This window comes from Pseudomonas serboccidentalis, from assembly GCF_028830055.1.
Lineage (GTDB): Bacteria > Pseudomonadota > Gammaproteobacteria > Pseudomonadales > Pseudomonadaceae > Aquipseudomonas > Aquipseudomonas serboccidentalis.
The window spans coordinates 5,605,925-5,663,212 of sequence record NZ_CP101655.1; the positions used below are offsets into that span (position 1 = coordinate 5,605,925).

Consider the following 57,288-nt stretch of genomic DNA (forward strand, 5'->3'; position numbering starts at 1 on the left):
AACATCCGTCACGTCGCCATCGACGGCGCGCTGTTCCAGGACGAAGTCAACGATCGCAAGATCATGGCCGTGCCGAGCATCTACCTCAACGGTGAGAACTTCGGTCAGGGCCGCATGGGTCTGGAAGAAATCCTCGCCAAACTCGACACCGGCGCCATCGAGCGTCAGGCCGAGAAAATCAGCGCCAAAGAAGCCTTTGATGTGCTGGTGGTCGGCGGTGGCCCGGCCGGTGCTTCGGCAGCTATCTATGCGGCGCGTAAAGGCATTCGCACCGGTGTCGCGGCTGAACGTTTCGGCGGTCAGGTGCTGGACACCATGGCCATCGAGAACTTCATTTCCGTGCAGGAAACCGAAGGCCCGAAACTGGCGACTGCGCTGGAAGAACACGTCAAGCAATACGACGTCGACATCATGAACCTGCAACGCGCCGACAGGCTGATCCCGGGCAAGAACGGCGAGTTGCACGAAGTCCACTTCGCCAGCGGTGCGACCCTCAAAGCCAAGAGCGTGATTTTGGCGACCGGTGCGCGCTGGCGTGAGATGAACGTGCCGGGCGAGCAGGAATACCGCAACAAAGGCGTGGCGTACTGCCCGCACTGCGACGGCCCGCTGTTCAAAGGCAAGCGCGTGGCGGTAATCGGCGGCGGTAACTCCGGCGTTGAAGCGGCCATCGACCTGGCCGGTATCGTGGCGCATGTGACACTGCTGGAGTTCGACGTGCAATTGCGTGCCGACGCTGTCCTGCAACGCAAACTGCACAGCCTGCCGAACGTCACCGTGATCACCCGTGCGCAAACCACGGAAGTCACCGGTAACGGCGAGAAGGTCAACGGCCTGCGTTACAAGGATCGCAACAGCGACGAGCTGCGCACTGTCGAGCTGGAAGGGATCTTCGTGCAGATCGGCTTGCTGCCTAACACTGACTGGCTCAAAGGCACCATCGAGCTGTCGCCGCGTGGTGAAATCATCGTCGACAATCGTGGCGAAACGTCGATTCCGGGTATCTTCGCTGCCGGTGACGTGACCACCGTGCCGTACAAGCAGATCGTGATTGCAGTGGGCGAGGGCGCCAAGGCTTCCCTCAGCGCGTTCGATCACTTGATCCGTATGTCGGCTCCAGCGTAAACGTCAGCCGCTGAAACGAAAAAACCCATGAGCGATCATGGGTTTTTATGCCTGACGCATATTCAATTGTAGGCGTGAGCTTGCTCGCGATAGCGATAGTGCATTCAACATTTCATTGACTGGTACACCGCTATCGCGAGCAGGCTCACGCCTGCAGGAGGTTTGTGTCGTCAGACAGCGGTGCAGGCTGAATGATTTCAACCCAGTAGCCATCCGGGTCCTTGATGAACGCCAGGCTTTTCATGCGGCCGTCAGTCAAACGCTTCTGGAAGTCGCAGCCCAGTTCTTCAAAACGCGCACACGCGGCAACGATGTCCGGCACCGAGATGCAGATGTGGCCGAAGCCGCGCGGGTCGGTGTTGCCGTTGTGGTAGGCGAAATCGGCGTCGTTTTCGGTGCCGTGGTTGTGGGTCAGTTCGAGGATGCCGGGAATCGACTTCATCCACTCAGTGCGGGCAGCGGCGTCGGCCGGGATCTGCGCCTTGTCGACCAGAGCGAGGAAGTACAGGCTGAATTCGGCTTCCGGGAAGTCACGCTTCTCGACCAGCGAGAAACCCAGTACGCGGGTGTAGAAGTCCAGCGATTTGCTGATGTCTTTCACGCGCAGCATGGTGTGGTTGAAGACGAAGTTGCGGGTTGCGCTGTCTGGAGTGGCGGTGACGCCGGGGAAAGTGTTCAGTTCGTGCAGGCTCATAGGCCCTCCGTAACAATGGGGCGAGTGAATGGGCGCAATGATACGCATGCGGGCCGGCATCGCCAAACCGAAAGCGCGGCTTGCTCTGTGGATGGGCGGGCCTCAGACTTCACGCTCTATTTGCGGGTGTCTCTGGTAATGATCCGACCGTTCAAAGCGCTGTTCGTTGTGATTTTTTCGTCGCTGCTGGCCGTTCCGGCACTGGCGGATCAGCCGAGCATCACCTGGCCTGCGGGTTGGGAAGTCCAGGCGTTGCCCGAAACATCGCCTCAGGTGTCGCGCCAGCGTGCGGTGAAAAACGACGCCGATGGCAATCAGGTCATGGTGATGGAGTTGACCATGTCCCAGGTCGAAGCTGGTCATCAGGTCAATGTGCCAGGCGTTCTGCTGGAGATGCGCAAGTCGATTCAGAAGGACTTCTTCCAGGGCGGTTATCAGAGTGTTTGCAACAAGGTGCACCCGGCGAAGCTCGGCGCTCTGGATGCACTGGAAACCACTTGTACGATCACTGAAAACGGCCGACATGTGTTGTCGCAAACATTGGTCGCTGCGGTCGGGGCGGATAAGGCTTATGTACTTTCTTACGCCGGTCAGGCTGAGGTTTATAAGGCAAGCGCCGACGAAATAGTCGCCGCGAGAAACAGCTTGAAACTTTAAGCCTCTGTTCGCTGCCCGGTGGGTATTAGATACCCGAAGGCATTAAGCACAAAGTTTAGCGCAGGTTACGCTGGCAACATCCCGGCGCAAAATGTTTAGGCGGACGTTTTGTGGGTGTTAAAGCGGCTTCGCAACTAGCCCGGCAGAAACCGTTGCTTTTGTTAGATATTGTCGAAAAAAAAGCCCTGCATACAGCAGGGCTTGTTTGTTGACGCAAGATTAACCGCGCAACCAGGAATCAACGGTGGCGGCACCGTACTGTTCCTTCCAGGCTTTCAGGCCGCGGTGGTTGCCGCCCTTGGTTTCGATCAGTTCACCGGTGTGCGGGTTGTGATAAACCTTGACCACGCGAGCGCGGCGGGTTTTCGGTGCGGCAGACACTTGCAAACCGGATTTGCCCGGGTTCGGATCGAGGATGGCGATGATGTCTTTCAGGCCTTTGCCGTAGGTTTTCATCAGCCCCTGGAGCTTTTCTTCGAATTCGATTTCTTTCTTGAGCCCGGCATCGTTCTTCAGCGATTCCAACTGCTTGAGCTGTTCCTGAAGGGCCTTTTCAGCTGCACGAAATTCAGCGAGTCTGGACAATATCTTTACTCCAATAGTGTGTTTGGCTGATACCAACCGCAAACAAAGCTATAAGCCAAGAGCCTTGAAGCGACTCGGTGATAATGGCTCACCTGCCAATCTTGCACAGGCTGAAAAAATTGTAGTAGTTAATGCGCCAAGAGTAAATCCTGTTGTTGTCGTCATGTAACAACAGTGGTGTTTTGTATCAATTTGGTGCGCCCGATCGTAGCGCCGGGCTTAATTCGTTTTAGTTAATGATGACTTAATGCATCGATGAAGTCGGTGCCGGGCATGGGTTTTCCGAACAGATAGCCCTGCAGGAAGTTGACGTGGTGCGCGGTCAGATAGTCCGCTTGTGCCTGCGTTTCTACACCTTCGGCAACAATACCCAGATCGAGCTTGGCCGACAGTTCGATAATCGTGTCGAGAATATGCCGCGACAGTGCATCGATTCCGATCATCGCCACGAAGCTTTGATCGATCTTGAGAAAGTCGACGTTGAATGTTCGCAGGTAACCCAGGCTCGAGTGCCCGGTACCGAAGTCGTCGATGGCGATCATCACGCCCAGCGTATGCAGCTGCTCGAACAGTTGATGAGTGATGTCGGTCGGCTCGATCAGCTCGCGCTCGGTCAACTCCAGCACGAGGTTGATGCTGGCGGGGGCAAACGCCGCAAGAAACTCGCGGCAGTCGTCGACCAGTTGCAGGTCCTGACAATGGCTGGCGGTGATGTTGACGCCGATGTGGAACGGTTTGTCGAAGCCTGAAGACAGCGGGCCGAGCAGGGCGGCAGTCTGCTGCATCAGGGAACGGGTCATGGGCACGATCAGGCCCGAATGCTCGGCAAACGGAATGAACAGATCCGGGCGCACCAGGCCTTCCTTGGGGTGGTTCCAGCGCATCAGCACTTCGGCGCCGGACCATTTCTTGCTGTCGCCGTGCACCACCGGCTGGAAGTAGGGAATGAACTCGCCAGCCTCCAGTGCGCGGAGCATTTCGTGGCTGGGCGAGGTGGAGCGCCGTTGCAGGACATGGCCGATAGCGCCCGACACCACGCCGAAAAATATCAGCAGGCTGAACAATGGCGGGTACTCGTTGGCCATGTAGCGCCAGGTTTCGCCTTGCGGGAAACCGGCGCTGACACTGAAGGCATAGCGCGAAGACGCCAGCATGCTCTGCGCCACCGGCAACGCCGGCAGGGCTCCCTGATGTACCTTGCCGTCGGCGGACAGCCAGTTATCTGCGACTTGCAGTAACAGCAGCGTATCCCGGCCGATCAGGCGCAGCACGTTGCTCAGGTGATAGCCATCGAGCGTAGTCAGTACGCCGCCGCGACCGTCGCTGAGCCGATACACCACCAGCGCGGTGTTGGGGGTGACGGGGTTGCCGTTCATCAACCACAGTTTGCCCTGGGCGTAATCGCCCGGGTTGACGGTTTCCTTGAACTCACCGAACAGCGAGCTGCAGTAGAGGTTGTCGTCCCACACCAGATTGGTCGAGCGCACGAAGGGCCGACGGGTCACTTGTTCACGCAGCGCCAGTTTCACGCTGTCGCAGGGCTGGCCGGCCAGTGGCAATAAATCGCTGGCCGCCTGGGCGGTGTTGTCGAGCATCAGTTCGAACTGGCGCAACGCTTCTTCGGCAGTGTGTTGCGTGCTTTGCTGCAAGGTGCGCTCGGCCTGCATGTACAGAATCCCTGTGCCCAGCAGCACGGGCAGTAAACCGCAAAGCAAAGTCACAATGATGCGCACGCTACGTTTGCGGCGGGGTCTGGCGGTCAAGGGCATGGGCGCATCCTGTCGCGATGGAGTGGAACTCTTGAACGCAGGCCGGGCAACGGCGCGCCTGTGCAAAACAGCGGAGTCAAAAGGGATGATAGATGGCCGTTGAAGCTTGTGCCGCTCACGGTTGGTAGATCCGCGTCGCCAGTTCGATAAAAGCCAGCGTGGCAGGAGACGCCTGGCGCTGATCGAGGACCGCGAGGCCGATCTGCCGCTGCACCGCAGGCACCAGCGGCTTCTTCAGGTAACGCGGTGACGCAGCGTCCGGTAACGAGCCTTCGGCGACGACAGTGATTGCGTCGCCTCGGCCGACGACGTCCAGCGTACTGAGCAATTGTGAGCAGCGGTAGCGGATGTTCGGTTGCAGGCGCGCGGCATTGAACAAGCGCGAAACCAGTTCCGATGAGCCAGCCTCGGTCAGCACAAACGGATCGACGCACAGGTCCTTGAGGCTCAGCGCCGGGGACGCGGCCAATGGATGATTGAGCGGGAGCAGGGCAACCATCTGGTCTGCAGTCAGGGCAAAGGTGTCAAAGCGTTCCTCGGGCAACACCACAAAACCGATGTCGATCCGCCGCTCTTCCAGCCACTGGACGATCTGCCGATCCGGCCCCTCGTCAATATGCACTTCGATGCCCGGATGCGCCTGGCGATAGCGCTGCAGAATTTTCGGCAGCAACTTGATCGATGAGGTCGGGCCGAACGAGCCAATGCGCAATGTGCCGCTTTTCATGCCGCGCGCATCGGCCGCCTCCTGGCGCAAGGTGTTGGCCAGACCGAGCATGGCCCGCGCGCGCTGCAGCAATTGCTCGCCGATGTCGGTGAGTTCGATTTGCGACGGATGCCGGCGTAACAGTTCGACCCCCAGCTCCTGCTCCAGCGACTTCATCGCATGCGACACCGCCGACTGCGAAACTCCCAGACGATGGGCGGCGAGGGTGAAACCGCGCAGTTCGGCGACCAGCGAGAAGATCTCCAGTTGGGTGAGGGTCATGAGTGTTTGCTCATTTTACGATGACAAGGAATGAGGTGAATGATACGCCATCCTTCAGCTTCTTTCGTTTGGAGTGTCATGCGCAACGTTGAGCAAGCCCACACAACAGCCTCCGACCGCCCGGTTTATCTGACCCTCGCAGCCGTGACCATGATCTGGGGCGGAACCTTTGTCGCCGGACGTTTTCTGGCGGGCAGCCTCAGCCCAATGTTCGCCGCCAGCCTGCGCTTCCTGCTTGCCAGTGCGGCGCTGCTGGGGTTTCTGTGGATCGCGCGAATCCCGCTGGCACGGCCCACGCCCCGGCAATGGCTGCAATTGACGCTGCTGGGGTTCTTCGGGATTTTCTTCTACAACCTGTGCTTCTTTTATGGCCTGCACTACATCAACGCTTCGCGCGCTTCGTTGATTGTTGCGTTGAATCCGGCGGTGATCGGTCTGGGCTCATGGTTGTTGTTCAAGGAACGTCTGGGGCGAGTGAAAGTCGTCGGCATCGTGCTCTGCATCATCGGCGCCACTCTGGTGATCGTCAGCCGTAACCCGCAATTGCTCGCTGCGACACCGAATGCGTGGATCGGCGATCTGTTGATTCTTGGCTGCGTATTGGGCTGGGGTGTTTATTCGCTGTGTTCCCGGGGTTTGAACCAGTCCCTCGGCCCGCTGCAGACCGTGACGTTTTCCGTGTTGATCGGCACGGTGATGCTTTGGCTGCTGGCGGTGCTGCGCGGCGAGGTGAGCGCGGCCGCCTTGATCAACCTCGGCACGCCACAATGGCTGAGCCTGATCTACCTCGGCGTACTCGGCTCGGCGCTGGCGTACATCGGCTATTACGACGGCATCCGCAAAATCGGCGCGACCCGTTCCGGTGTGTTCATTGCCCTGAATCCATTAACGGCGGTGCTGCTCGGCGCGCTGTTGCTCGGCGAACAACTGACGTTGACCCTGTGCCTGGGCGGCGGGTTGGTGCTGGCGGGGATTTACCTGTGCAACAAACCCCTTGCACGGGCGCCAAAAAGGCGGATTTTATAGAGAGGGCAGACAACCCTATTTACGCTGTGTAGAATCGGTTTACGCATACAATAATAATCGTCTTCTGGCAGCAGAAGCCTCGCCCGCAAGAGCCTTGGGTCGACAATGAAGATATTCGGGTTTCAACTGATCTATGGTGACTTCCTCGCCCGCAGTGTGCGAGGCATCTCCTGCGCACCTCCCGCCGGTCTCAGCATTACTGACAACTAACTCTGGTTAATTGATAAGAATGATGAGGCGTCACCATGACCGATTTATACGAAAACCCAATGGGCCTGATGGGCTTTGAGTTCATCGAGTTCGCATCGCCGACTCCTGGCACCCTGGAGCCGATCTTCGAGATCATGGGCTTCACCAAAGTCGCGACCCACCGTTCCAAGAACGTGCACCTGTACCGTCAGGGCGCGATCAACCTGATCCTCAACAACGAACCGCACAGTGTGGCCTCGTACTTCGCCGCCGAGCATGGCCCGTCGGTGTGCGGCATGGCGTTCCGCGTCAAGGATTCACAGAAAGCCTACAACCGTGCCCTGGAACTTGGCGCTCAGCCCATCCACATCGAAACCGGTCCGATGGAGCTGAACCTGCCAGCGATCAAAGGCATTGGCGGCGCACCGCTGTACCTGATCGATCGTTTCGGCGAAGGCAGCTCGATCTATGACATCGACTTCGTGTTCATCGAAGGCGTTGACCGCAATCCGGTCGGTGCGGGCCTGAAGATCATCGATCACCTGACCCACAACGTGTACCGCGGCCGCATGGCCTACTGGGCCAACTTCTACGAGAAACTGTTCAACTTCCGCGAGATCCGCTACTTCGACATCAAGGGCGAGTACACCGGCCTGACCTCGAAAGCGATGACCGCGCCGGACGGCATGATCCGCATCCCGCTGAACGAAGAGTCGTCCAAGGGCGCCGGGCAGATCGAAGAGTTTCTGATGCAGTTCAACGGCGAGGGCATCCAGCATGTAGCGTTCCTCACTGATGACCTGATCAAGACCTGGGATCAGTTGAAGAAGATCGGCATGCGTTTCATGACCGCGCCGCCGGACACCTACTACGAAATGCTCGAAGGCCGTCTGCCGAACCACGGCGAGCCGGTGGATCAACTGCAATCGCGCGGTATCCTGCTCGACGGTTCTTCGAACCCGGACGACAAGCGCCTGCTGCTGCAGATCTTCTCGGAAACCCTGATGGGCCCGGTGTTCTTCGAATTCATCCAGCGCAAAGGCGACGATGGTTTCGGCGAGGGCAACTTCAAGGCACTGTTCGAATCGATCGAGCGTGACCAGGTGCGTCGTGGTGTGCTCGCGACGGAGTAATCCATAAAGAAGCCTGGCTTATGTCAGGCTTTTTCAAGATCAAAAGATCGCAGCCTTCGGCAGCTCCTACATTGGAATCCATTCCCTGTAGGAGCTGCCGAAGGCTGCGATCTTTTGCTTTTAGGCTCTGCGTTGGCGCATCAGGTGCTTGAAGCCTTCGAAGACCAGCACCACAACGGCGAGCCAGATCGGAATGTAGGTCAGCCACTCACCGGCCTTGATGCTCTCACCGAGCAGCAGAGCGACACCGAGCAGCAACACCGGTTCGACGTAGCTGAGCAGGCCGAACAGGCTGAACGGCAGCAAGCGACTGGCGATGATGTACACCACCAGCGCCGACGCGCTGATCAGACCGAGCAGCGGAATCAGCCACAGCAGGCCCGGGTACTGGTCGAACACGCCAAAGCCTTGCTCGCCACCCTGCACGAACCAGTACGCCACCGGCAGCATCAGTGTCATGTCGACCCACAAACCGCCGAGGTGGTCGGTCTTCAAGCGTTTGCGCAGCACGAAGTACAGCGGGTAACCGACCACGACCACCAGGGTCGCCCAGGAAAACCCGCCAACCCGATACAGCTCGTTGGCTACGCCGAGAATGGCAAAGAACACCGCGATTTTTTGCAGGTACGACAGGCTGTCGCCGTAAACGATGCGCCCGGTCAGAACCATCGCCAGCGGCAAGAGGAAATAGCCCAGCGACACATCGAGGCTGTAGCCATTGAGCGGTGCCCACATGAACAGCCACAGCTGCACGCCGAGCAACGCTGCGGAAACGATCAGGCCGCCGATCAGCTTCGGATAGGCCGCCACTCGCCGCAGCAATTCCAGCACCCGCCGCCATTCACCGGACACCAGCATGAACACGGTCATGCACGGCACGGTCAGCAGCATCCGCCAGCCAAAGATTTCCACGCCACTCAACGGGGTGAGCAGCGAGGTGTAGTAATACATGACGGCAAACAGCACCGAGGCTGAAACCGATAAAGCGATACCTTTAGACAAACTGTCCTCGCGGGTAGGTGATCAAACAGGGCGCGCAGGATACGTGGTTTTTGTGCTGAATATTGGCCGGGTGATCAATATTCCCAACATCTTGAAGATAAGCACAAATCTGTGGGAGCGACGGTACGACGATTCGGTCTGCTCGCGAGAGGGAGTCAGGCCCGAGATCTTTAGTGACTGTTCCAGCGATTTCGCGAGCAAACCCGCACACAGTGGATTGGTGTCGAATACAAAGTTTGCATCCGCCAATCATTCCCTGTGGGAGCGGGACTGCTCGCGAAGCTTTTAGGCCTGACGCGGTTTACGGCCCGACACAAAATGCCTCATATCATTGAACCCCGGTGTCGACGCGTGCCCCGGCGTCACCAGCGAATCGATGAATGCCTCATCCTGCGCCGTGATCTTCACCGCCTGCGCCTTGGTGTACGCGTCCCACTGTTGTTCGGTGCGCGGCCCGACGATCGCCGAGGTCACCGCACTGTTGTTCAGCACCCAGGCAATCGCGAACTCGACGATGCCCACCCCACGATCTTGGGTGTATTGCTGGATCTGCTGGGCAATGCGCAGCGACTCCACCCGCCATTCGGTTTCCAGAATGCGTTTGTCCTGACGCCCGGCGCGGCTGTTGGCGTCCGGGGTGACGTCCGGCGCGTATTTGCCGCTGAGCACGCCACGGGCCAGCGGGCTGTAAGGCACCACGCCGAGGCCATAGGTTTGCGCGGCGGTGATCTGCTCGGTCTCGGCCTGGCGGTTGACGATGTTGTACAGCGGTTGGCTGATGACGGGGCGGTCGACCCCGAGGCTGTCAGCGATGCGAATCACCTCGGCAATTCGCCAGCCGCGATAGTTCGACAGACCCCAGCAACGGATCTTGCCCTGACGAATCAGGTCGCCAATCGCCGACACGGTGACTTCCAGCGGCGTGTTGTGGTCTTCGCGGTGCAGGTAATAGATGTCGAGGTAGTCGGTGCCGAGGCGTGTCAGGCTGGCCTCCAGACCGTTGAAGATGTGTTTGCGACTCAAGCCGCTGCGGTTCGGCACGCCGTCCTCCGGGCCGAAACCGACCTTGGTCGCCAGCACCCACTCATGCCGGTTGCGGGCGATGGCCTCGCCGACAATCTCTTCCGAGCGGCCGTTGGTGTAGACGTCGGCGGTGTCGATGAAATTGATGCCTTGATCCCAGGCCTTGTCGATGATGCGCAGCGAGTCTTCAGCGCTGGTCTGCTCGCCAAACATCATCGTGCCGAGGGTGAGGGTGGACACCTGCAACCCCGAGTGCCCCAGTGTGCGATAGCTCATGCCGAAATCCTTTTATCGGTGGGAAAACTCCAGACAAATACCAGAAGCGTCGGATGGGGCAAAGTGAATTATCGGCTGAGTAACGCGCAACGCGCCTGCAAAAACGCCTGCAGCACCCGGACCCGCTCCGACACCTGCACCCGATGCGGGCAGAGCAAATTGAACGGCACGCTCTCGCCGTGCCAGTCGTCGAATAGCGTCAGCAAGCGTCCGGCGCGCACGTCTTCGGCCACATCCAGCCAAGCCTTGTAGGCGATGCCATGCCCGGCCAGCGCCCAGCGCCGCGCGACTTCGCCGTCATCGCTCAAGTAGTCGCCGTGAACTTCGACCTCCAGCGTTTCGTCCTCGCGGCTGAAACGCCAGGTGTTGTAAGGCCGACCATTGCGCAGATAGAGCAGGGCGCTGTGCTCGCCCAATTCGCCGGGGTGTTGCGGTGTGCCATGCCGGGCCAGATAGTCGGGACTGGCGCAAGCGACGCGCCGATGCGCCGGCAGAATCGGCAATGCCACCAGCGTCGAATCGCCGGGCACGCCGAAGCGCAGGGCCACGTCCACGGTTTCGCGGAACAGGTCGGCGTGGCGATCGTTGAGCAGCAATTGCAGCTGGATATTCGGATGTTCGCGCTTGAAGTCGTCCAGCCACGGCAACAACACGTTGCGCCCGAAGTCCGACGGCGCCGCCAGTTGCAGCACACCGCTGAGGCCTTCGCCGTGTTGCTTGAGCGCCTGTTCACCTTCGGCCAGTGCGCCCAGGGCGATGCGTACGCTGTCGAGATAACGCCGACCTTCTTCGGTCAGGCGCATGCTGCGGGTGGAGCGCGCGAGCAGGCGGATGCCGAGGCGGGTTTCCAGTCTCTTTAGCGCAATGCTGGCGGCGGCTGGCGTCAGTTCCAAAGCGCGGGCAGCGGCAGAGATGCTGCCGGAATCGGCGACGCGGACGAAGATCTCCAGATCGAGAATCGAGCTCATTGGTAAAAATCCTTTAAAGATCTTTGCGTTTTTGCGGGATTTTTCCGTGATTGGCAAGCGTGGATACTGCAATCAATGAATCACCGCAGGAGACGAGCATGAGCTGGACATTCGATCACCTGGCCTTCAACACGGCTGACGGTCAGACCTTGCAAGACACGTTCGGTCAGTTGCTCGGGCTGACCCCGGGGCGCCGGCCGCCGTTTCCGTTTCCCGGTCGCTGGCTGTATCAGGATGCTCACGCGCTGGTGCATGTGATCGAACAGCCGACGTTCACCGACACCGCGCTGAGCCACATAGCGTTTCGCACCGATGAGCCAGCGCACAGTGTGTTGCAGCGGGTGCGTGACAGTGGATTGCCGTACCAGTTGGCGCAGGTGCCGGAGGAGGGGATCTGGCAGGTTTTTGTGCAAATGCCGGGTGGTTTGGTGATCGAGCTGGATGCATTTGCCTGAAAGCAAAAAGATCGCAGCCTGCGGCAGCTCCTACAGGGTGTACATCATTGCTCTGTAGGAGCTGCCGCAGGCTGCGATCTTTTGATCTTAAAACGTGATTACGCGCGCAATGTGCGCGTCATGCGCAACGCCAGCAAGCTGCCGCCGACGATCACGGCTGCCAGCAGGTACAACGCCGCATCGGTCGAACCGGTGCTGTCCTTGACCCAACCGACCAGGTACGGGCTGAGGAAGCCGGCCATCTGCCCCATCGAGTTGATCAACGCCAGGCCACCGGCTGCCGCGCCCGCGCTCAGCATGGCGGTGGGTACTGGCCAGAACATCGGCAGGCCGGTCAGCGCGCCCATGGTCGCAATCGTCAGACCGAGAATGGCGATGGCCGGGTTGGCAGCGAAGTTCACCGCAATCACCAGGCCGATGGCGCCCATCAGCATCGGTACCACCAAGTGCCAGCGGCGCTCTTTGCGCAAGTCCGCCGAACGTCCGACCAGCAGCATGAACACCGCCGCCAGCAGGTACGGAATCGCACTCAACCAGCCGATCACCAGGTTGTCGCTGAAGCCGAGGTTCTTGATGATCGATGGCAGCCAGAAGTTGATCGCGTACACGCCGCTCTGGATGCAGAAGTAGATCAGGCCAAAGGCCCAGATCGCCGGGTTCTTGAACACTGCGATCAGTGAATCGGAAGTGGTTTTCGGTTTGTTCGCCAGGTCTTCGGCCTGATCCGCTTCGAGCACGGCGCGTTCATGCGCGGTCAGCCATTTGGCGTTGGCGAAGCTGTCGCTGAGCAGGAAGTACGCCAGCACGCCGAGGATCACTGTCGGGATGCCTTGCAGCAGGAACATCCATTGCCAGCCGGCCAGTCCGCCTTGCCCGGCGGCGAAGTGATTGAGAATCCAGCCGGAGAACGGACTGCCGAGCAGGCCCGAGACCGGGATCGCCGACATGAACAGCGCCATGATCCGCCCACGGCGGAACGTCGGGAACCACTGCGAGAGATACAGCACCACGCCCGGGAAGAACCCGGCTTCAGTTGCACCGGTGAACAGGCGCAAGGTGTAGAACTGGGTCGGGGTGGTAACGAACAACAGGCAGGTCGACAACATGCCCCAGGTGATCATCATCAGCGCGATCCAGCGTCGCGGGCCGAATCGGGTCAGGGCCAGGTTGCTCGGTACGCCGCACAGCACGTAGCCGATGAAGAAGATACCGGCACCGAGGCCGTACACGGTTTCGCTGAACTTCAATGCGTCGAGCATCTGCAGTTTGGCAAAGCCAACGTTGACCCGGTCGAGGTAGTTGAACAGGTAGCAGATGAAGATGAAGGGGATCAAACGCAGGGTGATGCGTTTGTAGACGGCGTTTTTACCGTCATCGATGGTCTGGGTAGCTGCGGCGCTCTGCGACATAGCGGCTCTCTCTTTATTATGATTTTTTGCGATGCACAGGTTAACGTTGCTCGCCGTGAGAGTCTCGGCCACCTGTGGCCGGATTGTCTTTGTGCCTGAGCACAGGGTTTGCCGCCAGACCCTGTGCGGGTGAACAACCTTGCGCCGCCTTGCTTAAGGATTTTGCCGATCATGTTCGAACTCGATCACGACCTCGCTCAGGATATCGTCGACCGGGCCATGGCCATTTTGCCCTACAACGTCAACGTCATGGACAGCCAGGGGCTGATCCTCGGCAGCGGCGAGCCGGAGCGCATCAACACCCGTCACGAAGGCGCGCAACTGGTGCTGGCCAACGGGCGCGTGGTGGAGATCGATGCGCAAACGGCGGTGCATCTGAAAGGTGTGCAGCCGGGGATCAACCTGCCGCTGTTGCTCGACCAGCGCCTGATCGGCGTGCTCGGCATTACCGGTGAGCCGGAGCAACTGCGCACCTACGCCGAACTGGTGCGCATGACCGCGGAAATGCTCGTCGGCCAGCGCAATCAGCAGGCCGAGCAGCAATGGCGGCGCCAGCGTTGCGATGACCTGTTGGCCTTGCTGTTGAGCGAAGCCGGGGATTCGCCGCGCCTGGTCGATGAGGCGCAGCAGCTGGGGCTCAAGCCGCAATTGACGCGGGTGCCGTATCTGTTCGAACTGGGCCTGGAACATGGCCCGGGGCAGACCGTCGAGGCGTTGAGCGCCTGGCTGACCTCGCGTTACCCGGACAGCTGGTGCGTGAGTTCGGCCAAGTCGTCGTTGCTGTGGTGCCGCCCGGCGAGTCAGACCGTCGAGCATGATCGCTTGCTGGAAAAGCTCGATGGCCTCGGCTGGAACATTCTGCGCATCGCCGTGGGCGGACAGGCTGACGGGCTGGCCGGATTGCGCCGGTGCTATCGGCGGGTCGGCGATCTGCTCGCCTATGGCCGGGACGTGTTGCCGCACTCGCGATTACTGACGCTCAATCGCTATCGCTTGCCAGTGATGCTCTGGCGCCATCGCAATGATGATGCGCTGGACGAGTTGCTCAAACCGCTGCGCAAAGTCATCGCCAAGGACGGTAACGGCCAGTTACTCGCGACCCTGCGCAGTTGGTGTGAACACGATGGACAAAGCCAGGCGTGTGCCGATGCGTTGGGCATTCACCGCAACAGCCTGCGTTACCGGATGGAGCGGATTGCCGAAATCAGCGGGGTGGATCCGCTGCGGCTGGACGGGATGCTGGCGTTGTACCTTGGGGTGCAGTTGTTGCCACAGGCTGATCCGAGCTGATCGGGTGTTTCCTGAGACGCCATCGCGAGCAGGCTCACTCCTACACTTGAAATGCGTTCCCCTGTAGGAGTGAGCCTGCTCGCGATAGGGCCGCAACAGTCATCCCCAAGGCTTTTGTAGAAATGAACAATAAACGCCGATCGCGCTTGTGCAGCGGACAGGCGTCAATGCTCAGGCCGACTGGCAGCATGAAGGGCATTGGAACTGGAGAATTCGCATGAAGATCGTCATCGCCCCCGATTCGTTCAAGGACAGCCTGAGTGCCCAAGGCGTCGCCGAGGCCATTGCTCTTGGCCTGGCGCAAGTCTGGCCGCAGGCCACGCTGGTCAAATGCCCGATGGCCGACGGCGGCGAGGGGACGGTGGAATCGATTCTTGCCGCTTGCGAAGGCGAACTGCGTCGCACCCGGGTACGCGGGCCGCTGGGTGCTTCTGTTGATGCCGCGTGGGGCTGGTTGCCGCATAACCACACTGCGATCATCGAAATGGCCGAGGCCAGCGGCTTGCAGCTGGTGCCGCCGGGGCAGCGTGATGCCTGTATCAGCAGCACGTTCGGCACCGGTGAACTGATTCGCGCCGCGCTGGATGCCGGCGCGCAGCGGGTGATTCTGGCGATTGGCGGCAGCGCCACCAACGATGGCGGCGCCGGGGCCATGCAGGCACTCGGGGTGAAACTGCTTGATGCGCAGGGCCAGGCGTTGGTGCCGGGCGGTTTGGCCTTGGCACAGTTGTCGCGACTGGACCTGAGTGATCTGGATCCGCGTCTGGCCCGGGTACGCTTCGACATCGCCGCCGACGTGAATAACCCGCTGTGTGGCCCACACGGTGCCTCGGCGATTTTCGGCCCGCAAAAAGGCGCGTCACCGGCCCAGGTGCAACAACTGGATCAGGCGCTGGGGCACTTCGCCGAACTGTGCGCGCAAGCGCTGGGCAAGGATGTTCGCGATGAACCGGGCAGTGGCGCGGCCGGCGGATTGGGTTTTGCCGCCAAGGCGTTTCTCGGCGCGCAATTTCAGGCCGGCGTCGACGTGGTGGCGGAACTGGTAGGCCTGGCCGAAGCGGTCAATGGCGCCGATCTGGTGATCACCGGTGAAGGCCGATTCGATGCGCAGACCTTGCGCGGCAAGACCCCGTTCGGCGTGGCGCGGGTCGCCAAGCAACATGGCGTGCCGGTGATCGTCATCGCCGGGACGTTGGGTGAGGGTTATCAGGAACTCTACGACCACGGCATCGACGCGGCATTCGCCGTGACCAGCGGCCCGATGACGCTGGAGCAAGCCTGCGCCGAAGCCCCGCGCTTGCTGCGTGAGCGGGCGACCGACATCGCCCGCGTCTGGACGATGGCCGCGAAGTCCTGAGCAAACCCTGTAGGAGCTGCCGAAGGCTGCGATCTGTTGATCTTGAAAAAACAAAATCAAAAGATCGCAGCCTGCGGCAGCTCCTACAGAGAGCATGCAAGTGTTTCAGTATTGAAACACCTTGAAAAATAATTCTGTAACACACGAAACCTTCCTAAAGCCTGGCCGATACAGAGTTCAGGCGCACACAGATTCCCTTGAACAGTGACGCCGGACTGGCCCCGCCCCCAGGGCCAGTGAAGACGGCAAGGACGCTCGCAGCTACCTCTATCCGAGAGTCCAATCATGTCCTTGCGTAACCTGAATATCGCGCCCCGTGCCTTCCTCGGTTTTGCCTTCATCGCCTTGTTGGTGATCGTCCTTGGCGTGTTCGCCGTCAATCGCATGTCGACCATCCGCCAGGCCTCCATCGACATGGAGACCAATCAACTGCCCAGTGTCACGTACCTTGGCGTGGTGACGGAAAACGTTCTGCGCCTGCGGATTCTGTCGTTCCGGATTCTGGTCAACCGCGAGCCTGCCGCTCTGCAAGAAGCGCAGACGCGCATCGGCGTGCTGGTGGACAAGGTACGCAGCGCCCAGGCCAGCTACGCAGCATTGCCTGCCGGAAGCGAAGAGCTGGCGCAATACAAGGCGTTCGCTACGACATTGGACAACTACCTGCAAGCGCAAAACCAGATGTTGGAGCTGTCGCGCCAGGACAAAGTCGAGGAGATGCGCACGCTCATCAACACGCGCATCAAGGACGGCACCGACCAGATGGGCGAGCAGCTCAACAAGCTGATCGGGATCAACGCCGCAGGCGCCAAAGTCGCCTCCACTCAGGCCGGCGAGCATTACGACAGTGCCATTACCGGCATCATCATCGTTGCGGTGATTGCCGCGCTGGCCACGGTCTTGTTGGCACTGCTGCTGACTCGCAGCATCGTCACGCCGCTCAATCGCGCGGTGGCGGCGGCGCAAACCATTGCTGAGGGCAACTTGAGCAAAACCATCGAAGTCGACGGCAAGGACGAAGCCACGCAGTTACTGCAGGCGCTGGCTACCATGCAGACTAACCTGCGTAAAACCATCGAACAGATCGCCGGCTCCGCCACCCAACTGGGCGCTGCTGCCGAAGAACTCAGTGCGGTCACCGAAGAAGCCTCCCGTGGCTTGCAACAGCAGAACAACGAGATCGAACAGGCGGCGACGGCCGTCAACGAGATGACCGCAGCTGTGGAAGAAGTGGCGCGCAACGCCGTGTCGACCTCCGAAGCCTCGAACCAATCGACTCAGGCCGCCCGCGAAGGTCGCGACCAAGTGGTGAAAACTGTCGACGCGATCCAGACCATGACCCACGACGTGCAGAACACCGCGCAGATGATCGAAGGCCTGGCCGCACAGGGCCGCGATATCGGCAAGGTGCTCGACGTGATCCGCGCCATCGCCGAGCAGACCAACCTGCTGGCCCTCAACGCTGCGATTGAAGCGGCACGTGCCGGTGAAGCAGGTCGCGGGTTTGCGGTGGTGGCGGACGAGGTGCGTGCCTTGGCCCATCGCACCGCGCAATCGACCCAGGAAATCGAAAAAATGGTCGCCGGTATTCAGAACGGCACCGGTGAAGCGGTTTCGTCGATGCAACAAAGCAACCAGCGTACCCAGACCACGCTGGAAATGGCCCGCGCCGCCGGCGTGGCGCTGGAGCAGATCACCCAGTCGATCCATCAGATCAACGAGCGCAACCTGGTGATCGCCAGCGCCTCGGAAGAACAGGCGCAGGTGTCCCGCGAAGTCGACCGCAACCTGGTCAACATCCGCGATCTGGCCACGCAATCGGCGGCCGGGGCCAACCAGACCAGCGCCGCCACCCATGAGCTGTCGCGCCTGGCGGTGGATTTGAACGCCATGGTGGCGCGTTTTGTGATTTGAGAAATGCGATTGCGCCGACGAGTGCGTGCTCTCTTCGGCGAATCAACTGCTTCAAGACAAGTCTACTTTGATGAAAAGTGAGAGTGAACTCGGCCCCTGAATTCCTGCGCGACTTTTCAAACGATAGTAGGCAATTTTATTGCCATTGCCTTTCTCGCGAATAGTGTTGCCACTGAGCCTGACAATGGTGTCTGAGTCTGCATCTTTTACCTTGGTAGTTGAAACTGGATCAGCATCAAACGAGCCGTAATAAAAAGGGATGGTTTCGCCGAGTCGCTGTCCTTTGTAATGCGAAATAGTAATTAGAACTTCGTCGTTATTCGTATCCAGATAGTCCTGCGTAATACCTTGCCTGATGATTTCTGGAGGAAATTTCGGTGCTTGTCCTGGTTCTCCATCATTTGGAGCAGTTCTATCGACTGTAAAATAATTGGATTCTGAAAGTTCTACATTTCCTCCAAGGTTGACAGTGTAGTCAACTTCGTAAGTTCCTTCATTTGTAATGGGGCCAACGGGAATGTGGACCATAATAGGGAAAGTGCTCGGATCAATAGGGGTGGTAAAGGGAAAGCGCGTCTCACGCACTGGTATTCCTGATAAATTTAATTCGACATATCCCTGAATCCCTGGAAACATGTTTCCACGTGTAAAATCTGGGATCAGTACTCGCAGGGGAGATTCTAATATCTTTGTGGGGATCAGGTTTTCTTGGCCGCCCGGGATGTTTGCTAATGCATCTGGAATGACCGGTGGAGGGCTCTGGTTATTTAGCTTTTTCATGATTTGTTACTCCGTAATTGTAATGGGTTGGCAATAACCGAGTCAGGTTTGTACTGGATCATTAGATCGTTATGCTTGTGCCCCGGATACTGTCAACTCTGACAGCTAGACTGCTCAGTGACAGTTCTGCACTATGCGCAGTTGTACTTCTCGTTCACCTTGTAGCCCGAGTGAGTGGCGCGTTTTGTGATTTGAGATAGGGTGAAGGCTGGACACCGCGCAATCAGGAGACGTGCATGCGCTATTCAGCCTTGACCCAACGCATCGCCGGGGAGGGCGCAGCGGCCTGGAAGATCCATGACCGAGCGCTGGCGTTGCGCGCCGAGGGGGTCGATATCCTGCTGCTGAGCGTAGGCGATCCGGATTTCGATACGCCATTACCGATCATCCACGGCGCCATCGACAGCCTGCTGGCCGGCGATACCCATTATTCCGAGGTGCGTGGCCGCCTGGCGCTGCGCACGTTGATCGCCGCCCGCCATCAGCGACGCAGCGGTCAGGTGGTGGATGCCGAGCACGTGATCGTGCTGCCCGGCGCGCAATGCGCGGTGTATTCGGTGGCCCAATGCCTGTTGGACCCTGGCGATGAAGTGATCGTCGCCGAGCCGATGTACGTGACCTATGAAGGCGTGTTCGGCGCGTGCGGCGCGACGGTGGTGCCGGTGCCTGTGAGGCCGGAGAACGGCTTTCGGGTGGACCCCGCCGATGTCGCCACGCGGATCACCCGCAAGACTCGCGTGCTGTTGCTCAACAGCCCCAACAATCCGTCCGGCGCGAGCCTCTCCCTGCTGATCTGGCAAGAGCTGGCGGCGCTCTGCGTACGTCACGATTTATGGCTGATCAGCGACGAGGTCTACAGCGATCTGCTGTACGAGGGTGAGCACATCAGCCCGGCGAGCCTGCCGGGCATGGCCGAACGTACGGCGACCATCAACAGCCTGTCCAAATCCCATGCCATGACCGGTTGGCGGGTGGGCTGGTCGATCGGCCCGAAAGCGCTGGCCGAACATCTGGTGAACCTGTCGTTGAGCATGCTCTTCGGCCTGCCGGATTTCGTGCAGAAAGCTGCGGAGGTCGCGCTGCAAAGCGATCTGCCGCAAGTGATGCAGATGCGCGAGGAATACCGTTTGCGCCGCGACCTGGTGTGCGAGCGTTTGCGCGGTTGCCCGGGGTTGCAGCCGATTCTTCCGGATGGCGGGATGTTCGTGATGGTCGATGTGCGCCAGACCGGGTTTGGCGCGCAGGCGTTTGCCGAGCGGTTGCTGGAAGATTACGGCGTGTCGGTGCTGGCTGGTGAGGCGTTTGGGCCCAGTGCAGCGGGGCATATCCGCATCGGGCTGGTGCTGGACCGGGTGAAACTGGCCGATGCCTGTGCGCGGATTGCGTTGTGTGCGGTGCAGCTGTTGCAGGCGCGCAGTGCCTGACAGTTTTGTGTTGGCTGAAACGGCCTCATCGCGAGCAGGCTCAATCCTACAGGGGAACGCATTTCAAATGTAGGAGTGAGCCTGCTCGCGATGGCGATCGGACAGGCACTGAAGATTTCAGCCCTGCCAAGCCGCCGGATTCACCAGATTCGCCGGCTTCTCCCCACTCAAAGCCTGCAACAGATTCTTCACCGCACACCGCGCCATTGCCTCTCGCGTCTCATGCGTCGCCGACCCCATATGCGGCGTCGCCACCACATTGTTCAGCTGCAACAACGGCGAATCGTGATTCAACGGCTCACGCTCGAACACATCCAGCCCTGCCGCACGAATCCGCTGATGGCGCAGTGCGTCGATCAGCGCCGTTTCATCCACGACTTTGCCCCGCGAGATATTGATGAAGATGCTGTGCGGGCGCATCAACGCGAACTGCTCGGCGCCGATCAGGCCTTCAGTCTGTGCGGTCAGCGGCAAAGTCAGGCAGATGAAATCGGCCTCTTGCAGCAGCGCTTCAAGACTGCGGTACTGCGCATCGAAACGCGCCTCGACCGCCGGTTTGCGTGACTGACTGTGATAAAGCACCGGCATGCCAAAACCGAAATGCCCGCGCTGGGCCAAGGCCTCGCCGATGCGGCCCATGCCGATGATGCCCAGGGTCTTGCCATGCACATCGGTGCCGAAATGCGCCGGGCCGATGTTGCGGTGCCACTGGCCGCTGCGCACCATGTTCGCCAGTTCCACCACGCGCCGGGCGGTGGCGAGGATCAGCGCGAAACCGGTGTCGGCGGTGGTTTCGGTGAGCACGTCCGGGGTATTGCTGAGCAGGATCTTGCGTCGCGTCAGGTAGTCGATGTCGTAGTTGTCGACGCCCACCGAGACGCTGGCAATCGCCTCCAGTTGCGGCGCGACGTCGAGCAACGCGGCGTCGAGCTTCAGGCTGGCGCCGAGCAAACCGTGGGCGCCGGGCAGGGCGTCGCGCAGTTTCATCAGGCCATCGGCGTCGAGGCTGTCGATCAGCGTCACGTCACAGTGTTGTTGCAGGCGCGTCATCAGCGCCGGCGAGAGTTTCTTGTACAGCACGACTTGCTTTTTCATGGGCAAAAATCTCTTCAGGAGTGAGCCGGCACGGGACGCGTGACTACGGCTTTGGCCACGACGCGATCACTGGCACCGGGCTTGAGAAAAATCGTCAGTACCACCGACAGCAGCAACGCCCCGCTCATCAGCAGGTACGAAGCGCCGGGCGAACCGGTGGAACTGTTCAGATAGCCGACCAGGTACGAACCGCCGAACGAACCGAGCGCGCCCATGCTGTTGATCAGCGCCATGGCGCCACCGGCGACGTTGGCCGGCAGGATCTCCGGAACGATGGCGAAGAACGGCCCGTAAGGCGCGTACATGCAGGCGCCGGCGATCACCAGCAGCGTGTACGACCACCAGAAATGCTCGGCGCCCAAGGCGTAGGAACCATAGAACGCAATGGAGGCGATCAGCAGCGGCGGCCAGACGAAGCGTTTGCGCTTTTGCAATTTGTCCGAGCCCCACGACACCGCGAGCATGCCGATCACCGCCGCCAGGTACGGCAGCGCCGACAGCCAACCGGCTTCGATCATGTCCATTTGCGCGCCGGCCTTGAGGATCGACGGCAGCCACAACACAAAGCCGTAGACGCCGATGCTCCAGCAGAAAAACTGCAGGGCCAGGATGATCACCTTCGGCGAACGGAACGCCTCGGCGTAGTTCTTCACCGCTTTGATGCCGACCTGTTCGGCGGCGAGAGCGCTTTCCAGGTCGTGCTTTTCCTGATCGCTCAGCCACGTGGCCTGGGCCGGACGATCATCGGCCAGTTTCCACCAGATAAACGCCCAGAGCACCGCCGGCAAGCCTTCGATGATGAACATCCAACGCCAGCTGAAATGCTGCACCAGATACCCCGAGACCACCGACATCCACAGCATCGTTACCGGGTTGCCGAGGATCAGGAAGGTGTTGGCCCGCGAGCGTTCGGCGCGAGTGAACCAGTGACACAGGTAAACCAGCATCGCCGGCATCACCGCCGCTTCGACTACGCCGAGCATGAAGCGAATGACGATCAGCCAATAAGCGTTGGAAACCACGCCGGTCAGCGTCGCGAGCCCGCCCCAGAGAATCAGGCTGACGAAAATCAGCTTTTTCACGCTGTGTTTCTGCGCGTAGATCGCGCCCGGTATCTGGAAGAAAAAGTAGCCGAGGAAGAACAGCGCCCCGAGCAACGAAGACAGGCCCGGGGTGATCATCAGGTCGGCGGCCATGCCGGACGCGGCGGCGAAGCCGTAGTTGGCGCGATCCAGATACGCCAGGCTGTAGGTGATGAACACGATAGGCATGATGTACCACCAGCGGCGGGCGGCGAGGGTTGCAGTTTTCATGGTCTTGCTCCTGAGCTTGTTGTTTTTGTCGCAGCAGGTTCAATTAATGGGTTGTCTGGGCGGGCCTCATCGCGAGCAGGCTCACTCCTACAAGGGAACGCATTTCAAATGCAGGAGTGAGCCTGCTCGCGATCAGCGGCCTCGAATTCAGCGATCAGCTCGGACCGGCTCGGCAAACCCTCCATATCCCCGCGACTCTGCACCGCCCGACTGCCAATCCAGTTCGCGCGTTGCACCGCCTCGGCAAAGCTCTGATGTTCCAGCAGGGCGCTGATCATGCCGACGGCAAACCCGTCACCCGCGCCGACGGTATCGACCACGGTCGCCACCGGCACCCCGGCGACAAAACCCTGATCCAGATGCGTGCGGTAATAGGCACCCTGCGGCCCCAGCTTGATCGCCACGGCCTCGGCGCCCTGATCGAGATAAAACGCGGCGATGTCCGCCGGGTCTTCAAACCCGGTGAGCAAGCGGCCCTCGCTCAAGCCCGGTAACACCCAATGGGCGAGGGCGGCGAGGCGGTTGATCTCGCGGATCATCTCTTGCTCGCTGGCCCACAGGCTCGGGCGCAGGTTCGGGTCGAACGACACGCTGCGCCCGGCATGGCGCATGCGTGTTATCAGCTCGAAAGACAGTTCCCGCGCGGTGGCTGAAAGCGCCGGTGGAATCCCGGTGGCGTGCAGGTGACGGGCGCTCAGCAGGCTGGCATTGATCGACTGTGGCGACAGATGACTGGCCGCCGAACCACGGCGGTAATACTCGACCTGCGGGTCGCTGCCATCGTCGTTGCGGGACTTGAACTGGAAACCGGTCGGGTGCTGGTGATCGACCGCGACATGGCTGCAATCCAGACCTTCCTTGATCAATGTCTCGACCACAAAACGCCCAAGGGAATCGTTGCCGATCCGGCTCAGCCACGCCACGTTGAAGCCCAGGCGCGACAGGCCGATCGCCACGTTACTGTCAGCGCCGGCGATGCGTCGGTGGAAGTGTTCGACTTCGGCCAGATCACCGGTCTGCTCGGCGACCAGCATCGCCATGGTTTCGCCAAACGACAGAATATCGATATCAGACATGGGCAGGCTCCAGGCGCGATTGGCCAAGGCGGGCGAGGGCGGCGACGTGCTCGGTGGTCAGCGCCACCAGGTCATCGCCCTGCAACGGGTATTCGGCGGCACGCATAACGCCTTGGGCCATGTGCCGCAGCAGTTGTTCCCACACATGCAGATCACTGACGGTCGGTGGCACGGCGACCAGTTTGCCGTCGGCGCGGCGGGCTACGGCTTTGCAATGCACGTAGCCGACATGCCGCCCGAGCAGGCGTGCGGCGTTGGTGGCGGACTGATCCTGCCACTGCCAGTTGCCGATATCGAAGGTCATTTTGATCGGCAGGTTGTGCTGCTCGACGGCAGCAAAAAAGCGCTGGAATGGCTCGATGCGGCCGCCATGCAAGGTCTGGTCATTCTCCACCAGCAACTGCACCGGGCTGTTGCCCAGCAGTTGTTTCAGCACCTGCAGATCACAGTTGTCGGTGAAGTAACCGAGCGAGACTTTCAGCCATTTCGAGCCAAACGCCTCTGCATGTTGCAGGGCGCTGATCAACTCGGGATTGGGCCGCGACTGACCGGCAAGCCACAGTTCGGTCGGTGAGGAATAGATGCTTTGCAGACCCTGCGCCTGGGTGGCGGCCTGCAGTTGCTCAGGCACTTCACGGGTCAGCAGCTCTTCACGCCATTCGATGCGATCGGCGCCGGCAGCGGCCAGCACCTCGATGAAGAAGTCCTGCCCGCGCTGGCGTACAAGGTCGGCGCCGTAGCTGGACAGGCTGATGGAAACGGCAGGTTTATTCATTGTTATTTACCTCTGAAACCGGTTTCATTTTTGTTCAAAAAAAATCTGGTGGATCTTTGTCGGGCTTTCGGGCGCCATCGCGAGCAGGCTCACTCCTACATTTTGAATGCGCTCCCCTGTAGGAGTGAGCCTGCTCGCGATGGCGCCACAACAATCACCGCAAAGGTCCTTGGGTAGAACCCCGCTCAACCAGCACCGGCGCAAAATCCAGCCTGCGCACGGCCTCGACATTCCCACGCAAGCGCTTGAGCAGACACTCAAACGCCCGCGCCCCGATCTCGGCCGTCGGCTGGGCGAGGGCGGTAATGCCGTTGCCCACCAGCGGATACCAGTCCAGGTCATCCAGGGCAATCAGCCCCACGTCCTCGAACAACCGGCAACCGATTTCGCGCAGGGCGAGGGTGCAGGCCAGCGCGGCCACGCCGTTGGCGCAGAACAGTGCTTTGGGTCCGTTAGCCGGCGTGTTTAAAAAGTCTTGAAGATGCGTCGCAAGGGACGGGCCGGTTTCCAATACCGCCCCGGTCAATCCGGAACGCTGGGCAATCTGCAACTGAAAACTGCTGACCCGTTCGATGCGCGAACTGGTGCCGTCAAAGGGTTCGGTCACCAGCAACATGTCGCGGTAGCCACGCTGTTCAAGGTGCGTGAGCGCCATCTCAACAGCTTGCGGGTTGTTCAGCCCGACCATGTCGCTGTCGAGGCCATCGACCTTGCGATCCACCAGCACCAACGGCATTTCGCGGTGCAGTTCGTGCAACTCCTCACGGTGATGCCCGAGGGTGTTCACGATCAGCCCTTCGATGTTGTACGAGCGCAACAGCGCCAGATGCTGGCGCTCCTGCTCGTCGTCGCGGTCGGTGTTGCACACCACCAGGCTGTAACCGTGCGCACGGCAGGCGGTTTCCACCCCGTGCATCACGGCAATCGAATAAGGGTTGCGGATATCGGCCACCAGCATGCCGATCAGGCGTGTGCGCCCGCGTTTCAGACCACGGGCCATTTGATTCGGACGGTAGCCGAGTTCGCTGATGGCCTGTTCGATGCGCAAGGCAATGGCATCGGAGAGCAGGGCGCGGTCATCGCCGATGAAGCGCGAGACGCTGGCCTTGGACACGCCAGCGCGTTCGGCGACATCGAGCATGGTCACGCGGCTGCGCTGGGCGGCGGAGAAGTCGTTCACGGTCTGAAAACCTTATTATTGGATGTGTTTGGTCCAACGGCTGGCATGGCGCTGAAACCGGTTTCAGGAAACACCAGAACCCGCTTGGTCGTCAAGTGAATGTAAGGGTATCTGTGACTGTCGGCGATGACCGGCACTGGACCGCGAACGGCTCAAGCGCTCAATGGATCAGCCAATAACGTCTGGAAAGGGGATATGGCCTTAACCAAATAGTCCGGCGGCGATATTGATCGAAAACCCTAGAATCGCGGTATTGAAGACGAAGCCGATCAGCGATTGCGCCAACACGATCTTGCGAATATCGCGGGTAGCGACGCCGACGTCAGCGGTCTGCACCGCCACGCCGATGGTGAACGAGAAGTACAGAAAGTCCCAGTAGTTGGGCGTGGTCAGGCCTTCGGCGAAACGCAATGCCGGTTCCTTGCCATCCCAGGTGTAAAACAGGCGCGCGTAGTGCACGCAGAAGATCACGCCGATCAGCAGCCATGAACCCACGACCGTGAGCGCGGTAAACGCGTAGTGCAGAAGTTTGTGATGGGTATCCAGATCCTTGGTGCCGGCCAGCTCCAGAGTGATGGCGGCCAGGCTCGCCAACGCCGCAATACACACCACAAACAACACCAGTCCGGCGTTTTCGTCTTCGATGACGGCGATGCGTTTGACGTCCGGCGCCTTGGCGCGCGCGGCGAGCCATAACATCAGGATCAGGTAGGTCCAGACGCCGGCGTTCCAGCCGATGAGAATGTTGCCGACGATGGATTCGGCAGGGACCAGAAGACCGGTGGCAAGGCCGACCAGAGCGGCGGCGGACAGGCGAGGGTGGGTACGGGTGAGGAAGCGCATGGGGACTCGATGGGCGAGGACGTAGAAACACCTTAGCCCAGCGATGTGCTGCCTGACTACCAGCCAGTAAACCTTGTAGAAGTGAGCCTGCTCGCGATAGCGCTGGCATATTCAACACTGATGTTGACTGAATGGACGCTATCGCGAGCAGGCTCACTCCTACAGAGGGTTAGTGGTGTCTGGTGAAGCGTTGTACGAGCTTCATGACCACGACGAAGAACAACGGCACAAAGATCACCGCCAGCGTTGCGGTAATCATCCCGCCGATCACCCCGGTGCCAATCGCCTGCTGGCTCGCCGAACTGGCGCCGGTGGCGATGGCCAATGGCACCACGCCAAGGATGAACGCCAGCGAGGTCATCACGATCGGCCGCAGACGCAAACGGGCTGCCTGCAACGTCGCATCGATCAGATCGTGACCTTCGTCATACAGGCTCTTGGCGAATTCGATGATCAGGATCGCGTTCTTCGCCGACAGACCGATGATGGTGATCAGCCCGACCTTGAAGAACACGTCGTTGGGCATGCCGCGCAAGGTCACGGCCAGCACCGCGCCGAGCACACCCAGCGGCACCACCAGCAGCACCGAAGTCGGAATCGACCAGCTCTCGTACAGCGCCGCCAGACACAGGAACACGATCAGCAGCGACAGGCCCAACAGAATCGGCGCCTGACTGCCGGACAGACGTTCCTGCAACGACAACCCCGTCCATTCCTGACCCAGACCTTTCGGCCCTTGGGCGACCAGCCGTTCAATCTCCGCCATCGCCTCGCCGCTGCTGTGCCCCGGCGACGGTTCGCCGGAAATCGCAATCGCCGGATAACCGTTGTATCGGGTCAGTTGCGCCGGGCCTTGTGTCCATTTCGCCTGAACGAACGCCGACAGCGGCACCATGTTCCCGGCGTTGTTGCGCACGTGCATTTGCAGCAGGTCATCGACCTGACTGCGCTGATCGCCTTCGGCTTGTACCACCACGCGCTGCATCCGCCCCTGATTGGGGAAGTCGTTGATGTAGGAAGAACCCACGGCGGTGGACAATACGTTGCCGATGTCAGCGAACGACACGCCCAGCGCGTTGGCCTGCTTGCGATCCACTTCCAGTTGCACCTGCGGCGCTTCGGCCAGCGCGCTTTCACGCACGTTCATCAGCACCGGACTTTTCTCCGCGGCGGCGAGCAGTTCGCTGCGCGCCTGCATCAATGTCGCGTGACCGAGACCGCCGCGATCCTGCAGGCGGAATTCGAAGCCGCTTGAGGTACCGAGGCCGTCAACCGGTGGTGGCAGCACGGCGAACGCGACGGCGTCCTTGATCTGGCTCAGGGCGATGTTGGCACGGTCGGCAATCGAGGTGGCCGAATCATCGCTGCCGCGTTCGGACCAGTCCTTGAGGGTGGTGAACGCCAGTGCCGCGTTCTGCCCGCTGCCGGAGAAGCTGAAGCCGAGAATCACCGTGCTGTCGCCGACTCCGGGTTCACTGGCGTTGTGGGCTTCGATCTGTTCGACCACCTGCACCGTACGGTTCTTGCTCGCACCCGGCGGCAGTTGAATGTCGGTGATGGTGTAACCCTGATCCTCGACTGGCAGGAACGAGGAGGGCAGACGCGCAAAGCACAACCCCATGCCGATCAGCAGCACGCCGTAAATCAGCAGATAACGCCCGCTACGCTTCAATGCGTAACCGACCCAACCCTGGTAGCGATCGGTCAGTCGTTCGAAGCGGCGGTTGAACCAGCCGAAGAACCCGCTCTTCTCGTGATGTTCGCCCTTGGCAATCGGCTTGAGCAGCGTGGCGCACAGCGCTGGCGTCAGGGTCAGGGCAAGGAACGCCGAGAACAGGATCGAGGTGGCCATCGACAGCGAGAACTGTCGGTAAATCACGCCCACCGAACCCTGCATGAACGCCATCGGGATAAACACCGCCACCAGCACCAGGGTGATGCCGATAATTGCCCCGGTGATCTGCTTCATCGCCTTGCGTGTCGCCTCTTTCGGCGACAGGCCTTCGGTGGCCATGATCCGCTCGACGTTCTCCACCACCACGATGGCGTCGTCCACCAGAATGCCGATGGCCAGCACCATGCCGAACATGGTCAGCACGTTGATCGAGAAACCCAGGGCGAGCATGGTGGCGAAGGTGCCCATCAGGGCCACGGGCACCACCAGCGTCGGGATCAGCGTGTAGCGGATGTTCTGCAGAAACAGGAACATCACCGCAAACACCAGCAGCATCGCTTCGCCGAGGGTGTAGACAACCTTGGTGATCGAGACCTTCACGAAGGGTGAGGTGTCGTACGGAATCTTGTACTCGACACCGGCCGGGAAGTAGCGCGACAGCTCGTCCATCTTCGCCCGGATCAACGTGGCGGTCGCCAGGGCATTGGCCCCCGGCGCCAGTTGCACGCCGACGGCGGTCGACGGTTTGCCGTTCAGGCGTGTGCCGAACTGGTATTCCTGACTGCCGATCTCGACCCGCGCCACGTCACCGATGCGCACGGTGGAGCCGTCACGGTTGGCCTTGAGCACGATGTCGGCGAATTCTTCCGGGGTCGACAGCTGACCCTTGACCAGAATGGTCGCGGTGATTTCCTGCGTAGACGGATTGGGTAAATCGCCGATGCTGCCTGCCGATACCTGGGCGTTTTGCGCGACGATGGCGGCGTTGACATCGGCCGGGGTCAGGTTGAAACCGATCAGCTTCTGCGGATCGATCCAGATCCGCATCGCCCGTTCGGCGCCATACAACTGCGCCTTGCCGACACCGTCGATGCGCTTGATTTCGTTCATCACGTTGCGTGCCAGATAGTCACTGAGCGCCACGTCATCGAGTTTGCCGTCGCTGGAGGTCAGGGTGATCAGCAACAGGAAACCGGCCGAGACTTTTTCCACCTGCAAACCTTGCTGGGTCACCGCTTGCGGCAGCCGCGACTCGACCACTTTGAGGCGGTTCTGTACATCAACCTGCGCCAGCTCCGGGTTGGTGCCCGGCTGGAAGGTGGCCTTGATCGTCGCGCTGCCGAGGCTGCTCTGCGATTCGAAGTACAGCAGGTGATCGGCGCCGTTGAGCTCTTCCTCGATCAGGCTGACCACGCTTTCATCGACGGTCTGCGCCGAGGCGCCAGGGTACACGGCGTAGATTTCGATCTGCGGTGGCGCGACGTCGGGGTACTGCGCCACCGGCAATTGCGGAATGGCCAGCGCACCGGCCAACAGGATGAACAGGGCGACGACCCAGGCGAACACCGGGCGATCGATAAAGAACTGCGGCATATAAAAGCGTCCTGCTTACTGACCAGAGGTCTGGGCAAGTGGAAGAGGGGTGTCGTCGATCTGCACTTTTTCGCCGGGGCGGGCGTGTTGCAGGCCTTCGATGACAATACGGTCGCCGGGCTTGAGGCCGCCGGTGACGATCCAGCGGTCGTTCTGTACGGCGCCCAGTTGCACCGGTTGCTGTGCCACGCGCAGTTGATCGTCGACGGTCAGCACCTGGGCCACGCCGGCGCTGTCACGTTGGATGGCACGTTGCGGCACGCTGATGCCGTGCTGGATAACGGCTTGCTCAAGGCGTACGCGGATGAAGCTGCCCGGCAGCAGGTCGAGGTCCGGGTTGGGGAACTCGCTGCGCAGAATGATCTGGCCGGTGCCCGGATCGACGGTGATGTCGCTGAACAGCAACTTGCCGGGCAACGGATACAGACTGCCGTCATCCTGAATCAGCGTGGCCTTGACCTGATCCTGACCGACTTCCTGCAATTGCCCGGAACGGAAGGCGCGACGCAGTTCATTCAGTTCTCGGGTCGATTGAGTGAGGTCGGCGTGGATCGGGTTGAGCTGCTGAATCAACGCCAGTGGCGTGGTTTCGTTCTGCCCGACCAGCGCACCTTCGGTGACCAGCGCTCGCCCGACGCGCCCGGAAATCGGCGCGGTGACGGTGGCGTAACCCAGATTCAACTTCGCGCGCTCCACCGCTGCCTTGTTCGCCGCCACATCAGCGGCGGTTTGTCGGGCATTGGCGCGGGCGTTGTCGTAATCCTGAGCACTGATGGCCTTGTCGTCGATCAACTGCGCGTAGCGCTGCTCCTGCAACTTCGCCTGGAACGCGTTGGCCTCGGCTTTGCGCAGCGCGGCTTCGGCGCTGTCCAGATCAGCCTTGAACGGTGCCGGGTCGATGCGGAACAGCACGTCGCCCTTTTTCACGTCGCTGCCTTCGCGGAAGGTGCGTTGCAGCACCACCCCGGCCACCCGCGCACGCACTTCGGCAATGCGTGGTGCGGCGATGCGCCCGCTCAGTTCGCTGCTGATCGACAGGGGGCGGGCCTCGATGGTTTCGATGCGCACGGTGGCCGGCGGTGCTTGCTCTTCGGCCTTCGAGGACGAATCACAGGCACTCAACGACAGTGCGACGGCGATCAGGCCGAGCCCGGCCAGCAGATTTTTCGACATGTACCACCCCCAATATTGAAGCCCGCATCCTACGGCCAGACGCCGAGGGTAGCGGTGAAGCTTTGTAGGCGCTGTGTGAAATTGTGTAAGGGTTTTACTCAGGGACGGGTGAGGGCGTATATCCTTTACGCCTTGAAATTTATTGCGACAGATAAACCGCTATCGCGAGCAGGCTCACTCCTACAAGGTTTGTGTTGGTCACAGATTTTGTGTCTGGCAGAGTTCCAATGTAGGAGCGAGCCTGCTCGCGATGAGGTCCGAACAGTCGCCACAGCACTTTTCTGGAACACCCCATGCCCAACATCCTCCTGGTCGAAGACGACACCGCCCTCGCCGAACTGATTTCCAGCTACCTGGAGCGCAACGGCTATTCCGTCAGCGTGATCGGGCGCGGCGACCATGTGCGTGAACGGGCACGGATCAATCCGCCGGACCTGGTGATCCTCGACCTGATGCTGCCGGGTCTCGACGGGCTGCAGGTCTGCCGTTTGCTGCGCGCGGATTCGGCAACGTTGCCGATCCTGATGCTGACCGCCCGCGACGACAGCCACGATCAGGTGCTGGGTCTGGAAATGGGCGCCGACGACTACGTCACCAAGCCGTGCGAACCTCGCGTTCTGCTGGCCCGGGTGCGGACCTTGCTGCGCCGCAGCAGCCTCGGTGAACCAATGACCGTCAATGACCGGATCGTCATGGGCAACCTCTGCATCGACCTGTCCGAGCGCACCGTGACCTGGCGCGAGCAGCCAGTGGAGCTGTCCAGCGGCGAATACAATCTGCTGGTGGTGCTGGCCCGGCATGCCGGTGAAGTGCTGAGCCGCGATCAGATCCTTCAGCGCCTGCGCGGCATCGAGTTCAACGGCACCGACCGCTCGGTGGACGTGGCGATTTCCAAGTTGCGGCGCAAGTTCGACGACCATGCCGGCGAGGCGCGCAAGATCAAGACCGTGTGGGGCAAGGGTTACCTGTTCAGCCGTTCGGAATGGGAATGCTGAGCTGATGTTCAGAATCCTGTTTCGCCTGTATCTGGTGACGATTATTTCCTATAGCGCGGCGATCTATCTGGTGCCGGATCTGGTGATCATGGTGTTCCGTGATCGCTTCATCACCTATAACCTCGACTTTTCCCGAGGCCTGCAATCGCTGATCACTCGCCAGTTTCACGCCGTGCCCCGAGACCAATGGCCGGCACTGGCGCAGTCGATGGACAAGGACTTTCAGCCGCTGCAGATCGTTCTGGCGCGCATCGACGACGCCGAGTTCACCGCTGCCGAGCAGGAACGGTTGCGTCGCGGCGAGAACGTGGTGCGCATTGGCGATTGGGGTTGGAGGACGTTGGCGGTCACGCCGCTGAACGATGACGTCGCCGTGCAAATGGTGGTGCCGCCGGATCCGCTGGACGTCAATCTGTTGTACTGGAGCATCAACGTGCTCATCGGCGCGAGCATGCTCGCCTGCCTGCTGCTGTGGATCCGCCCGCACTGGCGTGATCTGGAACGCCTCAAAGGTGCCGCCGAACGCTTCGGCAAGGGCCACTTGAGTGAGCGCACGCAGATCCCGGCCAGCTCCAACATCGGCAGTCTGGCGAATGTTTTCGACACCATGGCCGGCGACATCGAGAACCTGCTCAACCAGCAGCGCGACCTGCTCAATGCGGTGTCCCATGAATTGCGCACGCCGCTGACCCGTCTGGATTTCGGTCTGGCCCTCGCGCTGTCCGATGACTTGCCGGCGACCAGTCGCGAGCGCCTGCAAGGGTTGGTGGCGCACATTCGCGAACTGGATGAGCTGGTGCTGGAGTTGTTGTCCTACAGCCGCCTGCAGAATCCGGCACAATCGCCCGAGCAGGTCGAGGTCTCGCTGGACGAGTTCATCGACAGCATTCTGGGCAGTGTCGATGAAGAACTGGATTCACCGGACATCGTCATCGATGTGCTGCTGCACGGTCAGCTCGAACGGTTTTCGCTGGACCCGCGCCTGACCGCCCGGGCCATCCAGAACCTGCTGCGCAATGCCATGCGCTATTGCGAGAAGCGCATTCAGATTGGCGTGCAGGTCAGCCTCGATGGCTGCGAGATCTGGGTGGACGACGATGGCATTGGTATCCCGGATGACGAACGTGAGCGGATTTTCGAGCCGTTCTATCGCCTCGACCGCAGTCGCGACCGTGCCACCGGTGGATTTGGCCTGGGCCTGGCGATCAGCCGCCGGGCGCTGGAGGCGCAGGGCGGGACGTTGACGGTGGAGAGCTCGCCGTTGGGGGGAGCGCGGTTCCGGTTGTGGCTACCGACTACTGCCTGAGTATCAAATCCCTGTAGGAGCTGTCGAGTGAAACGAGGCTGCGATTTTTTGATCCTGATTCTTGAAATCAACATCAAAAGATCGCAGCGTGCCGCAGCTCCTGCAGGGGTTGTGTGTTGTTCAGATCAGTTGGTTCGATTGAATCAGGCCAACCCCGGCCGTCTGCATCCGCTCCATGGCCGCCGCCAGTGATCCTTCCATATCGATGGCGCGACAGGCATCCAGCACCACAAACGCATTGAACCCGGCCGCCCGCGCATCCAGCGCGGAAAACATCACACAGAAATCCAGCGCCAGCCCGACCATGTACACCGTGTCGATACCGCGCTCCTTCAGATAGCCGGCCAGCCCCGTGGTGGTCCGCCGGTCCGCTTCGAGAAATGCCGAATAACTGTCGATATCAGGATTGCAGCCCTTGCGGATGATCAGTTGCGCATGGGGCAGATCCAGTTTCGGGTGAAACTCGGCACCGGTCGTGCCTTGCACACAATGCTGCGGCCAGAGTGTCTGCTCGCCGTAGGGCAACTGAATCACGTCGTAAGGCTTGCGCCCCGGATGACTGGAGGCAAAGGACGCGTGGCCGGTCGGGTGCCAGTCCTGTGCAATGACCACCTGTTTGAACAGGCCACCGAGGCGATTGATCAGCGGCACGATCTGATCGCCTTCGGGCACGGCCAACTGGCCGCCGGGGGTAAAGTCGTTCTGCACGTCAATGACCAGCAGGACGGTGCGGGGTGACATCTGCATCGGTGCTTGCTCCTTGGATAATCGCCCGCTCAGCATAGTGGAGCGGCACTCACGCGCCCAGTTTGTCGACCAAGTGTTTTGCCAGGTCTTCCAGCGCCAGCGCCGGGTTGTGCCCGATCAACATCCACGCATGTTCACCCTCGGTCCAGTACACCACGTTCATCTCATGCCGTCGTTCGTGAGCCAATGGCCGGCGGCCGCTGTTGGAGCGGGTCACGCACAGCGCCAGCGGCCCATGTTTCGCGTCCAGATAGGTCAGTTGTGCAATCGGCACGCCGTCGTACTCAAGCATCTGTGCACGCTTGAGTTCGGCACCCGGCAACTTCACCAGCGCTGGCGACAGATTCAGCCCCAACCGCGCATCCACCGTACGCAGTTGCGCGCGCTGACTGGCTTCGTCGCTGGGCAGGTGGTCGAGGGTCTGTGGCACATACAGCGCCATGTAGTCGCCTACCAGCGCGCGCCAGTTATGCGATTGCTGCGTTTGCCAGGCGATCAACAGGCGATCGGCCAACACGCCGCCAGCCACCAGACTCGCGGCGGCCGCACCGATAAACCAGCGACGGCTCAGGCCCGGCCGCTGGGGCGGGGCGATGGCATCGAGGCGCGCCTGCAAACGTTCCAGTGGCGCCTGTTGCGCCAGTTCGTCATAGGCCTCCTTGTAGGGCAGGCTGCTGCGGTCGAGCCATTGCACTCGCAGGCTGAGCAACGGGTCGTCGGCAATCGCGTTGTCGAGCTGGCTGCGGTAGGCCGGGTCCAGCTCGTCATCGAGGTAGGCCGTCAGTTGTTCGTCGGAGGGTTTGTTCATGGGTGGTCACCTCCGGTAGTTTTTGGCACGGCTTGGAGGGGCGGATATTCCGCCAGTTTCAGGCGCGCAGTGGCCAGGCGACTCATGACCGTACCGATCGGTACTTGCAGGATCTCGGCGACCTCGCGGTAGGACAAACCTTCGACATACGCCAGGTACACGGTTTCGCGCTGGGCTTCGGGCAGCGCGTCGACCCGGCGGATCACCTGCGCCGCCATCACGTGCGTCTGCGCGGCGTATTCGCCATCGAAGGCCAGTTGCCCGTCGGCATCGACCTGACCTGCGCCCTGACGAACCCGGCGCGCGCGCACTTCGTTGAGCCAGATCGAATGCAGGATGCTCAGCAGCCAGCGATCCATGCGCGTGCCGGCCACGTATTGCCCGGCACGTTCCAGCGCCCGCACACAGGTCGCCTGCACCAGATCCTCGGCCACGTGCCGATTGCGCGACAGCAGCAGACCGTAACGCCACAGTCGCGCCAGATGCTGTCCGAGTTCTGCTCTGAATGCCTGATCGCTGACGATGATGGCCTTCCTTTATCTAGTTCAGGTTTTCGATGAATCGTTGATGGCTTCGGCCAGGTCCTGGTATTCCTCGCAGGACGTGCCGCAAATCGATTTGATCTGCTGCAACTGCTCCTGCGCCAGATCGACGCGGCCTTTGATCACATAGGCTTCGCCGAGGTATTCACGCACTTGCGCGTACTGCGGATCGAGTTTCACCGATTGCAGGTAATAGCTGATGCCTTCATCGGTGCGCCCCAGTTTTCGCGTGGCGTAACCGCGATAGTTGAGGGCTTTGGCGGTGTTCGGTTGTTTCAGGGTGTCGAGCAGGGCCAGGGCTTCTGCGTATCGACCGTCCTTGGCCAAGCGGTAGGCGTAGTCGGTGCGATCGGCATCCGGCACGGCGCTGCTGGTTTGCAGCACGCATTTGTGCGATTTGCTGTCCCAGACTTGCCCTTTTGGGCAGTTGGGCTTCTGCACGGGCGCACTTTCATCGCCATTGGCAAAGGCCATCGACGCGGACAATGCGGTCACCAGCAGCAACGGGGCGGCGAACATAACGGAACGGATAGTCATGGGCAAGGCTCCACAGAGGGTTATGTTTCACTTTGAACACCACAGCACGGCATTTTATTCATCGCTTTGTCAGGGTCTGTTCAAGGTACGCGCAAATCGTCGCGTTATGCTCAAGAACGCCAGCCGTCCATCCAGCGCCTTGCCATGCCGCCGCGCTGACACACGAGGAACTGCCATGAAAGATCAGGTCCATCACTCTGCAGCCGCCGGCTACAAGACCGCCGCCGATACCTACGTCAAAGGTCGCCCCGATTATCCGCCGCAGGTCAGTCAGTGGCTGACACAAACGCTGGGCCTGGACAGTCACAAGACCGTCATCGATCTGGGCGCCGGCACCGGCAAGTTCACCGGACGGCTGGCGGCCACTGACGCGCAGGTGATCGCCGTGGAACCGGTGGCGCAGATGCTGGAAAAGCTCTCCGCGGCCTGGCCCGACGTGCTGGCCGTGAGCGGCACCGCGACCGATCTGCCATTGCCCGACGCATCGGTGGACGTGGTGGTTTGCGCGCAGGCGTTTCACTGGTTTGCCACGAAAGAAGCCTTGACCGAAATTGCCCGGGTACTCAAACCCGGCGGCAAGCTCGGCCTGATCTGGAACCTGCGCGACGCGCAGGTCAGCTGGGTGCCGAAACTCGACGCCATCGTCAACGCCCATGAAGGGGATACGCCGCGTTATTACACTGGCCAATGGCGCGAGGCGTTTCCGCATCCGGCGTTCGGACCGCTGCAATTGCAGCAATTTCACCATGGGCACACCGGCTCGCCGGAAGACGTGATTTTCAATCGGGTGCGCTCCACCAGCTTCATCGCTGCCTTGCCGCAGGCGCAGCGGGACAAGGTCGATGAGCAGGTCCGCGCATTGATTGCCTCGGAACCGGCATTGCGTGGGCGGCATGTACTGACGGTGCCGTATGAGACGGCGGCGTATGTGGGGGTGAAGGGCGGTTAGATCGGGGCGGTTTCATCGCCAGCAGGCCGGCTCCCACATTTTTCGCGTCGGATACAAAAAAACCTGTAGGAGCTGCCGAAGGCTGCGATCTTTTGACGTTGAAGATCAAAAGATCGCAGCCTTCGGCAGCTCCTACAGGGACTCGAGCGCGAAAAAATTCTCCTGGGGGTGCCAGCCTGCTGGCGATTGGCGGCGCCGCCGATTTCAGCCAGTCCCGCATTTGGCCGAACCGCCATCGTGATGCCTTGTTATAGTTCGGGCCTCATTTTCTGCCCGGTAAAGGATCACTGCCATGTCTCAATACACCGCCTTCAGCGTCGAACTGGCCGACAAAATCGCTCATGTGCAGATCAATCGTCCGGAAAAGATCAACTCGATGAACGCCGCGTTCTGGAGCGAGATCGTCGAGATTTTCCAGTGGATCGATGACACCGACGAAGTGCGGGTGGTGGTGCTCAGCGGCAACGGCAAACACTTTTCCTCCGGCATCGACCTGATGATGCTCGCCGGCGTTGCCAATGAGCTGGGCAAGGACGTCGGCCGTAACGCGCGCCTGCTGCGGCGCAAGATCCTCACCCTGCAAGCCTCGTTCAACGCCGTCGACAACTGCCGCAAACCGGTGCTGGCAGCGATTCAGGGCTACTGCCTGGGCGGTGCGATCGACCTGATTGCCGCCTGCGACATGCGTTACGCCGCCGAAGACGCGCAATTCTCGATCAAGGAAATTGACATCGGCATGGCCGCCGATGTTGGCACTTTGCAACGGTTGCCACGGATCATCGGTGACGGCATGCTGCGTGAACTGGCTTACACCGGACGCACCTTTGGCGCTGAGGAAGCGCGCAGCATTGGTCTGGTCAATCGCGTTTACGCTGACAAGGACCTGCTGCTCGAAGGCGTGATGGACATTGCCCGCGACATCGCCGGCAAGTCGCCGATTGCGGTCACTGGCACCAAGGAAATGATCAGCTACATGCGCGACCATCGTATCGACGACGGCCTCGAATATGTTGCCACCTGGAACGCCGCCATGTTGCAATCCACCGACTTGCGCGTGGCCATGGCCGCCCATATGAGTAAACAGAAACCCGAATTTCTGGATTGAGAAACCATGACAGCTCGCTGGACCACTGCAGTACTGGACACCGATCAACCCGGCGGCTGGGCCGTGGCGCGCAGCCCCGAAGGCTTTCTGTTCGATGACAACGGCGCGCTGTTCGCGCGGGAATGGCTCAAGCGCCAGGACCTGTCAGTCCTCGCCGAACACGGCATCGGCCACCTCGATGGCGAGCCGGTGTATTTGCTGGAATTGCACAATGCCAGCGAAGTGCCGGGTTGCAACTGGAAGGGCCTGCGGGCGTTCATGCTGGATGGCGATCACACGGTCTACAAGGTGCTGGGTTATGCCGCGCAGATCGGCACCTGGGCGCGCGAGCATCGCTTTTGCGGCAACTGCGGGCAGGCGATGACGCAGGTGTCGCGCGAGCGGGCGATGTATTGCCAGCCGTGCGAACTGCGCAGTTACCCGCGCATTTCACCGAGCATGATCGTGCTGGTCACCCGGGGGGACGAGATCCTGCTGGCGCGCTCTCCGCGTTTTGTCAGCGGGGTCTACAGCACGCTGGCCGGGTTCGCCGAGCCGGGCGAGTCGGCGGAGGATTGCCTGATTCGCGAAGTGCGCGAGGAGGTCAGTATCGAAGTGAAGAACATCCAGTACATGGGCAGCCAGTGCTGGCCGTTCCCGCATTCGATGATGCTCGGGTTCCATGCCGAATACGCCGGTGGCGAGATCATCTGTCAGGAAGACGAGATCGAAGACGCCCAGTGGTTCAATGTGCACGATTTGCCGCCGTTGCCGGCGTCAAAATCGATTGCCCGTTACCTGATCGACGTCTACGTGGCGCGCCGTTTAGGCCACGCTGAACCAGTGCTGCCAGGCTAACCGCACGGTCAGCCCCAGCACCACAGTGATGAACACCGGACGAATGAACTTGGCGCCGCCGCTGATCGCGGTGCGCGCCCCGAAGAAGGCGCCGACCATCACCGACAGGCCCATGCTCAGGCCGATGATCCAGTCCACTTGCCCGGAAAACACGAACACCGACAGCGCCGCAATGTTGCTGACGAAGTTCATGCTGCGCGCCACGCCGCTGGCCTTGACCAGATCGATCGGGTAGAGCAGCAGGCTGCTGACCGTCCAGAACGCGCCCGTGCCGGGACCGGCCACGCCGTCATAGAACCCCAGACTGAAGCCCTGACTCGACTGCCATTTCTTTTTGATCGGTGCATCGCTGTCCAGCGGCGCTTTTGGCGTACCGCCGAACAACAGGTACAGGCCACAGGCGAAGACGATCACCGGCAGCATCTTGTTCAGCCATTCCGCCGGCAGGTAATGGGCGACGACGGCACCGGTCAGCGCGCCAACCAGGGTGCCGACGATCGCGTGCGTCCACTGCCGAGGATGGAACAGCTTGCGCCGGTAGAAAGTGAAACTGGCGGTGGCCGAACCGAAGGTCGAACTCAGCTTGTTGGTGCCCAGCACCAGGTGCGGTGGCAGGCCGGCGGTGAGCAGTGCCGGTGTGGTCAACAGACCACCGCCGCCGGCGATGGCATCGATGAAACCGGCAATGAAAGCGACGAGGGCCAGAACGGCCAGGGTGGTGAGGTCAACGCTGAGTTCGAAAGGCATGGAATCGGCTTATTCGGCAGGGCGCAGAAGGGCTGCGGGGAAGGGCTGACATGTTACTCATTTCCAAGTGTTGCGGCGACCCGTATGACCCCATCGCGAGCAGGCTCACTCCTACAGGGGGAGCGCATTTCAAATGCAGGAGTGAGCCTGCTCGCGATAGGGTCAGTCCTTTCAACTCAAAACCCAACTGTTGCCCACCCAACACTCATACAACAAAGCTCCCTCCAGCAGTGCAGTCAAAACCCCATAACGCCCAACAAAACCGGGCATTTCGAGCCTGGCACGCTTGCTGCTCTATCACCCCCATCTCCGCAAATGTCCCGAGGACACGCCAATGAGCAAGCAAGCCGTGAAATTCGCCTACTGGGTGCCGAACGTCAGTGGCGGCCTGGTGGTCAGCAAGATCGAGCAGCGCACCGACTGGGGCATCGATTACAACCGCAAACTGGCGCAGCTCGCCGAGGCGGCGGGTTTCGAATATGCCCTGACGCAGATTCGTTTCACCGCCGGTTACGGTGCTGAGTTCCAGCATGAATCGGTGGCGTTCAGTCACGCATTGCTGGCCGCCACCCGCACGCTCAAAGTGATCGCCGCGATTCTGCCGGGGCCATGGCAACCGGCGCTGGCGGCCAAGCAATTGGCAACCATCGACCAGCTCACCAATGGCCGGATTGCGGTGAACATCGTCAGCGGCTGGTTCAAGGGCGAGTTTCAGGCCATCGGCGAGCACTGGCTGGAGCACGACGAGCGCTATCGACGTTCCGAGGAATTCATTCGTTCGCTGCGTGGCATCTGGAGTCAGGACAACTTCAGCTTTCGCGGCGACTTCTACCGTTTCGACAACTACAGCCTCAAACCCAAACCGCTGGGGAGTCCGGAGATCTTCCAGGGTGGCAGTTCACGCGCGGCGCGGGACATGGCGGCGCGAGTGTCCGATTGGTATTTCACCAACGGCAACAACGTCGAGGGGATCAAGGCGCAGGTCGATGACATCCGCGCCAAAGCGGCGGCGAACCATCATTCGGTGAAAATCGGCGTCAACGCCTTTGTCATCGCTCGCGACACTGAAGAAGAGGCGCGGGCGGTACTGGCGCAGATCATCGATCAGGCCGATCCCGAAGCGGTGAATGCCTTTGGCGACGCCGCGAAGCAGGCGGGCAGGGCGTCGCCGGAAGGTGAGGGCAACTGGGCAAAGTCGACGTTCGAGGATCTGGTGCAATACAACGACGGCTTCAAGACCAACCTGATCGGCACGCCGTTGCAGATCGCCGAGCGGATTGTGGCGCTGAAAACGGTGGGCGTGGATCTGGTGCTGGCGGGGTTTCTGCACTTTCAGGAGGAGGTGGAGTATTTCGGTCGACGGGTGTTGCCGTTGGTGCGGGAGCTGGAGGCTGAAAAGGCTGCCGCCGTCGCCTGAACACCACAAAACCCTGTAGGAGCTGCCGAAGGCTGCGATCTGTTGATCTTGTTTTAAGATCAACATCAAAAGATCGCAGCCTTCGGCAGCTCCTACAGGGGGAACTATGTGGACTTAGAGGCCCAGTTCGGACAGCCCCGGATGATCATCCGGGCGCCGCCCCAGCGGCCAGTGGAACTTGCGTTCACTTTCCTTGATCGGCATGTCGTTGATGCAGGCATAGCGCTGGAACATCAGGCCGTGCTCATCGAACTCCCAGTTTTCATTGCCATAGGAGCGGAACCAGTTGCCCGAATCGTCGTGCCATTCATAGGCGTAGCGCACGGCAATGCGCGTATCGGAGTAGGCCCAGAGTTCCTTGATCAAGCGGTAGTCCAGCTCTTTGGCCCATTTACGGGTCAGGAAGGCCTTGGCTTCTTCACGGTTATGGGCGAACTCGGCACGGTTACGCCACTGGGTGTCCAGGGTGTACGCCAGCGACACCCTCTCAGGGTCGCGGGAGTTCCAGCCATCTTCGGCCAGACGTACTTTTTCAATGGCCGATTCACGGTTGAACGGCGGTAAAGGCGGACGCACTTGGGCAGCAGTCGACATTTTCAGTCTCCCGATCTAATTAACGATTAAACAACGGTCAGGCTTATTTAAGGCGTTACAGGTCCAATAACTTACGCGCCATGCATTGCGCATTATCAGCGGCACTGTGATCACCCATCACAAGCGCTACGGTAATGGCGCCGTCAATCAGGATCAGCAACTGTTTGGCCAGTCGTTGCGGTTCCTCGGCGCCATGTTCGGTACACAGCTCGCACAGGTAGTCGAGCAGCTTCTGTTTGTGGTCTTTGGCGACCTGGCGTACCGGGTCTTCGGGGTCACCGGTTTCGCCACTGGTATTGATGAAGGCGCAACCCCGGAAGCCTTCCGAGGCGAACCAGCCCTTGAGTACGGTAAACAGGTTGAGCAAGCGATCGGCCGGGGTTTCGGCCTGATCGACAGCGCTTCTGTACCACTGCATCCAGCGCACGTCACGGCGCTGCAGGGCGGCGACGGTCAACGCCTCCTTGTTGGCGAAGTAGCGGTAGATGCTTTTTCTGGAGACGCCGGCGGTCTTCACCAGAAGATCCATGCCGGTGGCAGCGATGCCACTTTTGTAGATCAACTTTTCGGTGACATCCAGAATGATGTCGCGGGTTTCGTTGCTAGTGATTTCGTTCATGTGGCGAACAGTAGAACGATCATTCTCCTTGGTCAAGGCGTTTTTTGAAAATCAAAAGATCGCCGCCTTCGGCAGCGCCTGCAGGGCCCCATGTAGGCGCTGCCGAAGGCGGCGATCTTTCAAGTTCTTTACAGACCCTCACAAGACCCGAACCGAGCGATGGTGTAAGCTCTCGGGTTCTTCGGATTCGACCCATTGCGAGCCCTATGCCGTTGCTTTTCAAACGCTCTTTGCTGCCCAAACTGCGCAGCTTTCCGCTGACTGCCGAGGCCGTGACCATTCTGTCCGGCGCCGCCGAGTTCCGTCGTTGCCTGCTGGAGAAAATCGCCGAGGCGACCCAGCGCATCTATATCGTCGCGCTGTATCTGCAACACGACGAGGCCGGTCAGGAAATCCTCGATGCCTTGCATGCCGCGAAGCTCAAGCGTCCAGAGCTTGAGATTGTCGTGGTGGTCGACTGGCTGCGCGCCCAGCGCGGGCTGATTGGTGCCGGCAAACAGCCGGGCAACGCCGCGTGGTACCAGGAAATGACCCGCACTCACCAGAGTGAAGTGCCGGTCTACGGTGTGCCGGTGCAAACCCGCGAACTGTTCGGCGTCCTGCACTTGAAAGGCTTCGTGATCGACGATTGCGTGGTCTACAGCGGTGCGAGCCTGAACAACGTGTACCTGCACAAGTTCGACAAGTACCGTTTCGACCGTTATCACGTGCTGCACAGCCGCGAACTGGCGGACTCGATGCACCACCTGGTCAAGCACGGCCTGATCGAATCCAAAGCTGTGCATCGCCTCGACCTGCCGAACCTGCCGACCACCCGCAGCCTGCGCAACGACATCGGCGACCTGCGCAGTCGTCTCAAATACGCGGCGTATGACACCAGCGCCGGCAGCACGGCGCATACCGGTTTGTCGGTGAGTCCGCTGCTGGGCGTGGGCAAGAACAACCCGCTGAACCGGGTGATTGTCGAGCTGATCGCCAGCGCGCAAAAGCAGCTGACCATTTGCACTCCGTACTTCAACCTGCCATTGCCGATCATCCGTGAGGTCAACCGCGCGCTGGCCCGTGGGGTGAAGATCGACATTGTGGTCGGTGACAAGACGGCCAACGATTTCTACATTCCGCCGAGCGAGCCGTTCAAGGTCATCGCGGCGTTGCCATACCTGTACGAAATCAGCCTGCGCCGCTTCGCCAAGCGCCATCAGCGCAACATCGACAGCGGCCAGTTGAACCTGCACCTGTGGCGTGATGGCGACAACAGCTATCACCTCAAGGGCATGTGGGTCGACCAGCGCTATACGCTGTTGAGCGGCAACAACCTCAATCCACGGGCATTCCGCCTGGACCTGGAAAACGCGTTGCTGATCGATGATCCGCGGGGCGAGTGGCTGCAGCCACGGGCGAAGGAGCAGGAAGAGATTTTCCGCAATACCACGCGGATTGCCAGCTTCCAGAATCTGGAGACCTTGCCGGAATACCCGGCGGCGGTGGCGAAGTTTTTGAAGCGGGTGAGTCGGGTGCGGATCGAGCGGTTGCTCTACCGGATTCTGTAACCGTTAAAAGCAAAAGATCGCAGCCTCCGGCAGCTCCTACATTGGGAATGTGAACATCCTGTAGGTGCTGCCGAAGGCTGCGATCTTTTTTACTGGCGACTCAAATCTGTCAGTTCAGACCCAGCTTGCCACGCAATGTGGACAGGTCTTCCGCCAAGGTATTGACCGGACCAACCAGCGCCTTGCGATCGTTCTCTTTCACTTTGTCGTAAGTCTCGAAACCACCGTCACTGGTCTTGTACTTGGCGAGGATCTTGTCCACGGCGGCAAAGTTCTTGTCCACTTTGGCAGCGAACGCCTTGTCCTGTTTCTCGATCTGCGGACGGAACAGGTCGACGATTTTCTTCGCGCCGTCGATGTTGCCCTGGAAGTCGTACAGGTCGGTGTGGCTGTAGCGATCCTCTTCACCGGAGATCTTGGTTGCGGCAACTTCTTCCAGCAGCGCAGCCGCACCACCGACGACTTTTTCCGGCGGGAAGGTCAGGCCGGCAACGCGGGTTTGCAGGTCTTTCACGTCGCTGTCCAGTTTGTCCGCCAAGGCGGTAAGGCCTTCGGTGCTCTTTTCCGAAAACAGCGAGTACTCGATGCGGTGGAAACCGGTGAAGTCTTCGGCCTTTACGCCTTTTTCGTGGTCGTCGACGCGCGAATCGATGGACGCATCGAGGTCACTGAACAGCTCGGCAATCGGTTCGATCGACTCGTAGTACACGCGGGTCGGTGCGTAGAGCTTTTGCGCGGTGGCCAGGTCGCCTTTCTTCACGGCATCGGTGAATTGTTGAGTGTGGCTGCCCAGCTCATCCAGTTGCTCGGTGACGTAGATCTTGTAGTCCGACACCGGGCCGACCAGATCCAGCGGCGCTGTCGCGGCGAAAGCCGACAGCGGGGTGTTGAGCAAACCGAGGGTCAGCAGTAACGCGAGTGGCGACTTGTTCATGGAGCGGCTCCGAGGGTTTTTAGGGTTAGGCAGCTGTTTTGGGGTGTGTGGCGTCGAGCAACGAGCGACCGATGAAGTCCGTGTCGCCGGTGACACCCGGCAGGGTGAAGAAATAGCCGCCGCCGACCGGTTTGAGGTATTCCTCGAGTGGCTCGCCGTTGAGTCGGGTCTGCACGGTGATGAAGCCTTTCTCCAGGTCGGCCTGGTAGCAGATGAACAGCAGGCCCATGTCGAGCTGGCCGTTCTTGTTCACGCCGTTGGAGTAGTTGAACGGTCGGCGCAGGATCAGATTGGCCTGGCTCGCGGCAGTGCGCGGGTTGGCCAGACGGATGTGCGCGTCGAGTTTGGTCAGCTTGCCTTGCGGGTCCTTGCTGTAATCCGGGACCTCGGTCTCATGCTGGGCGCCCATCGGTGCGCCCGTGGTCTTGACCCGACCGATGATGCTTTCCTGTTCCTGCAGTGGCGTGCGGTCCCAGCGCTCGACGAAGTTGCGGATGATCCGCACCGCTTGATAGCTGCCGTGCGCCGCCCAGGCCGGTTCATCGCTGCCCGGTTGCACCCAGACAACCTTGTCCATCGCCTTGGCGTCGTTGGAGTCGGGGTTGGCCGAGCCATCGCGGAAGCCGAGGAAGTTGCGCGCCGATTGCGCCGGCACCCCCGGTTTGGCCGGCGCTTGCGGCGGCACGCTGCCTTCCTGTTTCCAGCGCACCAGCAGCAGGTCCGGCAGGTTCTTGACGATGTCGCGCAGGGCGTGAATGTTGGTGTCGGCGGTGTTCGAGCAGAACTGCAGGCTCAGGTCGCCGTGGCAGCAATCAGCCTCAAGCGCATCGTTGGGGAAACCGACCATGCGTTGCAGGCGTTTCGGTTTGGCGCCGGCCAGACCAAAGCGCTCATCGAACAGCGACGCGCCCACCGACACGGTGATGGTCAGATTGTCCGGGGTCACGACCGGGCCGAGAATGCCGGAGTCCGGCGGCGGCAGTTTCGGGTCGATCTGCGCCACGGGGCCGCCCTTCATCAGGAAAGCGATGCGCTCGTTGAGGGTGCGAAACAGCCGCTCCAGGTCCTCGCGATCGCTGGCCAGCACGTCGAACGAAACGAACATGCCGGACGCCGGGCGCGGGGTGACGATGCCGGTCTGGTGCACGCCGTGGAAGTCGTGGCGGTCTTCGGTCTTGTCGCTGCTCGGCGCTTCGGTGACTTGCGCCGGTGCCGCGGCCATCGCCGGGCAGCTCAGTGCCGAACCGGCCAGTGCCACACCGGCGACACCCATGCCCATCAGGAGGCGGCGACGTTGCAGATCGAGGTTTTGCAAATCTTTCATCGGTAGTGGTCTTCTGCTTACAGGCCGGAGAGGCCGAGGGCGGGATCGATGCCATCCAGAGCGTCGGCCAGGGCCTTGGCCTTGTCGGCGATCTGTTTGCGTTGTTCGCCGCTGACCGTGTCGTAAGTGGCGTAGCCGTCCTTGACCTTGAAGCTGTTCAATACGTTGTCGAAATCGCTCAGTGCGGTATCGATTTTCGGCAGCAGATCCGCCGCCGATTTGCTCAGCATGGGCCGCAGCAACTCGACGACCTTGTGCGCGGTTTCCAGGTTGCCGGCGAAACCGTTGAGGTCGCCGTGGATGTAGCGTTCTTCTTCGCCACTGGCGGCGCGCACGTCAGCCAGGGTGTTGAGGTTGCGCACCACGATGTTGACCAACTGCTCCGGCGGCAGCGCTTGGGCCAGCAGTTGTTGTTTGAGGGTGGTGACGTCAACCAGCAGGCGCTCGGCGACCGGGTTCAGACCGTCGAGATTGCGTTGCTGGAACAGCGCATATTCGACCCGGTGGAAACCGACGAAGGCCGGATCCTGCTCGCGTTTCTCGAAATAATCGGCGCGGGCATTGATGCTGTTGTCCAGTTCCGCCAGGCGCTGCGCCGCCGGGGCCAGACGCTGATAGGCGGCACGCGCCGGCAGGTACAACGTCTGTGCCTGACTCAGGTCGCCGCTGGCAATCGCCTGATTCAACGCCGTCACGGCTTTGATCAGCGCGCTGCTCTGGCTCGCCAGATACACACGGAATTCCGACAGCGGCCCGACGAAGGCGACCATCGACGGCTTGGCCTTGGCGGCGGCATCGGAGGCCGCCGTTGGCGTTACGTGCAGCACGCCGCGTGGGTTGCTCAACAGTCCGCAAGTGATGGCGTAGTCGCCGGGTTGCAGGTTGGCGTTGATCACCTGGCTCAGGCCCGGGGCGATGTTCTCGCGCTCTTCGATCACCAGCACGCCGTCGAGGATTTCCCATTCCACCGCGCGGTCGGAGCGGTTGACGATGCGGAAACTGGCACGGCCGGCCGGTACGCTCAGCTCGTTCGGATCACAGCTGTGGGCGTTGATGTTGACCACCACTTCGTCATGGTTGTGCTGACGCTTGGCCGCCGCCATTTTCGAGGCGTAGTAGAACAAGCCACCGGCGGCGATCATCACGACCACCGAACCGGCCACCGCCCAGCGCAAGGCACGGGGAGGGGAGGCCTGAGGAGTATTAGGCTTTGACATGGGTGCCCTTATTGGCTGGAAACGGAAGACGATTTGCCGGCTGCCTGGGCGCTGGAGGGCGGGGCTGGCAGGAAGAACATCACCAGCGCCAGCACCAGATAGATCAGGTACGCGCCGAGGGTGCTGACGGTCGGCGCATCCTGATAACCGAACATGCCGGCCAGCACCGAGCCCAACGGGCCGTCCATCGGCAGCGTCGCGCTGAAGTCGAACAGCACGGTTTGCAGGTGATTCCACACGCCCGCTTCATGCAGCGCCTGCACCGAGTTGGCGAGGATCCCGGCGGCAACCACGAGGATGAACAGCCCGGTCCACTTGAAGAACGCCGACAGGTTCAGGCGCATGCTGCCGCTGTAGATCAGGAAGCCGACGATGATCGCCAGCACCAGGCCGAGCAGGGCGCCGACCGGCGCACCCGGGCCTTCGCTCTGCTGGAACACGGCGAGCAGGAAGAACACGGTTTCCAGACCTTCACGGGCCACGGCGAAAAACACCATGGCGATCAGCGCGATCACCTGGTGCTTTGAAGAGGTCAGGGCGTGGTCCAGTGACGCCTGCAGCGAATGCTTGATCGAGCGTGCGACCTTACGCATCCAGAACACCATCGAACTGAGAATGCCCACGGCCACCAGACCCACCACGCCTTCAAACAGCTCCTGCTGCTTTTGCGGGAATTCGGCGCTGACCAGTTCCAGGCCACCGCCGACCAGCAGCGCCAGCGCGGCAGCGAGAAACACGCCGATCCACACCGCCGGCATCCATTGGCCACGGCCGGTTTGTTGCAGGTAGCTGGCGATGATGCCCACGATCAGGGCAGCTTCAATGCCTTCACGCAGCATGATCAGAAAGGGAACGAGCATTTGCGGCAACCACGAGTGATTTAGATAGGTGGCTAAGTTGTAACATAATGACACTCATTCCCAAATGGGTATGGTTGACATTTACCTGAACATTCGCTGAACGACCTGTTTTTCGCCCCCCGCACAAACCCAGGTAGGAGCTGCCGAAGGCTGCGATCTTTTGATCTTGGTTTTTAAGTCAAAGTCAAAAGATCGCAGCCTTCGGCAGCTCCTACAGGCTTGTGGTGAGTCGAGTTGACTGGGGTAAGATGCCTGTCACTCAAAAACCACAAGGTCTGCTTCGCTCCATGTCGGAAAAAGACACCATCGCCGTGCAACTGGTGCGTGAAGCGCTGCTGCAAAGTTGTGCCCCGGGCATGGCCACGGAAGACGTCTTGAACAAGGTCGGGATTGATCCGGCCCGGCTGCAAAGCGCAGAGGGCCGGGTGCCCGCCTCGCAATACGCGAAACTCTGGCGATTGCTGGCCCGACGCGGCGATGACGAGTTCTTCGGCATGGACCCGCGCGCGCTCAAGTCCGGTAGCCTCGAGTTCCTCTGTCGCAGCGCCATGGCGCAACCGACCCTGGCCGCCGGCCTGAACATGGGCCTGAATTTCCTCTCGCTGATGCTGGAGAAAATGCCGGCGCAGCTGGTGCATCAGCAAAGTCTGGCGGAAATCGTCCTGCTTGAAGACGACCCCGAACCGCGCCGCGCTTTCACCTATTTCACCTACTGGATGATCGTCCACGGCGTGGCCTGCTGGCTGGCGGGGCGGCGGATTCCGATTCTGGCGATCGAACTGCGTTGCGCCGAGCCGGACTTCTGTGACGACTACCGGGTGATGTTCTCGGAAAACCTGCGTTTCGACCGCCCGCGCACGCGGATGATCTTCGCCGCCGACTGCCTCGATCTGCCGATCAAGCGCACGGCCGAGGAGCTGAAGCGCTTCCTGGCCCACGCGCCGGCAAACATTCTGGTGAAGTACCGCGACCCGGAGAGCCTTGCCAGCCGGATCAAGCACGACCTGCGCCAGTTGCCCGCCGAACGATGGCCGGAAACCGAGGCCCTGGCGCAACAACTGTGCATGTCCGCCTCAACCCTGCGCCGACGCTTGTCGGAAGAAGGGCAAACCTATCAAGGCCTCAAGGACAGCGTGCGCAAGGAACTGGCGATCACCTGGCTGGCGGAGCCGTCGATCAGTTTTGTCGAGATTGCGACGCGGCTGGGGTTTGCCGATGCGAGTTCGTTCTACAAGGCGTTTCGCAAGTGGTCGGGGTCGAATCCGGGGCATTACCGTACGCTGATCCTGAACGAGGCAGTCTGATCCGGCCCTATCGCCAGCAGGCTGGCTCCACATTTGAAATGCGCTTCCCCTGTAGGAGCTGCCGAAGGCTCGGGCCGCGTTCGGACGATCTGTTGACTTTGACTTTAAAAACCAAGATCAAAAGATCGCAGCCTGCGGCAGCTCCTACAGAAGCTTGTTTGAAATTATGCAAACATGGCCAAACCAATCAGCCAGATTGACAGCTTTGACCATTGCCCCAAGCCCCGCGCAGCGCGACTATCCCTCTGTTGTTTACGGTTCCCAGCCTAATAAAAACACCGAGGGATTCTGGCAATGCGCGATTATTTGTCTGCCACCGAACAGTTCAACTATCAGCACACCGTGGACGCTGCGCTCAGCGGCACGCTGGAGGCGCTCAACGCCTGCGTCGAATGCTGCGATCGTCACGCCTTGCCGGGGCGCATTGCGCTGTTCTGGGAGGGGCGCGATGGCGCCAGTGCGACGTACACCTTCAGCGACCTGCAGGACAAAGCTGCGCGTTTTGCCAATTTCCTTCTCGCCCAGGGCGTGCAGAAGGGCGACAAGGTCGCCGGCCTGCTGCCGCGCAACATCGAACTGCTCATCACCGTGTTCGCCACCTGGCGCATCGGCGCGGTGTATCAGCCGCTGTTCACCGCGTTCGGCCCCAAGGCCATCGAACATCGCCTGAACAGTTCCGGTGCCAAAGTGGTGGTCACCGACGCCACCAACCGGCCGAAACTCGCTGAAGTCGCCGATTGCCCGACCGTGGTCACTGTCGGCGGCGCCAAGGGCCAGGGCATCGTGCGGGGCGATTTCAGTTTCTGGGCCGAGCTGGCCAACTATTCCAGCGTCTGCGAACCGGTGCTGCTGACCGGCGAAGACCCGTTCCTGCTGATGTTCACCTCGGGCACCACCGGCCCGTCGAAAGCTCTGTCGGTGCCGCTCAAGGCCATCGTCGCGTTCCAGAGTTATACCCGTGACGCGGTGGATCTGCGCCCGGAAGACGCGTTCTGGAACGTCGCCGATCCGGGCTGGGCTTACGGCATCTATTTCGGCGTCACCGGGCCGATGGCAATGGGGCATCCGATCACCTTTTACGATGGCCCGTTCACCCTCGAAAGTACCTGCCGGGTCATCAACAAATACGGCATCACCAATCTCACCGGCTCGCCGACGGCGTATCGCCTGTTGATTGCCGGCGGCAACGAGTTCGCCAAATCCATCAAAGGCAAGCTGCGCATCGTCAGCAGCGCCGGCGAACCGCTGAACCCGGAAGTGATCCGCTGGTTCGCCGACAACCTCGGCGTGGTCATCCACGACCATTACGGCCAGACCGAGCTGGGCATGGTCCTGTGCAACCACCATGGTCTGGAACACCCGATCCACCTCGGCGCCGCCGGTTTCGCCTCACCGGGCCACCGCATCGTGGTGCTCGACGAGCAATACAACGAACTCGGTGTCGGCCAGCCGGGCATTCTCGCCATCGACCGTCCGCAATCGCCGATGTGCTGGTTCGGCGGCTACGAGGGCGTGCCGACCAAGGCCTTCGTCGGTAATTACTACCTGAGCGGCGACACCGTGGAATGGAACCCGGACGGCAGCATCAGCTTCGTCGGCCGCAGCGATGACGTGATCACCACCTCGGGCTATCGCGTCGGTCCGTTCGACGTCGAAAGCGCTCTGATCGAACACCCGGCAGTGGTCGAAGCGGCGGTGGTCGGCAAGCCGGACCCGGAACGCACCGAGCTGGTGAAAGCGTTCGTTGTGCTCAACCCGCAATACCGCGCAGAACCTGCGTTGGCCGAAGAGCTGCGCCAACATGTGCGCAAACGCCTGGCCGCGCATTCGTACCCGCGGGAAATCGAATTTGTCAGCGAATTGCCGAAAACCCCAAGCGGCAAATTGCAGCGCTTTATCTTGCGCAACCAGGAAATCGCCAAGGCTCAAGAGGCCGCGGCGCACAACGTTTCAGCTTGAATCAGGAAGTCAGTCATGCAGATCGAGAACAAGGTTTTTATCGTCACCGGCGGCGCGTCCGGCCTGGGTGCGGCCACCGCTGAATTGCTGGTCAACGCCGGCGCCAAAGTGATGCTGGTGGACATGAACGCCGAAGCCGTTGCCGCGCAGGCCCAGCGCCTCGGCGCGCAAAGCGTGGTCGCCGACATCAGCAATGAAGCCGCCGCCGAGGCCGCCGTACAGGCCACGGTCAAAGCCTTTGGCAGCCTCAACGGTCTGGTCAACTGCGCCGGCATCGTCCGGGGCGAGAAGATCCTCGGCAAGAACGGCCCGCATGCACTGTCCAGTTTTGCCCAGGTGATCAACGTCAACCTGATCGGCAGCTTCAACATGCTGCGTCTGGCCGCTGCGGCCATCGCTGAAAGCGAAGCGAATGCCGACGGTGAGCGCGGGGTGATCATCAACACCGCCTCGGTGGCGGCGTTCGACGGCCAGATCGGTCAGGCAGCGTATTCCGCCTCGAAAGGCGCGATCGCCAGCCTGACCCTGCCGGCCGCCCGTGAGCTGGCGCGCTTCGGCATCCGTGTGATGACCATCGCCCCGGGCATTTTCGAAACCCCGATGATGGCCGGCATGACCCCGGAAGTCCGCGAGTCGCTGGCCGCCGGCGTGCCATTCCCGCCGCGCCTTGGGAAACCTGCCGAGTACGCCGCGCTGGTTCGGCATATCATCGAAAACAGCATGCTCAACGGTGAGGTGATCCGTCTCGACGGCGCCTTGCGCATGGCCGCCAAGTAAGGAGGATTTGTCATGACTATTTCCAACGATCCGATTGTTATTGTCAGCGCCGTCCGCACCCCGATGGGCGGTTTTCAAGGCGAACTGAAAAGCCTCACCGCCCCGCAACTGGGCGCCGCCGCGATCAAGGCCGCGGTTGAACGCGCCGGGGTCGCCAGCGACGCGGTCGACGAAGTGTTGTTCGGTTGCGTATTGCCCGCCGGCCTCGGCCAGGCGCCTGCGCGGCAAGCGGCGCTGGGTGCCGGGCTGGATAAATCCACGCGCTGCACGACGGTCAACAAGATGTGCGGTTCGGGCATGGAAACCACCATTCTCGCTCACGACATGCTGCTGGCCGGCAGCGCCGACGTGGTGATCGCCGGCGGTATGGAAAGCATGTCCAACTCGCCGTACCTGCTGGACCGTGCCCGCGCCGGTTACCGCATGGGCCATGGCCGGGTGCTCGATTCGATGTTCCTCGACGGTCTCGAAGACGCCTACGACAAGGGGCGCCTGATGGGCACCTTCGCCGAAGACTGCGCCGAAACCAACCACTTCAGCCGCGAAGCGCAGGACGCCTTTGCCATCGCCTCGACCACCCGCGCCCAGCAGGCGATCAAGGACGGCAGCTTCAAGGCCGAGATCGTGCCGCTGACCGTGACGGTCGGCAAGGAGCAGCTGCTGATCAGCAACGACGAGCAGCCGCCGAAAGCCAAACTGGACAAGGTCGCCACCCTGAAACCGGCGTTCCGCGAAGGCGGCACGGTGACGGCGGCGAACTCCAGTTCGATCTCCGACGGCGCGGCGGCGCTGGTGCTGATGCGCCAGTCGCAGGCGCAGAAACTTGGGCTGAAGCCGCTGGCGGTGATTCACGGTCACGCGGCGTTTGCCGACACCCCGGGCCTGTTCCCGGTAGCACCGATTGGTGCGATCAAGAAACTGGTGAAGAAGACTGGCTGGGCGCTGAACGAGGTCGATCTGTTTGAAATCAACGAAGCGTTCGCCGTGGTGGCGATGGCCGCGATGACTCACCTGGAAATCCCCCACGACAAACTCAACGTGCATGGCGGCGCCTGCGCGCTGGGCCATCCGATCGGTGCCTCGGGTGCACGGATTCTGGTGACCTTACTCTCGGCCCTGCGCCAGAAAGGCCTGAAACGCGGGATTGCGGCGATCTGCATCGGCGGTGGTGAAGCCACGGCCATGGCTGTGGAATGCGTTTACTAAACACGCGGACTCTGTAGGAGCTGCCGCAGGCTGCGATCTTTTGACTTTGATTTTAAAAACAAGAGCAAAAGATCGCAGCCTGCGGCAGCTCCTACAAAGGTGAGTGTTGCGATTCAATTTAAGGATTCACCCATGATTCCCAACGAAGACCAAACCCAGATCCGCGACATGGCCCGGCAGTTTGCCGAGGAACGGCTGAAGCCGTTCGCCGCCGAGTGGGATCGCGAGCACCGTTTCCCCAAGGAAGCCATCGGCGAGATGGCCGAACTGGGCTTTTTCGGCATGCTCGTGCCGGAGCAGTGGGGCGGCTGTGACACCGGTTACCTGGCTTACGCCATGGCCCTGGAAGAAATCGCTGCCGGCGACGGCGCCTGCTCGACCATCATGAGCGTGCACAACTCGGTGGGTTGCGTGCCGATCCTCAAGTTCGGCAATGACGACCAGCGCGAACGCTTCCTCAAACCTTTGGCCAGCGGCGCCATGCTCGGCGCTTTCGCCTTGACCGAACCGCAAGCCGGCTCTGACGCCAGCAGCCTGAAAACCCGCGCCCGGCTGGACGGCGATCATTACGTGCTCAACGGCTGCAAACAGTTCATCACCTCCGGGCAGAACGCCGGGATCGTGATCGTGTTTGCGGTCACCGACCCGAGCGCCGGCAAACGTGGCATTACAGCGTTCATCGTGCCCACCGACTCGCCGGGCTACACAGTCGCCCGAGTCGAAGACAAGCTCGGCCAGCATGCGTCGGACACCTGCCAGATCCTCTTTGAGGACGTGAAAGTGCCGGTCGCCAACCGCTTGGGTGAGGAGGGCGAAGGCTACAAGATCGCCCTGGCCAACCTTGAAGGCGGACGCGTCGGCATTGCCTCACAATCGGTGGGCATGGCCCGTGCCGCGTTCGAAGCGGCTCGTGATTACGCCCGTGAGCGCGAGACCTTTGGCAAACCGATCATCGAGCACCAGGCCGTGGCCTTCCGCCTTGCCGACATGGCCACGCAGATCGCCGTCGCCCGGCAAATGGTGCATTACGCCGCCGCCCTGCGTGACAGCGGTCAGCCGGCGTTGGTCGAGGCTTCAATGGCGAAACTGTTCGCCTCGGAAATGGCCGAGAAGGTCTGCTCGATGGCGTTGCAGACGCTGGGCGGTTACGGTTACCTCAACGACTTCCCGCTGGAACGCATCTACCGCGACGTGCGCGTCTGCCAGATCTATGAAGGCACCAGCGACATTCAGCGCATGGTCATCTCACGAAACCTTTAAACCCAACCCCTGTGTAGGAGCTGCCGAAGGCTGCGATCTTTTGCCTTTGATTTGTAAAGCAAGATCAAAAGATCGTCCGAACGCGGCCCGAGCCTGCGGCAGCTCCTACAGGGGGAGTATGAATTCAGGAGTTTTATATGAGCTACGAAACGATTCTGCTGGAAAACCACGGCCGCGTCGGCCTCATCACCCTGAACCGCCCACAGGCGCTGAACGCCCTGAATGCGCAACTGGTCAGCGAAGTGAACCACGCCCTTGATGGCCTCGAAGCGGATGCGAACATTGGTTGCATCGTCATCACCGGTTCGAAAAAAGCCTTTGCGGCCGGTGCCGACATCAAGGAAATGGCCGAGCTGACCTACCCGCAGATCTACATGGATGATCTGTTCAGCGACAGCGACCGCGTTGCCAACCGGCGCAAGCCGATCATCGCCGCGGTCAACGGATTCGCCCTCGGCGGCGGCTGTGAACTGGCGCTGATGTGCGACTTCATCCTGGCCGGCGACAATGCCAAATTCGGTCAACCGGAAATCAACCTCGGCGTGCTCCCGGGCATGGGCGGCACCCAGCGCCTGACCCGCGCGGTGGGCAAGGCCAAGGCCATGGAAATGTGCCTGAGCGGGCGTCTGATCGATGCCGTCGAAGCCGAACGTTGCGGCATCGTCGCGCGGATCGTGCCAAGCGATGAGTTGCTGGACGAAGCCCTGAAAGTCGCCACGGTGATCGCCAGCAAATCGCTGCCGATTGCGATGATGATCAAGGAAAGCGTCAACCGCGCCTTCGAGGTCAACCTGACCGAAGGCGTGCGCTTCGAGCGCCGGGTGTTCCATGCCGCGTTTGCCACGCAGGATCAGAAGGAAGGGATGGCGGCGTTTGTGGCCAAGCGCGCACCGGAGTTTCAGGGCAAATAATGCGTCCTGACTGACGCCTTCGCGAGCAAGCCCGCTCCCACATTGGATCTGCGTCGTACGCAAATCCAATGTGGGAGCGGGCTTGCTCGCGAAGCTTTTGAGGCAAGATCAAAAGATCGCAACCTTCGGCAGCTCCTACACATTTTCCCTGTAGGAGCTGCCGAAGGCTGCGATCTTTTGCTTTTAGAGCTGGTAGTTCTTCAGCTCACGCGCAATCACCATCCGCTGAATCTCGCTCGAGCCTTCGTAGATCTGGGTAATCCGCGCATCGCGGTAGTACTTCTCCACCGGATAATCCTCCAGGTACCCATACCCGCCATGAATCTGAATCGCTGAGGAGCAGACCTTCTCGGCCATTTCCGACGCGAACAGCTTGGCCTGTGAAGCCTCCGACAGACACGGTTTGCCCGCCGTGCGCAGGCGCGCCGCGTGCAGGATCATCAAGCGCGCCGCGTTGATTTGCAGGTGCATGTCGGCCAGCAGGTTGGCGATGCTCTGGTGCTCGTTGATCGGCTTGCCGAACTGGATACGATCACGGGAATACACCAGCGCCGCTTCAAACGCCGCCCGGGCGATGCCCAAGGCTTGTGCGGCAATGCCGATGCGTCCGCCTTCGAGGTTGGACAGGGCAATCGCCAGGCCCTTGCCGCGCTCACCGAGCAGATTAGCCTCGGGAATGCTGCAGTTGTTGAGCGTCACCGCACAGGTGTCGGAAGCGCGAATGCCCATCTTGTGTTCGGTACGATCGACGATGAACCCCGGGGTATCAGTCGGCACCAGGAACGCGGAAATGCCTTTCTTGCCCAGATCCGGATCGGTCACCGCGAACACGATGGCCAGTTTCGCCCGCTTGCCGTTGCTGACGAATTGCTTGGCGCCGTTGATCACCCACTGGCCGTCACGCAGTTCGGCACGGGTGCGCAGGTTGTGCGCTTCGGAACCGGCCTGCGGTTCGGTCAGGCAGAAACAGCCAATCACCTGACCGCTGGCGAGGTCGGCCAGCCAGGTCTTTTTCTGCGCTTCGCTGCCGTAATTCATGACCGGCCCACAGCCCACCGAGTTGTGGATGCTCATGAACGCGCCGGTTGCGCCGTCGCCTGCGGAAATCTCTTCCACGGCCAGGGCGTACGCCACGTAATCGACGTAAGTGCCGCCCCATTCCTCGGGCACCACCATGCCGAGCAAACCGAGTTCGCCCATCTTCGCCACCAGCGCGTCGTCGATCCAGCCGGCCTTTTCCCAGGCTTGCGCATGGGGTGCGATTTCGCCACGGGCAAAGTCCCGGGCCATGTCGCGGATCATCACTTGTTCTTCAGTCAGTTCGAGATCGTGCATGGCTCAGCTCCCGCTCTCAGTAAAACCGTGGAAGAAACTCGCGACATGTTCGGCGTCCAGCGCAGCGAGGGTCGGCGGGTTCCAGCGTGGTGTCTTGTCTTTGTCGATCAGCAGGGCGCGCACGCCTTCGATCAGGTCGCCGCGTTCGAACCACTGACGATCCAGATGCAGTTCAAGCGCGAAGCATTGTTCCAGGCTCAAATGTCGGCCACGACGGAGCATTTCCAGGGTCACCGCCATCGCCAGTGGCGAGCGGGTCTCCAGCAGATCAGCGGTGGTGGTCGCCCACTCATGGCTGTCGGCGACGGTGACTGCGCGCAGTTGCTCGACGATGCTTGGCACGTCCGGCAGGGCGAAGAAATGGTCGATGACCGGGCGCAGTTTCTCCAGCGGTGCATCGGCCAGGGTTTGCACACCGTTTTTGGCGAGCAGGCCCTGCAGGTCTTTGAGTGGCGTGTCGTGCCATTCCAGGTGATCGAGTTGTTCGTCGAGGCTCGCCAGTCTGCTGCTGTCGACATACCAGTCGGCCAGCCCGCAATACAGCGCATCGGCCGCGCGAATCTGCACGCCGCTGACGCCCAGGTAGATCCCCAGTTCACCGGGAATGCGCGACAGGAAATAGCTGCCACCGACATCCGGGAAATAACCGATGGCCACTTCCGGC

General features: G+C 60.8%; 52 protein-coding genes (2 of these 52 only partly in view). 22 read left to right on the forward strand and 30 right to left on the reverse strand.

The features are described from left to right. Positions 1-1,125 carry the 3' portion of an alkyl hydroperoxide reductase subunit F gene (gene ahpF / locus NN484_RS25530; RefSeq protein ID WP_274658226.1) on the forward strand. The gene continues 438 nt to the left of window position 1, outside the view, so 1,125 of the gene's 1,563 nt are visible here — the last part of the coding sequence; its start codon lies off the left edge, out of view; it ends in the stop codon at positions 1,123-1,125. A 145-nt stretch (positions 1,126-1,270) separates the two neighbouring features. Here the strand turns inward: ahpF and gloA are convergent, their stop codons facing one another. Further along, complete coding sequence (gene gloA, locus NN484_RS25535; protein ID WP_274658228.1) at positions 1,271-1,819, reverse strand: lactoylglutathione lyase; 549 nt, start codon at positions 1,817-1,819, stop codon at positions 1,271-1,273. A gap of 138 nt (positions 1,820-1,957) precedes the next feature. Between gloA and NN484_RS25540 the strand changes: the two genes are divergently transcribed. Next, entirely contained in the window at positions 1,958-2,476 is a 519-nt protein-coding gene (locus NN484_RS25540) for a DUF4946 domain-containing protein (RefSeq protein ID WP_127647743.1), read from the forward strand. 219 nt (positions 2,477-2,695) lie between these two features. On the opposite strand, the gene NN484_RS25545 is transcribed toward NN484_RS25540, so the two are convergent. From NN484_RS25545 to NN484_RS25555, 3 genes are all read right to left on the reverse strand, one after another. Beyond that, a complete protein-coding gene (locus tag NN484_RS25545; protein WP_127647126.1) occupies positions 2,696-3,061 on the reverse strand; it encodes a histone-like nucleoid-structuring protein, MvaT/MvaU family in 366 nt (121 codons plus the stop codon). Between the two features lie 233 nt (positions 3,062-3,294). After that, entirely contained in the window at positions 3,295-4,830 is a 1,536-nt protein-coding gene (locus NN484_RS25550; protein WP_274658231.1) for an EAL domain-containing protein, read from the reverse strand. A gap of 115 nt (positions 4,831-4,945) precedes the next feature. Further along, positions 4,946-5,818 (reverse strand): LysR family transcriptional regulator, encoded by an 873-nt coding sequence (locus NN484_RS25555; RefSeq protein ID WP_274658233.1) that lies wholly within the window; start codon positions 5,816-5,818, stop codon positions 4,946-4,948. Between the two features lie 78 nt (positions 5,819-5,896). Between NN484_RS25555 and NN484_RS25560 the strand changes: the two genes are divergently transcribed. Further along, entirely contained in the window at positions 5,897-6,844 is a 948-nt protein-coding gene (locus NN484_RS25560; protein WP_274658235.1) for a DMT family transporter, read from the forward strand. A gap of 245 nt (positions 6,845-7,089) precedes the next feature. Beyond that, complete coding sequence (gene hppD / locus NN484_RS25565; protein ID WP_097089660.1) at positions 7,090-8,166, forward strand: 4-hydroxyphenylpyruvate dioxygenase; 1,077 nt, start codon at positions 7,090-7,092, stop codon at positions 8,164-8,166. A 120-nt stretch (positions 8,167-8,286) separates the two neighbouring features. Here the strand turns inward: hppD and rarD are convergent, their stop codons facing one another. The 3 genes from rarD to NN484_RS25580 all read right to left on the reverse strand — a co-directional run bounded on the left by rarD (position 8,287) and on the right by NN484_RS25580 (position 11,435). Then, positions 8,287-9,168: an EamA family transporter RarD gene (rarD, locus tag NN484_RS25570; RefSeq protein ID WP_274658238.1), complete on the reverse strand. Its 882-nt coding sequence runs from the start codon at positions 9,166-9,168 to the stop codon at positions 8,287-8,289. Positions 9,169-9,453: 285 nt separating this feature from the next. Continuing rightward, positions 9,454-10,467, reverse strand: coding sequence for an aldo/keto reductase (locus tag NN484_RS25575; protein WP_215500202.1), 1,014 nt, complete (start codon positions 10,465-10,467; stop codon positions 9,454-9,456). A 68-nt stretch (positions 10,468-10,535) separates the two neighbouring features. Continuing rightward, entirely contained in the window at positions 10,536-11,435 is a 900-nt protein-coding gene (locus NN484_RS25580; RefSeq protein ID WP_215500201.1) for a LysR family transcriptional regulator, read from the reverse strand. A gap of 98 nt (positions 11,436-11,533) precedes the next feature. On the opposite strand from NN484_RS25580, the gene NN484_RS25585 reads away from it, so the two are divergent. Then, the gene (locus tag NN484_RS25585; protein ID WP_274658241.1) at positions 11,534-11,890 is read left to right on the forward strand and encodes a VOC family protein; all 357 of its coding nucleotides are present in this window, start codon (positions 11,534-11,536) and stop codon (positions 11,888-11,890) included. A gap of 98 nt (positions 11,891-11,988) precedes the next feature. Here the strand turns inward: NN484_RS25585 and NN484_RS25590 are convergent, their stop codons facing one another. Next, positions 11,989-13,299, reverse strand: coding sequence for an MFS transporter (locus NN484_RS25590; protein ID WP_274658243.1), 1,311 nt, complete (start codon positions 13,297-13,299; stop codon positions 11,989-11,991). 171 nt (positions 13,300-13,470) lie between these two features. On the opposite strand from NN484_RS25590, the gene NN484_RS25595 reads away from it, so the two are divergent. From NN484_RS25595 to NN484_RS25605, 3 genes are all read left to right on the forward strand, one after another. Next, the gene (locus tag NN484_RS25595) at positions 13,471-14,589 is read left to right on the forward strand and encodes a sugar diacid recognition domain-containing protein (RefSeq protein ID WP_127647143.1); all 1,119 of its coding nucleotides are present in this window, start codon (positions 13,471-13,473) and stop codon (positions 14,587-14,589) included. 217 nt (positions 14,590-14,806) lie between these two features. After that, a complete protein-coding gene (locus NN484_RS25600; protein WP_274658245.1) occupies positions 14,807-15,946 on the forward strand; it encodes a glycerate kinase in 1,140 nt (379 codons plus the stop codon). Positions 15,947-16,231: 285 nt separating this feature from the next. Beyond that, on the forward strand, positions 16,232-17,857 hold the full coding sequence (locus tag NN484_RS25605) for a methyl-accepting chemotaxis protein (protein WP_127647147.1): 1,626 nt from the start codon (positions 16,232-16,234) through the stop codon (positions 17,855-17,857). A 51-nt stretch (positions 17,858-17,908) separates the two neighbouring features. Here NN484_RS25605 and NN484_RS25610 read toward each other — a convergent pair whose 3' ends face one another. After that, positions 17,909-18,637, reverse strand: a complete 729-nt coding sequence (locus NN484_RS25610) for a hypothetical protein (protein ID WP_215500196.1) — start codon at positions 18,635-18,637, stop codon at positions 17,909-17,911. Between the two features lie 236 nt (positions 18,638-18,873). Between NN484_RS25610 and NN484_RS25615 the strand changes: the two genes are divergently transcribed. After that, positions 18,874-20,061, forward strand: coding sequence for a pyridoxal phosphate-dependent aminotransferase (locus NN484_RS25615; protein ID WP_274658248.1), 1,188 nt, complete (start codon positions 18,874-18,876; stop codon positions 20,059-20,061). Positions 20,062-20,178: 117 nt separating this feature from the next. Here the strand turns inward: NN484_RS25615 and NN484_RS25620 are convergent, their stop codons facing one another. The 8 genes from NN484_RS25620 to NN484_RS25655 all read right to left on the reverse strand — a co-directional run bounded on the left by NN484_RS25620 (position 20,179) and on the right by NN484_RS25655 (position 30,784). Continuing rightward, complete coding sequence (locus NN484_RS25620) at positions 20,179-21,156, reverse strand: 2-hydroxyacid dehydrogenase (protein ID WP_274658250.1); 978 nt, start codon at positions 21,154-21,156, stop codon at positions 20,179-20,181. Between the two features lie 14 nt (positions 21,157-21,170). Then, positions 21,171-22,469 (reverse strand): MFS transporter, encoded by a 1,299-nt coding sequence (locus tag NN484_RS25625; RefSeq protein ID WP_215500193.1) that lies wholly within the window; start codon positions 22,467-22,469, stop codon positions 21,171-21,173. Positions 22,470-22,573: 104 nt separating this feature from the next. Continuing rightward, positions 22,574-23,545, reverse strand: a complete 972-nt coding sequence (locus NN484_RS25630; protein WP_274658252.1) for a sugar kinase — start codon at positions 23,543-23,545, stop codon at positions 22,574-22,576. Then, positions 23,538-24,320, reverse strand: a complete 783-nt coding sequence (locus NN484_RS25635) for a sugar phosphate isomerase/epimerase family protein (protein ID WP_274658254.1) — start codon at positions 24,318-24,320, stop codon at positions 23,538-23,540. Before NN484_RS25635 ends, NN484_RS25630 begins: the two co-directional genes overlap by 8 nt. A gap of 154 nt (positions 24,321-24,474) precedes the next feature. After that, positions 24,475-25,500, reverse strand: coding sequence for a LacI family DNA-binding transcriptional regulator (locus tag NN484_RS25640; RefSeq protein WP_274658256.1), 1,026 nt, complete (start codon positions 25,498-25,500; stop codon positions 24,475-24,477). Positions 25,501-25,701: 201 nt separating this feature from the next. Continuing rightward, entirely contained in the window at positions 25,702-26,343 is a 642-nt protein-coding gene (locus NN484_RS25645) for a DUF1345 domain-containing protein (protein ID WP_274658257.1), read from the reverse strand. Between the two features lie 169 nt (positions 26,344-26,512). After that, positions 26,513-29,611, reverse strand: a complete 3,099-nt coding sequence (locus NN484_RS25650; RefSeq protein WP_274658258.1) for an efflux RND transporter permease subunit — start codon at positions 29,609-29,611, stop codon at positions 26,513-26,515. Between the two features lie 15 nt (positions 29,612-29,626). Continuing rightward, entirely contained in the window at positions 29,627-30,784 is a 1,158-nt protein-coding gene (locus NN484_RS25655; protein ID WP_127647171.1) for an efflux RND transporter periplasmic adaptor subunit, read from the reverse strand. A 293-nt stretch (positions 30,785-31,077) separates the two neighbouring features. Between NN484_RS25655 and NN484_RS25660 the strand changes: the two genes are divergently transcribed. Then, complete coding sequence (locus NN484_RS25660; protein ID WP_003224662.1) at positions 31,078-31,779, forward strand: response regulator; 702 nt, start codon at positions 31,078-31,080, stop codon at positions 31,777-31,779. A gap of 4 nt (positions 31,780-31,783) precedes the next feature. Further along, a complete protein-coding gene (locus NN484_RS25665; RefSeq protein WP_215500189.1) occupies positions 31,784-33,085 on the forward strand; it encodes an ATP-binding protein in 1,302 nt (433 codons plus the stop codon). Positions 33,086-33,205: 120 nt separating this feature from the next. Here NN484_RS25665 and pncA read toward each other — a convergent pair whose 3' ends face one another. From pncA to NN484_RS25685, 4 genes are all read right to left on the reverse strand, one after another. Continuing rightward, entirely contained in the window at positions 33,206-33,832 is a 627-nt protein-coding gene (gene pncA, locus NN484_RS25670) for a bifunctional nicotinamidase/pyrazinamidase (protein WP_274658260.1), read from the reverse strand. A 49-nt stretch (positions 33,833-33,881) separates the two neighbouring features. Beyond that, the gene (locus NN484_RS25675) at positions 33,882-34,640 is read right to left on the reverse strand and encodes an anti-sigma factor family protein (protein ID WP_274658261.1); all 759 of its coding nucleotides are present in this window, start codon (positions 34,638-34,640) and stop codon (positions 33,882-33,884) included. Further along, complete coding sequence (locus NN484_RS25680; protein WP_414893022.1) at positions 34,637-35,122, reverse strand: RNA polymerase sigma factor; 486 nt, start codon at positions 35,120-35,122, stop codon at positions 34,637-34,639. Before NN484_RS25680 ends, NN484_RS25675 begins: the two co-directional genes overlap by 4 nt. Positions 35,123-35,185: 63 nt before the next feature. Beyond that, entirely contained in the window at positions 35,186-35,719 is a 534-nt protein-coding gene (locus tag NN484_RS25685; protein WP_127647182.1) for a tetratricopeptide repeat protein, read from the reverse strand. Positions 35,720-35,894: 175 nt separating this feature from the next. Here NN484_RS25685 and NN484_RS25690 point away from each other — a divergent pair, with 175 nt between their 5' ends. The 3 genes from NN484_RS25690 to nudC all read left to right on the forward strand — a co-directional run bounded on the left by NN484_RS25690 (position 35,895) and on the right by nudC (position 38,610). Then, positions 35,895-36,668 (forward strand): class I SAM-dependent methyltransferase, encoded by a 774-nt coding sequence (locus tag NN484_RS25690; protein ID WP_274658262.1) that lies wholly within the window; start codon positions 35,895-35,897, stop codon positions 36,666-36,668. Between the two features lie 292 nt (positions 36,669-36,960). Beyond that, positions 36,961-37,773, forward strand: a complete 813-nt coding sequence (locus NN484_RS25695) for a crotonase/enoyl-CoA hydratase family protein (protein ID WP_274658263.1) — start codon at positions 36,961-36,963, stop codon at positions 37,771-37,773. A 6-nt stretch (positions 37,774-37,779) separates the two neighbouring features. After that, positions 37,780-38,610 carry an NAD(+) diphosphatase gene (gene nudC / locus NN484_RS25700; RefSeq protein WP_215500183.1) on the forward strand — a complete coding sequence of 277 codons (831 nt, stop codon included), beginning with the start codon at positions 37,780-37,782 and terminating at the stop codon, positions 38,608-38,610. On the opposite strand, the gene NN484_RS25705 is transcribed toward nudC, so the two are convergent. Further along, entirely contained in the window at positions 38,578-39,357 is a 780-nt protein-coding gene (locus tag NN484_RS25705) for a TSUP family transporter (protein ID WP_215500182.1), read from the reverse strand. The genes nudC and NN484_RS25705 overlap by 33 nt on opposite strands. A 334-nt stretch (positions 39,358-39,691) precedes the next feature. On the opposite strand from NN484_RS25705, the gene sfnG reads away from it, so the two are divergent. Continuing rightward, positions 39,692-40,774 carry a dimethylsulfone monooxygenase SfnG gene (gene sfnG / locus NN484_RS25710; RefSeq protein ID WP_215500181.1) on the forward strand — a complete coding sequence of 361 codons (1,083 nt, stop codon included), beginning with the start codon at positions 39,692-39,694 and terminating at the stop codon, positions 40,772-40,774. A gap of 114 nt (positions 40,775-40,888) precedes the next feature. Here the strand turns inward: sfnG and NN484_RS25715 are convergent, their stop codons facing one another. Together NN484_RS25715 and NN484_RS25720 are read right to left on the reverse strand one after the other, a co-directional pair. Then, positions 40,889-41,368 (reverse strand): nuclear transport factor 2 family protein, encoded by a 480-nt coding sequence (locus NN484_RS25715; protein ID WP_127647194.1) that lies wholly within the window; start codon positions 41,366-41,368, stop codon positions 40,889-40,891. Positions 41,369-41,423: 55 nt separating this feature from the next. After that, positions 41,424-41,987 carry a TetR/AcrR family transcriptional regulator gene (locus NN484_RS25720; protein WP_127647196.1) on the reverse strand — a complete coding sequence of 188 codons (564 nt, stop codon included), beginning with the start codon at positions 41,985-41,987 and terminating at the stop codon, positions 41,424-41,426. A 206-nt stretch (positions 41,988-42,193) separates the two neighbouring features. Here NN484_RS25720 and pssA point away from each other — a divergent pair, with 206 nt between their 5' ends. Next, a complete protein-coding gene (pssA, locus tag NN484_RS25725; protein ID WP_215500179.1) occupies positions 42,194-43,537 on the forward strand; it encodes a CDP-diacylglycerol--serine O-phosphatidyltransferase in 1,344 nt (447 codons plus the stop codon). A gap of 109 nt (positions 43,538-43,646) precedes the next feature. Here pssA and efeO (NN484_RS25730) read toward each other — a convergent pair whose 3' ends face one another. From efeO (NN484_RS25730) to efeU, 4 genes are read right to left on the reverse strand one after another with little or no spacing between them, the layout of a single operon-like run. Further along, positions 43,647-44,471, reverse strand: a complete 825-nt coding sequence (efeO, locus tag NN484_RS25730) for an iron uptake system protein EfeO (protein ID WP_215500178.1) — start codon at positions 44,469-44,471, stop codon at positions 43,647-43,649. Positions 44,472-44,496: 25 nt separating this feature from the next. Continuing rightward, positions 44,497-45,795: an iron uptake transporter deferrochelatase/peroxidase subunit gene (gene efeB, locus NN484_RS25735; protein ID WP_215500177.1), complete on the reverse strand. Its 1,299-nt coding sequence runs from the start codon at positions 45,793-45,795 to the stop codon at positions 44,497-44,499. Between the two features lie 17 nt (positions 45,796-45,812). Beyond that, positions 45,813-47,012 carry an iron uptake system protein EfeO gene (efeO, locus tag NN484_RS25740; protein ID WP_274658264.1) on the reverse strand — a complete coding sequence of 400 codons (1,200 nt, stop codon included), beginning with the start codon at positions 47,010-47,012 and terminating at the stop codon, positions 45,813-45,815. Positions 47,013-47,020: 8 nt separating this feature from the next. Further along, positions 47,021-47,872, reverse strand: coding sequence for an iron uptake transporter permease EfeU (gene efeU / locus NN484_RS25745; RefSeq protein ID WP_215500175.1), 852 nt, complete (start codon positions 47,870-47,872; stop codon positions 47,021-47,023). A 287-nt stretch (positions 47,873-48,159) separates the two neighbouring features. On the opposite strand from efeU, the gene NN484_RS25750 reads away from it, so the two are divergent. From NN484_RS25750 to NN484_RS25775, 6 genes are all read left to right on the forward strand, one after another. Beyond that, positions 48,160-49,176 carry an AraC family transcriptional regulator gene (locus NN484_RS25750; protein WP_127647208.1) on the forward strand — a complete coding sequence of 339 codons (1,017 nt, stop codon included), beginning with the start codon at positions 48,160-48,162 and terminating at the stop codon, positions 49,174-49,176. Between the two features lie 294 nt (positions 49,177-49,470). After that, complete coding sequence (locus tag NN484_RS25755; protein WP_274658265.1) at positions 49,471-51,135, forward strand: AMP-binding protein; 1,665 nt, start codon at positions 49,471-49,473, stop codon at positions 51,133-51,135. Between the two features lie 15 nt (positions 51,136-51,150). Continuing rightward, positions 51,151-51,912: an SDR family NAD(P)-dependent oxidoreductase gene (locus tag NN484_RS25760; protein ID WP_086791161.1), complete on the forward strand. Its 762-nt coding sequence runs from the start codon at positions 51,151-51,153 to the stop codon at positions 51,910-51,912. A gap of 12 nt (positions 51,913-51,924) precedes the next feature. Continuing rightward, complete coding sequence (locus NN484_RS25765) at positions 51,925-53,118, forward strand: acetyl-CoA C-acyltransferase (RefSeq protein ID WP_127647214.1); 1,194 nt, start codon at positions 51,925-51,927, stop codon at positions 53,116-53,118. A 132-nt stretch (positions 53,119-53,250) separates the two neighbouring features. Continuing rightward, complete coding sequence (locus NN484_RS25770) at positions 53,251-54,378, forward strand: acyl-CoA dehydrogenase (RefSeq protein ID WP_215500172.1); 1,128 nt, start codon at positions 53,251-53,253, stop codon at positions 54,376-54,378. Between the two features lie 137 nt (positions 54,379-54,515). Further along, positions 54,516-55,289, forward strand: coding sequence for an enoyl-CoA hydratase (locus NN484_RS25775; protein ID WP_127647218.1), 774 nt, complete (start codon positions 54,516-54,518; stop codon positions 55,287-55,289). Between the two features lie 183 nt (positions 55,290-55,472). Here the strand turns inward: NN484_RS25775 and NN484_RS25780 are convergent, their stop codons facing one another. Together NN484_RS25780 and NN484_RS25785 are read right to left on the reverse strand one after the other, a co-directional pair. After that, a complete protein-coding gene (locus NN484_RS25780; protein ID WP_215500171.1) occupies positions 55,473-56,624 on the reverse strand; it encodes an acyl-CoA dehydrogenase family protein in 1,152 nt (383 codons plus the stop codon). 3 nt (positions 56,625-56,627) lie between these two features. Beyond that, positions 56,628-57,288 carry the 3' portion of an enoyl-CoA hydratase/isomerase family protein gene (locus tag NN484_RS25785; RefSeq protein WP_274658266.1) on the reverse strand. The gene runs 446 nt beyond the window's last position, so the window shows 661 of its 1,107 coding nt (coding positions 447-1,107); its start codon lies beyond the right edge, outside the window; it ends in the stop codon at positions 56,628-56,630.

Coding starts and splice junctions, on each gene's coding strand:
- gloA (WP_274658228.1), bottom strand. CDS start 1,819: ATGAGCCTGCACGAACTGAACACTTTCCCCGGCGTCACCGCCACTCCA.
- NN484_RS25540 (WP_127647743.1), top strand. CDS start 1,958: ATGATCCGACCGTTCAAAGCGCTGTTCGTTGTGATTTTTTCGTCGCTG.
- NN484_RS25550 (WP_274658231.1), bottom strand. CDS start 4,830: ATGCCCTTGACCGCCAGACCCCGCCGCAAACGTAGCGTGCGCATCATT.
- NN484_RS25555 (WP_274658233.1), bottom strand. CDS start 5,818: ATGACCCTCACCCAACTGGAGATCTTCTCGCTGGTCGCCGAACTGCGC.
- NN484_RS25560 (WP_274658235.1), top strand. CDS start 5,897: ATGCGCAACGTTGAGCAAGCCCACACAACAGCCTCCGACCGCCCGGTT.
- hppD (WP_097089660.1), top strand. CDS start 7,090: ATGACCGATTTATACGAAAACCCAATGGGCCTGATGGGCTTTGAGTTC.
- NN484_RS25575 (WP_215500202.1), bottom strand. CDS start 10,467: ATGAGCTATCGCACACTGGGGCACTCGGGGTTGCAGGTGTCCACCCTC.
- NN484_RS25580 (WP_215500201.1), bottom strand. CDS start 11,435: ATGAGCTCGATTCTCGATCTGGAGATCTTCGTCCGCGTCGCCGATTCC.
- NN484_RS25585 (WP_274658241.1), top strand. CDS start 11,534: ATGAGCTGGACATTCGATCACCTGGCCTTCAACACGGCTGACGGTCAG.
- NN484_RS25590 (WP_274658243.1), bottom strand. CDS start 13,299: ATGTCGCAGAGCGCCGCAGCTACCCAGACCATCGATGACGGTAAAAAC.
- NN484_RS25595 (WP_127647143.1), top strand. CDS start 13,471: ATGTTCGAACTCGATCACGACCTCGCTCAGGATATCGTCGACCGGGCC.
- NN484_RS25600 (WP_274658245.1), top strand. CDS start 14,807: ATGAAGATCGTCATCGCCCCCGATTCGTTCAAGGACAGCCTGAGTGCC.
- NN484_RS25605 (WP_127647147.1), top strand. CDS start 16,232: ATGTCCTTGCGTAACCTGAATATCGCGCCCCGTGCCTTCCTCGGTTTT.
- NN484_RS25610 (WP_215500196.1), bottom strand. CDS start 18,637: ATGAAAAAGCTAAATAACCAGAGCCCTCCACCGGTCATTCCAGATGCA.
- NN484_RS25615 (WP_274658248.1), top strand. CDS start 18,874: ATGCGCTATTCAGCCTTGACCCAACGCATCGCCGGGGAGGGCGCAGCG.
- NN484_RS25620 (WP_274658250.1), bottom strand. CDS start 21,156: ATGAAAAAGCAAGTCGTGCTGTACAAGAAACTCTCGCCGGCGCTGATG.
- NN484_RS25625 (WP_215500193.1), bottom strand. CDS start 22,469: ATGAAAACTGCAACCCTCGCCGCCCGCCGCTGGTGGTACATCATGCCT.
- NN484_RS25630 (WP_274658252.1), bottom strand. CDS start 23,545: ATGTCTGATATCGATATTCTGTCGTTTGGCGAAACCATGGCGATGCTG.
- NN484_RS25635 (WP_274658254.1), bottom strand. CDS start 24,320: ATGAATAAACCTGCCGTTTCCATCAGCCTGTCCAGCTACGGCGCCGAC.
- NN484_RS25645 (WP_274658257.1), bottom strand. CDS start 26,343: ATGCGCTTCCTCACCCGTACCCACCCTCGCCTGTCCGCCGCCGCTCTG.
- NN484_RS25650 (WP_274658258.1), bottom strand. CDS start 29,611: ATGCCGCAGTTCTTTATCGATCGCCCGGTGTTCGCCTGGGTCGTCGCC.
- NN484_RS25655 (WP_127647171.1), bottom strand. CDS start 30,784: ATGTCGAAAAATCTGCTGGCCGGGCTCGGCCTGATCGCCGTCGCACTG.
- NN484_RS25660 (WP_003224662.1), top strand. CDS start 31,078: ATGCCCAACATCCTCCTGGTCGAAGACGACACCGCCCTCGCCGAACTG.
- NN484_RS25665 (WP_215500189.1), top strand. CDS start 31,784: ATGTTCAGAATCCTGTTTCGCCTGTATCTGGTGACGATTATTTCCTAT.
- pncA (WP_274658260.1), bottom strand. CDS start 33,832: ATGCAGATGTCACCCCGCACCGTCCTGCTGGTCATTGACGTGCAGAAC.
- NN484_RS25675 (WP_274658261.1), bottom strand. CDS start 34,640: ATGAACAAACCCTCCGACGAACAACTGACGGCCTACCTCGATGACGAG.
- NN484_RS25685 (WP_127647182.1), bottom strand. CDS start 35,719: ATGACTATCCGTTCCGTTATGTTCGCCGCCCCGTTGCTGCTGGTGACC.
- NN484_RS25690 (WP_274658262.1), top strand. CDS start 35,895: ATGAAAGATCAGGTCCATCACTCTGCAGCCGCCGGCTACAAGACCGCC.
- NN484_RS25695 (WP_274658263.1), top strand. CDS start 36,961: ATGTCTCAATACACCGCCTTCAGCGTCGAACTGGCCGACAAAATCGCT.
- nudC (WP_215500183.1), top strand. CDS start 37,780: ATGACAGCTCGCTGGACCACTGCAGTACTGGACACCGATCAACCCGGC.
- NN484_RS25705 (WP_215500182.1), bottom strand. CDS start 39,357: ATGCCTTTCGAACTCAGCGTTGACCTCACCACCCTGGCCGTTCTGGCC.
- sfnG (WP_215500181.1), top strand. CDS start 39,692: ATGAGCAAGCAAGCCGTGAAATTCGCCTACTGGGTGCCGAACGTCAGT.
- NN484_RS25715 (WP_127647194.1), bottom strand. CDS start 41,368: ATGTCGACTGCTGCCCAAGTGCGTCCGCCTTTACCGCCGTTCAACCGT.
- NN484_RS25720 (WP_127647196.1), bottom strand. CDS start 41,987: ATGAACGAAATCACTAGCAACGAAACCCGCGACATCATTCTGGATGTC.
- pssA (WP_215500179.1), top strand. CDS start 42,194: ATGCCGTTGCTTTTCAAACGCTCTTTGCTGCCCAAACTGCGCAGCTTT.
- efeO (WP_215500178.1), bottom strand. CDS start 44,471: ATGAACAAGTCGCCACTCGCGTTACTGCTGACCCTCGGTTTGCTCAAC.
- efeB (WP_215500177.1), bottom strand. CDS start 45,795: ATGAAAGATTTGCAAAACCTCGATCTGCAACGTCGCCGCCTCCTGATG.
- efeO (WP_274658264.1), bottom strand. CDS start 47,012: ATGTCAAAGCCTAATACTCCTCAGGCCTCCCCTCCCCGTGCCTTGCGC.
- efeU (WP_215500175.1), bottom strand. CDS start 47,872: ATGCTCGTTCCCTTTCTGATCATGCTGCGTGAAGGCATTGAAGCTGCC.
- NN484_RS25750 (WP_127647208.1), top strand. CDS start 48,160: ATGTCGGAAAAAGACACCATCGCCGTGCAACTGGTGCGTGAAGCGCTG.
- NN484_RS25755 (WP_274658265.1), top strand. CDS start 49,471: ATGCGCGATTATTTGTCTGCCACCGAACAGTTCAACTATCAGCACACC.
- NN484_RS25760 (WP_086791161.1), top strand. CDS start 51,151: ATGCAGATCGAGAACAAGGTTTTTATCGTCACCGGCGGCGCGTCCGGC.
- NN484_RS25765 (WP_127647214.1), top strand. CDS start 51,925: ATGACTATTTCCAACGATCCGATTGTTATTGTCAGCGCCGTCCGCACC.
- NN484_RS25770 (WP_215500172.1), top strand. CDS start 53,251: ATGATTCCCAACGAAGACCAAACCCAGATCCGCGACATGGCCCGGCAG.
- NN484_RS25775 (WP_127647218.1), top strand. CDS start 54,516: ATGAGCTACGAAACGATTCTGCTGGAAAACCACGGCCGCGTCGGCCTC.
- NN484_RS25780 (WP_215500171.1), bottom strand. CDS start 56,624: ATGCACGATCTCGAACTGACTGAAGAACAAGTGATGATCCGCGACATG.